Source organism: Gemmiger sp., from assembly GCF_057431175.1.
Genome location: NZ_DBMDDV010000007.1, coordinates 1 through 57,671, shown reverse-complemented (window position 1 = coordinate 57,671; position 57,671 = coordinate 1). Strand labels below are relative to the sequence as shown.

The 57,671-nt window shown below is 58.8% G+C and carries 48 protein-coding genes, 1 tRNA gene and 1 riboswitch (1 of these 50 running past the window's edge); of the genes, 9 read left to right on the top strand and 40 right to left on the bottom strand.

The features are described 5' to 3' along the window. The 14 genes from cbiE to ACZO0A_RS04355 all read right to left on the bottom strand — a co-directional run. Positions 1-599, bottom strand: partial view of a precorrin-6y C5,15-methyltransferase (decarboxylating) subunit CbiE gene (gene cbiE / locus ACZO0A_RS04420; RefSeq protein WP_302376464.1) — the 5' portion only. The gene continues 595 nt to the left of window position 1, outside the view; only the first 599 of its 1,194 coding nucleotides appear in the window; it begins with the start codon at positions 597-599; its stop codon lies off the left edge, out of view. Beyond that, entirely contained in the window at positions 596-1,330 is a 735-nt protein-coding gene (cobK, locus tag ACZO0A_RS04415) for a precorrin-6A reductase (protein WP_302376462.1), read from the bottom strand. The genes cbiE and cobK overlap by 4 nt, the downstream gene beginning before the upstream one ends. Next, positions 1,327-2,067 (bottom strand): precorrin-3B C(17)-methyltransferase, encoded by a 741-nt coding sequence (gene cobJ / locus ACZO0A_RS04410; RefSeq protein WP_302376486.1) that lies wholly within the window; start codon positions 2,065-2,067, stop codon positions 1,327-1,329. The genes cobK and cobJ overlap by 4 nt, the downstream gene beginning before the upstream one ends. Beyond that, positions 2,057-3,061, bottom strand: coding sequence for a cobalt-precorrin 5A hydrolase (locus tag ACZO0A_RS04405; protein ID WP_302376460.1), 1,005 nt, complete (start codon positions 3,059-3,061; stop codon positions 2,057-2,059). Before ACZO0A_RS04405 ends, cobJ begins: the two co-directional genes overlap by 11 nt. Next, positions 3,058-3,816, bottom strand: a complete 759-nt coding sequence (gene cobM, locus ACZO0A_RS04400; RefSeq protein WP_302376459.1) for a precorrin-4 C(11)-methyltransferase — start codon at positions 3,814-3,816, stop codon at positions 3,058-3,060. The genes ACZO0A_RS04405 and cobM overlap by 4 nt, the downstream gene beginning before the upstream one ends. A gap of 1 nt (position 3,817) precedes the next feature. Next, positions 3,818-5,719, bottom strand: a complete 1,902-nt coding sequence (gene cbiD / locus ACZO0A_RS04395) for a cobalt-precorrin-5B (C(1))-methyltransferase CbiD (RefSeq protein WP_302376457.1) — start codon at positions 5,717-5,719, stop codon at positions 3,818-3,820. After that, positions 5,716-6,735 (bottom strand): FecCD family ABC transporter permease, encoded by a 1,020-nt coding sequence (locus ACZO0A_RS04390; protein ID WP_308132849.1) that lies wholly within the window; start codon positions 6,733-6,735, stop codon positions 5,716-5,718. The genes cbiD and ACZO0A_RS04390 overlap by 4 nt, the downstream gene beginning before the upstream one ends. 10 nt (positions 6,736-6,745) lie before the next feature. Further along, positions 6,746-7,864: an ABC transporter substrate-binding protein gene (locus tag ACZO0A_RS04385; RefSeq protein ID WP_302376452.1), complete on the bottom strand. Its 1,119-nt coding sequence runs from the start codon at positions 7,862-7,864 to the stop codon at positions 6,746-6,748. Beyond that, positions 7,861-8,745, bottom strand: a complete 885-nt coding sequence (locus ACZO0A_RS04380; RefSeq protein WP_302376449.1) for an iron transporter — start codon at positions 8,743-8,745, stop codon at positions 7,861-7,863. The genes ACZO0A_RS04385 and ACZO0A_RS04380 overlap by 4 nt, the downstream gene beginning before the upstream one ends. A 199-nt stretch (positions 8,746-8,944) precedes the next feature. After that, a complete protein-coding gene (locus ACZO0A_RS04375) occupies positions 8,945-10,201 on the bottom strand; it encodes a sirohydrochlorin cobaltochelatase (RefSeq protein ID WP_302376447.1) in 1,257 nt (418 codons plus the stop codon). A gap of 172 nt (positions 10,202-10,373) precedes the next feature. Further along, positions 10,374-10,587, bottom strand: a riboswitch (cobalamin riboswitch). A gap of 276 nt (positions 10,588-10,863) precedes the next feature. After that, the gene (locus tag ACZO0A_RS04370) at positions 10,864-12,165 is read right to left on the bottom strand and encodes a TRAP transporter large permease (RefSeq protein WP_215691214.1); all 1,302 of its coding nucleotides are present in this window, start codon (positions 12,163-12,165) and stop codon (positions 10,864-10,866) included. Then, a complete protein-coding gene (locus ACZO0A_RS04365) occupies positions 12,162-12,671 on the bottom strand; it encodes a TRAP transporter small permease (RefSeq protein ID WP_302376444.1) in 510 nt (169 codons plus the stop codon). Before ACZO0A_RS04365 ends, ACZO0A_RS04370 begins: the two co-directional genes overlap by 4 nt. 3 nt (positions 12,672-12,674) lie before the next feature. Continuing rightward, positions 12,675-13,709: a TRAP transporter substrate-binding protein gene (locus ACZO0A_RS04360; RefSeq protein WP_486846085.1), complete on the bottom strand. Its 1,035-nt coding sequence runs from the start codon at positions 13,707-13,709 to the stop codon at positions 12,675-12,677. A 144-nt stretch (positions 13,710-13,853) separates the two neighbouring features. Then, positions 13,854-16,379, bottom strand: a complete 2,526-nt coding sequence (locus ACZO0A_RS04355; protein ID WP_486846083.1) for a glycoside hydrolase family 31 protein — start codon at positions 16,377-16,379, stop codon at positions 13,854-13,856. A 215-nt stretch (positions 16,380-16,594) separates the two neighbouring features. On the opposite strand from ACZO0A_RS04355, the gene ACZO0A_RS04350 reads away from it, so the two are divergent. Further along, positions 16,595-17,494, top strand: coding sequence for an AraC family transcriptional regulator (locus tag ACZO0A_RS04350; protein WP_294781249.1), 900 nt, complete (start codon positions 16,595-16,597; stop codon positions 17,492-17,494). A gap of 64 nt (positions 17,495-17,558) precedes the next feature. Further along, positions 17,559-19,811: a DNA helicase RecQ gene (gene recQ / locus ACZO0A_RS04345; protein WP_486846082.1), complete on the top strand. Its 2,253-nt coding sequence runs from the start codon at positions 17,559-17,561 to the stop codon at positions 19,809-19,811. A gap of 76 nt (positions 19,812-19,887) precedes the next feature. Here recQ and ACZO0A_RS04340 read toward each other — a convergent pair whose 3' ends face one another. The 8 genes from ACZO0A_RS04340 to ACZO0A_RS04305 all read right to left on the bottom strand — a co-directional run bounded on the left by ACZO0A_RS04340 (position 19,888) and on the right by ACZO0A_RS04305 (position 30,113). Then, positions 19,888-20,163, bottom strand: a complete 276-nt coding sequence (locus ACZO0A_RS04340) for a hypothetical protein (protein WP_215691206.1) — start codon at positions 20,161-20,163, stop codon at positions 19,888-19,890. After that, the gene (locus ACZO0A_RS04335; protein WP_337808981.1) at positions 20,160-21,116 is read right to left on the bottom strand and encodes an ABC transporter ATP-binding protein; all 957 of its coding nucleotides are present in this window, start codon (positions 21,114-21,116) and stop codon (positions 20,160-20,162) included. Before ACZO0A_RS04335 ends, ACZO0A_RS04340 begins: the two co-directional genes overlap by 4 nt. Positions 21,117-21,191: 75 nt before the next feature. Next, positions 21,192-22,211, bottom strand: a complete 1,020-nt coding sequence (locus tag ACZO0A_RS04330) for an ABC transporter ATP-binding protein (protein WP_337808980.1) — start codon at positions 22,209-22,211, stop codon at positions 21,192-21,194. Positions 22,212-22,365: 154 nt separating this feature from the next. Continuing rightward, a complete protein-coding gene (locus ACZO0A_RS04325; protein WP_302376434.1) occupies positions 22,366-23,907 on the bottom strand; it encodes an ABC transporter permease in 1,542 nt (513 codons plus the stop codon). Between the two features lie 20 nt (positions 23,908-23,927). After that, positions 23,928-24,914 (bottom strand): ABC transporter permease, encoded by a 987-nt coding sequence (locus ACZO0A_RS04320; RefSeq protein ID WP_215691198.1) that lies wholly within the window; start codon positions 24,912-24,914, stop codon positions 23,928-23,930. Between the two features lie 241 nt (positions 24,915-25,155). Further along, complete coding sequence (locus tag ACZO0A_RS04315; RefSeq protein WP_486846081.1) at positions 25,156-27,432, bottom strand: ABC transporter substrate-binding protein; 2,277 nt, start codon at positions 27,430-27,432, stop codon at positions 25,156-25,158. Positions 27,433-27,876: 444 nt separating this feature from the next. Then, on the bottom strand, positions 27,877-28,410 hold the full coding sequence (locus ACZO0A_RS04310; RefSeq protein ID WP_302376432.1) for a hypothetical protein: 534 nt from the start codon (positions 28,408-28,410) through the stop codon (positions 27,877-27,879). Next, positions 28,410-30,113: a M3 family oligoendopeptidase gene (locus ACZO0A_RS04305; protein ID WP_291231259.1), complete on the bottom strand. Its 1,704-nt coding sequence runs from the start codon at positions 30,111-30,113 to the stop codon at positions 28,410-28,412. The genes ACZO0A_RS04310 and ACZO0A_RS04305 overlap by 1 nt, the downstream gene beginning before the upstream one ends. A 179-nt stretch (positions 30,114-30,292) precedes the next feature. On the opposite strand from ACZO0A_RS04305, the gene hypB reads away from it, so the two are divergent. The 3 genes from hypB (at position 30,293) to ACZO0A_RS04290 (ending at position 34,253) form a co-directional block, all read left to right on the top strand. Next, positions 30,293-30,961, top strand: coding sequence for a hydrogenase nickel incorporation protein HypB (gene hypB / locus ACZO0A_RS04300; RefSeq protein WP_291231260.1), 669 nt, complete (start codon positions 30,293-30,295; stop codon positions 30,959-30,961). A 172-nt stretch (positions 30,962-31,133) separates the two neighbouring features. Continuing rightward, positions 31,134-33,905 (top strand): FAD-dependent oxidoreductase, encoded by a 2,772-nt coding sequence (locus ACZO0A_RS04295; RefSeq protein ID WP_302376430.1) that lies wholly within the window; start codon positions 31,134-31,136, stop codon positions 33,903-33,905. Continuing rightward, on the top strand, positions 33,906-34,253 hold the full coding sequence (locus ACZO0A_RS04290; RefSeq protein WP_302376428.1) for a hydrogenase maturation nickel metallochaperone HypA: 348 nt from the start codon (positions 33,906-33,908) through the stop codon (positions 34,251-34,253). Positions 34,254-34,323: 70 nt separating this feature from the next. On the opposite strand, the gene ACZO0A_RS04285 is transcribed toward ACZO0A_RS04290, so the two are convergent. The 9 genes from ACZO0A_RS04285 to ACZO0A_RS04245 all read right to left on the bottom strand — a co-directional run bounded on the left by ACZO0A_RS04285 (position 34,324) and on the right by ACZO0A_RS04245 (position 45,194). Then, entirely contained in the window at positions 34,324-34,869 is a 546-nt protein-coding gene (locus ACZO0A_RS04285; RefSeq protein ID WP_302376426.1) for a GtrA family protein, read from the bottom strand. A gap of 14 nt (positions 34,870-34,883) precedes the next feature. Then, complete coding sequence (locus ACZO0A_RS04280) at positions 34,884-37,301, bottom strand: glycoside hydrolase family 3 C-terminal domain-containing protein (RefSeq protein ID WP_486846078.1); 2,418 nt, start codon at positions 37,299-37,301, stop codon at positions 34,884-34,886. A 69-nt stretch (positions 37,302-37,370) separates the two neighbouring features. After that, a complete protein-coding gene (locus ACZO0A_RS04275) occupies positions 37,371-40,361 on the bottom strand; it encodes a glycoside hydrolase family 3 protein (protein WP_302376423.1) in 2,991 nt (996 codons plus the stop codon). A 325-nt stretch (positions 40,362-40,686) separates the two neighbouring features. Further along, positions 40,687-41,535 (bottom strand): amino acid ABC transporter substrate-binding protein, encoded by an 849-nt coding sequence (locus ACZO0A_RS04270; protein ID WP_302376420.1) that lies wholly within the window; start codon positions 41,533-41,535, stop codon positions 40,687-40,689. Beyond that, the gene (locus ACZO0A_RS04265) at positions 41,535-42,281 is read right to left on the bottom strand and encodes an amino acid ABC transporter ATP-binding protein (RefSeq protein ID WP_302376418.1); all 747 of its coding nucleotides are present in this window, start codon (positions 42,279-42,281) and stop codon (positions 41,535-41,537) included. The genes ACZO0A_RS04270 and ACZO0A_RS04265 overlap by 1 nt, the downstream gene beginning before the upstream one ends. A 3-nt stretch (positions 42,282-42,284) precedes the next feature. Further along, positions 42,285-42,959, bottom strand: coding sequence for an amino acid ABC transporter permease (locus ACZO0A_RS04260; protein WP_302376417.1), 675 nt, complete (start codon positions 42,957-42,959; stop codon positions 42,285-42,287). A 581-nt stretch (positions 42,960-43,540) separates the two neighbouring features. Then, the gene (locus ACZO0A_RS04255) at positions 43,541-44,050 is read right to left on the bottom strand and encodes a type II secretion system protein (protein ID WP_302376416.1); all 510 of its coding nucleotides are present in this window, start codon (positions 44,048-44,050) and stop codon (positions 43,541-43,543) included. A gap of 526 nt (positions 44,051-44,576) precedes the next feature. Beyond that, complete coding sequence (locus ACZO0A_RS04250) at positions 44,577-44,702, bottom strand: hypothetical protein (RefSeq protein ID WP_302376414.1); 126 nt, start codon at positions 44,700-44,702, stop codon at positions 44,577-44,579. Between the two features lie 39 nt (positions 44,703-44,741). Next, a complete protein-coding gene (locus tag ACZO0A_RS04245; RefSeq protein WP_291212946.1) occupies positions 44,742-45,194 on the bottom strand; it encodes a MerR family transcriptional regulator in 453 nt (150 codons plus the stop codon). A 379-nt stretch (positions 45,195-45,573) separates the two neighbouring features. On the opposite strand from ACZO0A_RS04245, the gene ACZO0A_RS04240 reads away from it, so the two are divergent. From ACZO0A_RS04240 to ACZO0A_RS04225, 4 genes are all read left to right on the top strand, one after another. After that, on the top strand, positions 45,574-46,650 hold the full coding sequence (locus ACZO0A_RS04240) for a M24 family metallopeptidase (RefSeq protein ID WP_302376413.1): 1,077 nt from the start codon (positions 45,574-45,576) through the stop codon (positions 46,648-46,650). Between the two features lie 59 nt (positions 46,651-46,709). Further along, positions 46,710-48,116, top strand: a complete 1,407-nt coding sequence (locus ACZO0A_RS04235) for an MATE family efflux transporter (protein WP_215691168.1) — start codon at positions 46,710-46,712, stop codon at positions 48,114-48,116. A 68-nt stretch (positions 48,117-48,184) separates the two neighbouring features. Next, complete coding sequence (locus ACZO0A_RS04230; protein ID WP_291212952.1) at positions 48,185-49,540, top strand: MATE family efflux transporter; 1,356 nt, start codon at positions 48,185-48,187, stop codon at positions 49,538-49,540. 615 nt (positions 49,541-50,155) lie between these two features. Further along, positions 50,156-50,231: transfer RNA gene (locus tag ACZO0A_RS04225), tRNA-Ile, on the top strand. A 38-nt stretch (positions 50,232-50,269) separates the two neighbouring features. On the opposite strand, the gene ACZO0A_RS04220 is transcribed toward ACZO0A_RS04225, so the two are convergent. The 9 genes from ACZO0A_RS04220 to ACZO0A_RS04180 form a co-directional block, all read right to left on the bottom strand. Next, the gene (locus ACZO0A_RS04220) at positions 50,270-51,769 is read right to left on the bottom strand and encodes a tyrosine-type recombinase/integrase (RefSeq protein ID WP_486846076.1); all 1,500 of its coding nucleotides are present in this window, start codon (positions 51,767-51,769) and stop codon (positions 50,270-50,272) included. Further along, positions 51,769-52,005 carry a hypothetical protein gene (locus ACZO0A_RS04215; protein ID WP_143402707.1) on the bottom strand — a complete coding sequence of 79 codons (237 nt, stop codon included), beginning with the start codon at positions 52,003-52,005 and terminating at the stop codon, positions 51,769-51,771. The genes ACZO0A_RS04220 and ACZO0A_RS04215 overlap by 1 nt, the downstream gene beginning before the upstream one ends. Then, on the bottom strand, positions 52,002-52,415 hold the full coding sequence (locus tag ACZO0A_RS04210; RefSeq protein WP_486846074.1) for a recombinase family protein: 414 nt from the start codon (positions 52,413-52,415) through the stop codon (positions 52,002-52,004). Before ACZO0A_RS04210 ends, ACZO0A_RS04215 begins: the two co-directional genes overlap by 4 nt. Positions 52,416-52,424: 9 nt before the next feature. Further along, positions 52,425-52,871 carry a recombinase family protein gene (locus tag ACZO0A_RS04205; RefSeq protein ID WP_486846073.1) on the bottom strand — a complete coding sequence of 149 codons (447 nt, stop codon included), beginning with the start codon at positions 52,869-52,871 and terminating at the stop codon, positions 52,425-52,427. Positions 52,872-52,885: 14 nt separating this feature from the next. Next, positions 52,886-54,805, bottom strand: a complete 1,920-nt coding sequence (locus ACZO0A_RS04200) for an ATP-dependent DNA helicase (protein WP_486846072.1) — start codon at positions 54,803-54,805, stop codon at positions 52,886-52,888. Between the two features lie 382 nt (positions 54,806-55,187). Continuing rightward, the gene (locus ACZO0A_RS04195; RefSeq protein ID WP_294718801.1) at positions 55,188-55,667 is read right to left on the bottom strand and encodes a helix-turn-helix transcriptional regulator; all 480 of its coding nucleotides are present in this window, start codon (positions 55,665-55,667) and stop codon (positions 55,188-55,190) included. Positions 55,668-55,834: 167 nt separating this feature from the next. After that, the gene (locus tag ACZO0A_RS04190) at positions 55,835-55,987 is read right to left on the bottom strand and encodes a hypothetical protein (RefSeq protein WP_279072320.1); all 153 of its coding nucleotides are present in this window, start codon (positions 55,985-55,987) and stop codon (positions 55,835-55,837) included. A gap of 32 nt (positions 55,988-56,019) precedes the next feature. Then, complete coding sequence (locus ACZO0A_RS04185; RefSeq protein WP_486846071.1) at positions 56,020-56,589, bottom strand: accessory gene regulator B family protein; 570 nt, start codon at positions 56,587-56,589, stop codon at positions 56,020-56,022. An 89-nt stretch (positions 56,590-56,678) separates the two neighbouring features. Beyond that, a partial coding sequence (locus ACZO0A_RS04180) for a sensor histidine kinase (protein WP_486846070.1) occupies positions 56,679-57,671 on the bottom strand: 993 nt, incomplete at its 5' end.

The window sequence follows — 57,671 nt, the reverse complement described above, 5'->3', positions numbered from 1 at the left end:
ACGCTCAGCGGCGCGAACTGCTGCTGCGCCAACGCGGCCACTGTGTCGGTCACAAGGCGCTGGGCATCGCTGCCGAGGTTTTCCCCCACGGTCGCTATGACCTCGCCGTACCCGGCTGCTGCCAGCCGGGCGCAGAGTGTCGCGGGCGTCTCACTGCCGCCTGTCAGGAAGAACGTTGGCACGCCCTTTTGGCACGCAGCTACCGGATCGCAGGCGCAGCCGTGGGCCGATACGAGCTGCCAATCCTGCCAGGGGCGGCCCAGTGCCGCCGCCAGCAGCTGCACGCTGGACACGCCCGGCTCCACCGTATAGGGGGTACCTGCGGCGTCCAATGCACGGCAGAGCGCCCCCGCCCCGGAGTAAAACCCGGTGTCCCCGCTGAAAACGACCGCCGCCTGCTCGCAGCCGGCCTCTTGCAGCAGTGCGCAAATTTTGTCCGTTTTGTAGAGGGCGGTTCGGTTGTCGGTGCAGCCATCGGGCAGGTTTTGCAGCAGGCGGCGTGCCCCGATGATCAGCCCCGCGCCTTGCAGTGCGGCCAGCCCGCGCACCGTCAGGCCTCCGGGTGCCCCACTACCCATGCCCACCAATGTGATCCTCATAAAATCTCCCTGCATCGCTGTAAAATTGTTTCGGCGCTCTCGCCCTGCTCCTCCGGGCGGCGCAGCACGATGAGCTGTACGCCGCACTGCGCAGCGGCTTCGGCCTTTTCGGCAAAGCCGCCTGCGACCCCGCCGTCCTTCGTAACCATATAGGAGATGCAGAACTGGCGCAGCAGCGCGGCGTTCAGTTCCTGGGTAAACGGCCCCTGCATCGCAAGGATATTGCGATGCGGGATGCCCGCAGCTTCGCACGCAGTGATGCCTGCCCGCGTCGGTAGCACCCGGGGGTACAGCCGCGCCGGGTCCAGCACCGCGAAGGCGGGCAGTTCCTTGGCCCCGGTCGTCAGTAGGACATTTCCGGGTTTGTCCGCCAGGTAGGCGGCGGCCTGGGCGGCGGTTTGCAGTGTCACACTGCCCGCCGGCAGGGCGCTGGCCGGGCGCAGCAGGCGGTGATATTCCACCCCCACAGCCTGGGCCGCTGCACGGATATTGCGCGTTGCCTCCGTAGCATAGGGGTGGGTCGCGTCAACGCAGAGCGCCGCATCGCGCAGCAATGCCGCCATCTCGTCAGCGGTCAGCCGACCGGCGCAGACTGTGATGCCCTCGGTGTTTCCCTGTTCTTCGGCACCGATATCGGTCGCCACGCAGACCGTGACCGCCGCGCCCAGCGCCGCTACCTGGCAGGAGAGAGCGCGGCCCTCGGTCGTGCCGCTGAAAATCACCACATTCATACGCCGTGATACCCCCTGGGCGTCACCATTCTGCCGCGCAAATTCTGCGTAGCATCATTTCCTATATACACCGTCGTGAACATATCCACCGGCGTGCTTTCGAGTTCGGCCAATGTCAGCAGCCTTGCGGTCTGGCCGTCACGGCCTATGTTGCGCACAATGCCGCAGACCGTCTCGGGGTGCTTGCCGTTTGCCAGCAGGACGCGCACGGCCTTGGCAAGGTAGTCGGCGCGGCCCTTGGACGACGGATTGTAGAGCGCCACGCAGAAGTCCCCTGCCGCCGCGCATGCCAGCCGCTTTTCAATCACTGCCCAGGGCGTCAGCCGGTCGGACAGCGAGATGACGCAAAAATCATGCGCCAGCGGTGCGCCCAGCACGGCCCCGCCGCTCAATGCCGCGGTCAGGCCGGGGACGATTTCAACTTCTACATCCGGGTAGTTCCCTGCCAGCTCCAGCAGCGGGCTTGCCATGCCGTAGACCCCCGCGTCGCCAGAGCAGACCAGCGCCACTGTTTTACTGCGCTGCGCTTTTTCCAACGCCCAGCGGCAGCGGTCGATTTCCCGCGTCATGCCGGTGGCGTAGACCTCTTTTTCAGGGAACAGCGGCCGCACCAGATCGATGTAGACCGTGTAGCCGCAGAGCACATCGGCATTTTGCAGCGCGGCCCGGGCCTGGGCGGTCAAAAACTGCGCGTTGCCGGGGCCCAGGCCCACCACATACACAAGGTTATGGTTCATCATTTTTCCATCTCCAGTCCGGGGCAAAGGGCGCACATGCCACCGAGAAGGTCACGCCGTCGTGCGCCCACTTCGGGAGCAGCAACTCACCGCCCGACGCCAGCACCGCCGCGCGTTCACAGACATTGTCCACGCCGGTGACGCTCTGCACAAAATTGGACGCCGTAAAATTCCCCGGTGCCGTGCGCAGTTCATCGGCGGTATAAAAGTCCATGGGCCAGCCGTGGGCATGGCAGAACGCCGCCAGGCCCGGCTCATCCTGTTTCAAATCGATGCTGGCGGCCTGCATAATGCCCTGCAGGGCCAGACGATGTTCCGCACAGAACGCCGCAAACACGGCTTCCAGCTTTTCCGCTGATGTGCCGCGCTTGCAGCCGATCCCCAGCGCCGCAATGCGTGGGACGACGTGCAAGGCTTCGCCCCGGGGCGTCAGCGTCAGCGCAAAATCTGCGCAGTCGGCGGTGTCGGTGGGCATCACACCTGCGGGCGGGGTACCCTGAATGGGCCAATCGGCGGCATAGCGCACCGGCTCACCCGCCAACAGTGCGCCGCTGATTTTCTTGATGCGCTCCGGCTCGGCCACGGCGCAGTTCTGGTGCCTGGCCCATTCATCCACAGCAAAAACGCCGCGCCCATCGGTGGCCGTCGTGATGACCGGCACCGCACCGCAAACCGCCGCCAGCCACCGCGCCAGGTCGTTTGCGCCGCCCAGATGCCCAGACAACAGCGGGATAGCAAACTGACCGCCCTCGTCCAGTACCACAACGGCAGGGTCAGCGGCCTTGCTGCGGCAATGGGGCGCGATGGCCCGCACCGCAATTCCGGCAGCCCCCACAAAAATCAGTGCATCACTTTGTGCAAACTGCCGGGCCGTCCAGTCGGCCAGCGGCACGCCGTCTGCGCCGCCGCGGGCCACACTGCCAGGGCACGCGGCCGCCAGCCGCTGCGCCAATGCCAGCCCCCGCGCCGTGAAGGCGATATACGCGCAAATCATGCGTCGGTTCCCCTGCGGAACGCAGTGGTGAACGCCGGGTCGTAGAGCTTGCTGCGATCGTACCGCGCGGCGAGGAAGTCCCCCACGACGATGAGCGCGGTTTTGGTGATGCCGGCCTCGCGGGTGTTCTGCGCCAAATTTCCAACGGTGCAATGTACGATTTTTTGTTCCGGCCAGGTAGCCTTGTAGACGACGGCGGCGGGGGTCTGTACCGTATACGCCCCCTGCAGAAGCGCGACCTGGACTTTTTCCACAAGGCCGATGGATAGGAAAATCACCATCGTGGCCCCATGGGCGGCCAGTGCGGCCAGCCGCTCCCCTTCCGGGACCGGGGTGCGGCCCTCCATCCGGGTGATGATGACGGTCTGGCTGACACCGGGCAGGGTGTACTCGGCATTCAGTGCCGCCGCCGCGCCGCAAAAGCTGGACACGCCGGGGGTGTCGTCATAGGGAATGCCTGCGGCATCCAATGCGTCCATCTGCTCACGAATTGCGCCATACAAGCAGGGGTCGCCCGTGTGGAGCCGCACTGTTGTTTTGTGCGCTGCTTCGTTCTTTTTCATCACGGAAAGCACCTGTTCCAGCGTCATTTCCGCGCTGTTGCAAATGGCGCAGTCCGCCTTTGCAAGCCCCAGCAGCGCCGGGTTGACTAGGCTGCCCGCGTAGATGATGCAGTCCGCCGTTTGCAGCAGCGCCGCACCGCGCCGGGTGATGAGATCCGGTGCGCCGGGGCCAGCCCCCACAAAATGTACCATGTCAGGCTCCTTTCCATGTTTTCAACAGTGTATCGGCGGTTTTTGTCTGGCCCAGCGGCCCCGCCTGGTTGGAGAACAGCACCGCCCCCACCCGAAACGCCTCCGCCGCGCGGCGGTCTACATGCGTTTGGATGGCATCCAGTAGGCTTGCCACGACCGGCTCGCGCAGGTTGGCAGCGTCCAGAATTTCCAGGCAGGCGTCGGTAGTCGCGGCGTCCATCAAGGCGCGGCAGGTGGCCGCATCCGCCCCGCAGAGCGCCGCATGGGCGCAGAACAACTCAGTGCGGCAATCAGCCTGCTTGGAGTGGGTGTTCATGATGCCGCCCGCCAGCTTGACCAGCTTGCCCACATGGCCGACGAGCAGCACTTCCGCAAAGTGTTCGGTTGCCGCCATATCCAGCGCCTCACCGACAAAATTTGAGATTTTAACGACGGGAATTCTGGCCAACTCCGGCATATGCGCGGCCAGATAATCCAGCCCATAGTTGCCGGGGGCCAGGATCAGGCGGCGGCTTTTCAGCGCGGCCTGATGGATTTCGATTTGCAGCGTGTCTAAAAGTGCCTGTTGGCTCATTGGCTCGACGATACCGCTGGTACCCAGCACGGATAGCCCGCCCTCGACCCCGATATGCGGGTTGAAGGTGCGCTTGGCCGCAGCCGCGCCGCCCTTGATGGAGACAGTGACCGCGAAGCCGCCGCCATAGCCCACGGCGTCAGCCTCCCGCAGCAACGCCTCGGTGATCATCTGGCGCGGCACATGGTTGATGGCTGCCGCACCCACCGGCTGATCCAGCCCGGACTTTGTCACGCGGCCCACACCTGCGCCGCCGTCGATGGTGACAGTGCGCGGCGCATCCGGCAGCAGCGTGACCGCGGCAACGACCGGCAGGCCGGTGGTGGCGTCAATATCGTCGCCGCCGTCCTTGACAATGGCGCATTCTGCGCCGTCCGCCGTGGGGCGGCAGAACTGCGGCGCGACCTCGACCACAATACCCTTGGGGGTACGCAGGCCGACAGATTCCGGCACATGGCCGGTCAGCAGCAGCCGCGCCGCCCCCGCCGCCCCCAGCGCCGCACAGGTGCCGGTGGTGTAACCGCAGCGCAGCAGCTTTTGCCCGCTGCGGATATAGTGCTCAAACTTTGGCTTTGTATCGTCATTTTTAAACAGCATGGCGTACTGTTCGGCAGTCAAATCAAACAGTCTGCGGATGTTCTGCTCAGCAAAGGCCTCCTGCGGCGTCAGCACGCCGGATACCCCGGACGGCGCAACGCAGACGACGGCATCGGCCAGCTTTTGCGCCAGTTCCAACTCGTGCAGCGTCACGATGATAGCGACGTTTTTTTCATGGGCCAGCGTTTGCAGTATGGCCATCAGTTCTGCTTTGCCTTTTGCGTCCAAAAACGACGTAGGCTCATCCAGCAGCAAAATCTCCGGTTGCTGGCAGACGGCACGGGCCAGCAGCACGCGCTGGCGCTGGCCGTCGCTGATTTTGGTAAAATCCCGGTCAGCCAGCGGTGCGGCCTGCACCAGTTCCAGCGCGGCCCGCACCTGCTCTTTGTCGGCGGCAGAGAGCACACCCAGCCGCCCGGTGTAGGGGTAGCGCCCGGCAGCAGCCACGTCAAAGCAGGTCGTCAGCTCGGTGCGGGCCGTGTGGGGCAGCATCAGCGCCAGCTTGCGGGCGCGGGCGTTGGGGGTGTAGGCGGCCAGGTTTCGCCCATCCAGCAGCACCGCACCGCCCTGTGTGGGCAGCTGCGCCGCCAGCGTCTTTAATAAGGTTGACTTGCCCGCGCCGTTGGGGCCGATGAGGGCCAGTATCTTGCCGCGCTCAGCGTGCAGGGCAATGTCCCGCAGCAGCGGTGCGCCATAGCCGATGGCGAGGGCCTGTGTTTCGCAATAGCTCATGCTGCTCCCTCCCCGCTGTGGCGGCGCACCAGAAGCCAGATGACCACCGGCGCACCGAACACCGCCGTGACCGAGCTGATCGACAGTTCTGTCGGCGCAAACAGGCTGCGGGCGATCAGGTCACACAGCAGGCAGAACGCCGCGCCGCCCAGAGCGCAGCCAGGCAGCACATGCAGCGGTTTTGCACTGCCCAGCGTTTGTTTTACCAAATGCGGCACCGCGATACCCACAAAGGATATCGGCCCGGCAAACGCCGTGACGCAGGCCGCCAGCAAACTGGACAGCAGCACCAGCACCACCGAAAACACCCGCACCGGCACACCGACGCTGGCGGCGTAGCTTTCGCCCATCTGGTAGGCAGCCATCGGCTTGGAGAGCAGGAACGCCGCTGCCAGGCAGGGCAGCACAATGGCCGCCGCCGTGGCAACGTTGCCCCAGGTCATGCCGGAAAAGCTGCCCATCGACCAGTTGTGAAGGTTGACAATGTTGGAATCCTGCGCGAAGGCCACGACGATATCCGTGACCGCCGAGCAGATGTAGCCGATCATGACGCCGCAGATGACCAGAATACTCATCCGCTGCACGCGGCGCGCCACAGCCAGCACAAACAGCATGGCCGCCATGGCCCCGGCGAAAGCCGCCAGAATCAGCGTCCATGAGTTGGTGAGCAGCCCGCGGTTGAGGAACACGACCATCGTCAGCGCGACGGCCAACTTGGCCCCGCTGGAAATGCCCATAACGAACGGCCCCGCAATGGGGTTGGCAAAGAATGTTTGCAGCAGGTAGCCCGCCGCCGACAATGCTGCGCCCAGCAGCACGACCATAACCGCCCGGGGCAGCCGCAGCTGGTACAGGATGTTGGCGGTCAGCGCATCGGGGGCGCGGCCCAGCAGCGCGGCCACGACCTGCGCCGGGGAAAGCGCCACGCTGCCCCAGAAGAGATTGAGTGCAAACAGCGCCAGCAGGGCCGCCGCCATGGCGAAATATGCGATTGTCAGGCGTGTTCGGGTGTGCATGGTATCGTCCTTATTGCAGTTTCGTCAAAAATTTCAATTCATCGGCATTGGGGTTGCCCTCGGTGAACACCTTATTCATGTCCAGGATCAAATCCGGCAGTTCCATACTCTGCTGGAAAAGGCTCTGCGCGGTACACCAGACATTGCCGCTTTGCACAGCCTTGAAGTCGGCCAGCATCGGGCATTTGGCAATCAATTCATCGATAGAGCGTAGTTCACCCTCAATCGTGCTGTTATAAATCAGCACGTCGGCATCCTTGGCCCCGGCGTAGAAATCTTCCAGCGAAATATTCACGGTCGCCAGGTTGTTGCCGCTGTCGGTCAAATCGGCAAAGGCGTAACTGCCGCCCGCCATCTTGATCATTTCGGCAACGTAATCGCCGCCTTTGCGCACAGTGGCAAGGTTGTTGGAGGTGATGGAGAAAAACGCGACGGTCTTGCCGGTGGGGGCTTCGTCCGCCAAAGGGGCGATGCGCTGCTCGGCATCCGCAAAAACACGCTCTGCTTCGTTGGTTTTGCCCAGCAAAATGCCGTAGAGCTTGACCCATTCCATGCGGGCCAGCGGACCGCTCTCGTAGCTTGAGCGTTCGACCAGCACCGGCACACCGAATTTTTCCAGTTGCTCCTTCACCTCGGGGGTGTGGTAGATCATCGTGTTTTCGATGGCAAGGCCGCAGTCGGCGGCCAAAATCGTCTCGTAATCCGGGGCGCTGTACTTGCCCGCGTAGACAATTTGCCCCTGTTCCATGGCGGTGCGGGCAGCGTCGAGATACCAGTTTTCGGCCTGCGTGCCGGAGAGTGCCACCGCCCCCAGCCCACCAATGCTGATGATGGGGTCCATGGCGGAGGAAGAAACGAGGTAGATATTCTCGATAGGCTGCTGCAAAACGACAATATCGCCGTCCAGTTCGGCGGGCACAGCGGCCCCTTCGGGTACGACCAGATAGCGGCTGCCGTCGACGGTGATAAGGCTGTACCCGCCCGCGCATTCGTCCACCGTAAACTGCTGCGCATAATCGAGAGGGTAGCGGTTTTCTATCGCAAGTGCGTCGGTTTGTGTCGGTCCCGACGTCGCCGCGCAGCCTGCCAGCAGCAGGGCGGGCAGGGTCAAAAGTAAAGTGCGCTTCATTCGGCTGCAGTCAGCGTTGCGCTGTCAAAGGTCAGCGTGTAGTCGATCTCGTGCGGGGTGCTCATGGCGACAGTATCTGCCGTGACGGCCAGCGCCGTGTCCAGTGCGGCGACGGGGATCTCAAACGTGGAATTGCCTTCGGTGTTCGTGGGCAGGTACTTTTCACCGTCGATGAGCATATAGTCGTAGTTCGGGCTGCTCCACACGATGGTGGCGGTCATCGCGCCGTCGGCCACGGTCAGGGCGGCAGGGCTTTCGACGGTAGCGCGGCCGCTGCCGCCTTCCAGCGTCACGGCACAGGTATAGCTGCCGTCGGCGGGCGTCTCAGCGGGGGCGGCGGTTTCGTCCGCGGCGGGCTGGGCATCGGCCACGCTGACGGTGTGGTCGTACCAGGTGCCCTTGGTGCCCAGGATGGCCAGCTGGAAGTCGGTATCCACGGCCTGCACCGGGATATCAAAGCCGTAGACCTCGTCGCTGGTGCCATCAGAGTACGTCACGGTGTCAACGGTGGGCTGCAGCCAGTCGCTCTCGTGGTCGGGGGCGTCGGCGGCCATGCCAAGGTACAGGTTGACGATTTTCTGGGATTGCAGGCTGACATGGAACGTCATAACGCCGCTTTCCACAGTCAGGGTGCCCATGCCGTCCACGGCCTCGCTGGCATGGAACATACTGCTGTCGGTCTTGAACTCGGCGGTGTAAACGCCGTCGGGCAGGGCGGCGGCAGGGGCTTCGGTTGCGGCGGGGGCCTCGGTGGCTTCGGGGGCGGTCTCCACGGTGGAGGCTGCCGCGGATACACTCTCGGCGGTGGTGGATGCGGATGCGCCGCAGCCCGCCAGCAGCAGGGCGGCCAGTGTGATGGATGCGAGTTGGCGTTTTTTCATGGTTACCTTCCTGTCTCTATTCTAACATATATAAATTAAGGGAACACCGCACGGCAGGGGCCGCGCATGGGGAAATCGAGCAACAACGGCATACGGCGCGGGCGGGATGAATCCCTCCCCTCTCCACCGAAAATGGCTTTCTATCCCCCAAACCCAAAAACTGCCCGAAGGCGTTCCCTTCGGGCAGAATGTATCAAACTTAACCGTTCAGGGAGTCGATAGCTGCCTTGGTGTGATCAACGTAGAGCTGCTGGACATCGGCGATCTCGCCCAGACCGGCGATCTGGGTGTCGACACTGTCAAAGCAGCCAGCGGCGTTGAACTGGCTCAGCCAGGAATCCTCGTCAGAGCCGGCCATGTCATTGTTGGCGTGGTCACCGGCAACGACCATCAGCGGGCGCAGGATGACCTTGGTGTAACCGGCCTCCTTGACCTTCTCGATGACAGCGTCGCAGGCGGTGTCCTCCGGCTCACCCTCGACAGTGCCGATGAACACATTGTCATAGCCCAGGGTCTGCATGGTGGTCTGCATCTGGCTGTAACTGATCTTGGCGGTGTGGGACGTGCCGTGGCCCATGAACACAAAGGCGGTGCCGTCAGCAGCGGCAGCAGCGGCATCGTCATACCCGGCGACCTTGACGGCCTCGGCGGTGATGGCAGCGGCAACAGCCTCCTTGTCGGCGTTGATGACGGTGGCATCCTCGCCAACCTCGCCCAGCAGCGGCTCGGCGATGGCAACGCTTTCGAACTTGTCCTTGTACTGCTCAACGGCCTCACACATCTCGTCATACTCGGCGCCGTGCATCAGATGGGTGGGCTGGACGACCAGGTTCTTAACGCCGTTGGCAACGGCGCGATCCAAAGCCTGGCTCATGTTGTCGATTTTCTCGCCGTCGCGGGCCTGCACATGGTTAATGATGATCTGCGCGGTGAAGGCGCGGCGCACGCTCCAATCGGGGTTAGCGGCCTGTAAGGCATCCTCGATGCCCTTGATGTCAGCGGCGCGGCTGCCGTTGAAGGAGGTTCCGAAGCTGACGACCAACAGCTCGTTCTCGCCGATCTCATCCTCGTTGCGGGGGTCGTCGTTGCCGGCGTCGCCGGTGTCACGGCCGAAATACTCGGGGTCGGCATTCTCGCCCTCGACCATTTCCTTCTGGGTGTCGGTCAGGGCGTCCCAGGCAGCCTTGGCGGCCTCGCACTGGGCGTCGGTGTCGTCGGTGCGCTCCTGCACATAGATGGCGTCGATCAAATCAGCGCAGTTTTTCGCGGCCACTTCGTCGGCATCTCCCTCATCTGCGGTTTCCTCGCTGCTTACGGCTTCGCTCTCGCTGGCAGCGGTGCTCTCAGCCGTGCTCTCGGTGGTAGCGGCGGTGCTGCCGCAGCCAGCCAGCAGTGCGGTGGTCAGGGCCAGGGCTGCCAGCACGGCAGCAGGCTTTTTGTGGTTGCTTTTTCTCATGTGTTTGCTTCCTTTCCTATTTAAAACGTTGCATGGCACGGAAAGGCACAGCAAAACACACCTATCAAAAAACGAGGCCTTTTTGCGTGCAGAATGGCAACACAAAAAGACCCCGTACTTTCAGCAGGCTCTTTGCGGTACAACCAATTCCTCGTGATTTGGAGCTGTGCGCCCCCGTACCCGGCAGCAGGCAGGTTTCCTGGCTGAAAGATCAACACCCACCGCCGCCTTCCCGGGCTGATGCCCAGTGACCGGTGCAAACGCACCCTGGCGGCAGGTTCCCTTATCACAGTGACGAGATCGTGCGGGATTTGCGCCCGCTTCCCTTTTACCCTTTTCTGTGCGGCGGAACCGCGCAAAAAGGCACCTGCTGTCGTATTCAGTTTTACGGTGTAGAGTATAACACAATGCGGGCAGAAACGCAAGGGGCTGTTTACGCAAGTTTTTCACCGTTCGCCTGTTGGAGATCGCGCCGCCGCTGCTCACGCCCGGAGAGCGGCGCACGGTCTCGCTGGCGGTGGGCTGCACCTTCCCCGCCGGGCTGCCCCAGGCCGTGGAGAGCGGGCAGACAATGTATATAACGCCCTAAAAGCAGCGCAGCCCCCGCAGAAAGGTCAACCTTCTGCGGGGGCTGCGTATTTTAGTCAGCTGTTAAGCTGCGCTCAAATCAGGCCCATCAGGCTGGGCAGGCCCAGGGACAGCGCGGGGATGTAGGTGACAGCCAGCAGGGCGGCCACCAGTGCCACAAAGTAGGGGATGAGCTTGGACGTGACCTGCTCGATGGAGACATGGCCGATGCCGCAGCCGACAAACAGAACCGAGCCGACCGGCGGGGTGATGTTGCCCAGGCACATATTGAAAATCAGCATAACGCCGAACTGGATCTCGGTCATGCCGAAGCTGGTGGCGATGGGCAGGAAAATCGGGGTGAAAATCAGGATGGCCGGGGTGATGTCCATGAACATACCGATGACCAACAGAATAATATTCATCAGCAGGAAGATGATATACTTGTTGTCGGTCAGGCTCATCAAACCGTTGGAGATAGCCGCCGGGATGCCGGAGTAGGCCATGACAAAGGACATAGCGGAAGAAGCGGAGATCAGGAACAGGATGATGCCGGAGGTCTTGGCAGAGTTGAGCAGGATATTCAGGAAGCCCTTGAAGTCGATGCTCTTATAGATGATGGAGAGAATCAGGCAGTACAGAACCGCGATGCCTGCGCCCTCGGTGGCGGTAAAGACACCGGAGACGATGCCGCCGATGACGATAACGATGAGCAGCAGGGACGGAACCGCGTCCCAGACGGTTTTCAGCACGCTCTGGCTGCGGTCAAAGCCGGTGGCCTTCATGCCGGCCTTCTTTGCGCCGATGAAAGCGACGACCATGCAGCACAGACCCATCAGGATGCCGGGGATATAACCGGCCATGAACAGGGTGGAGATGGAGACACCGCCCGCGACGGTGGAGTAGACGATGAAAGCGGAGGTCGGGGGAATCAGCAGGCCCGTGGGGGCAGAGGCGATGTTGGCAGCGGCAGAGTAGGCAGGGTCGTAGCCGTTTTCCTCCTCAATGGGGCTGATGCAGCCGCCCATGGCGGAGGCAGCGGCGACGGAGGAGCCGGACAGCGCGCCAAACAGCATATTGCCCAGAATATTGGCCTGCGCCATAGAGCCGGGAATTTTGCCGACGAACAGCTGGGCAAAGTTGACAAGGCGCTTGGCGATACCGCCGTTGTTCATGATGTTGCCGGCCAGAATAAACAAGGGCACGGCCAGCAGAGAGAAGCTCTCCACGCCGGAGTTCATCTTCTGCATCGTGATAAAGGTGATCTGATCCCAGGACAGGGTGGACATAGCGGTCACGATGGAGGATGCCACAATGCTGATGGAGATCGGCACGCCGAGGAACAGCAGCACGCCGAACACAGCGAACAAAATAACGGTGGTCATAGTGATACTCATTTGTCTGCACCCTCCTTGGAATCAACTCTTTCGCCGGTGATGTCCTCATAGATGTTGATAATCTGCGCAATCACGATGAACACGCCGGAAATCGGGGCGATGGCGTAAACCAGGCTGCGGGGAATGCCCAGCAGCGCCGAGAACTCGCGGCTGGCGGAAACAGCCAGCTTAAAGCCGCCGATCGTGAAAACGAAGATCGCCATCAGGAGGATCAGGCCGTCGATGGCCACCAGCAGGGCGGTGTGGGCCTTGCCGGTGAACTTGTCGCGGACGAGGGTCAGCGACATATGCTCGCGGGTGGAGAAGGCGTAGGCCGCGCCGATGAAGCCGGTCCAGATCAGGCTGTAACGGACAAGCTCCTCGGTAAAGGCGACCGGGCTGTTGAGCACATAGCGGGAGAACACCTGGATAAGCACCAGAATGGTCATGAAGGAAAGCAGAATCGCACAGGCGATGCTGAGAATTTTATCCATCCAGTATTTGATGGCTGCGAAGGTGTTTTTCATGACTTACTCCTCCCCTCTTGCCTTTTCAATGGTATCCATCAGCGTCTTGACGCCGGGATACTCTTCTTCGTAGGCTTCGATCATGGGCTGGGTCGCCTCGCGGAAGGCCTCCTTATCGACGTCGTAGACGAATTCGACGCCCATGGTCTCCTGGGCCTCCTTGACGGCCTCCTCCACGGCGGTGTCCCACATGACCTTGTGGGCGTCGGTGGAATCGTGGGCAGCCTCAAGAAGAATCTGCTGATCCTCCGGGCTGATGGTCTTCCAGACCTTTTCGCTCATGATCAGTACATCGGGGATCATGGCGTGCTGATCGACCGAGTAGACCTTGCAGACCTCGCCGTGCTTGCCGGTGGTCAGGGCCGTCTCGTTGTTCTCGGTGCCGTCGATGATGCCGGTCTGCAGCGAGGTGTAGACATCGCCGTAGGACATGGCGACCGGGATGCCGCCGAGGTAGCTCATCATATCGGTCTGGCTCTTCATATCCTGCACGCGGATCTTCAGGCCCTTGAGGTCTGCCGGGGTGCGGATGGCCTTATCCTTCGTGTAGAAGGAACGTGCGCCGGAGGTGTAGTAGGTCAGCGTGACAAAGCCGTCGTCGCCGGTCGAGAGAAAGAAGTCCTGCATCTCCTGCGAGTCCATGACATGGTAGAAATCCTCCGTGTCATTAAAAATGTAGGGCAGGCCGAAGGTGTTGAAGGCATCGTTGTAGGTAGCCAGACCGGGTGCAGAAACCTTAGTCATGGCGATAACGCCGGCCTGCAGCTGCTCAAGGTTCTCGTTCTCGCTGCCAAGCTGGCCGTTGGGGAAGATCTTGACCTGAATGCGGCCATCGGTCTTTTCGTTGACCTCCTCCGCAAACTGGGTCATGGCGATATGGACAGTGTGGGTCTCGGACAAGCCGTGGGCCAGCGTAAGAACCAGCGGATTCTGTGCGCTGTAGCCTGCATCGGCCGTGGAGGCGGATGCGCCGCAGCCGGACAGCAGACCGATCCCCAGCACAGCCGCAGCACCCAAAGCTGCGATTTTCTTGAACATGGTATCTCTCCTTCTGATATATGTGGTCATTGCGGGCAGGTGCGGCGGGGAATCCCCCAGTCCGCTTCGCGGACAGCCTCCCTTGTCAAAGGGAGGTGGCCGAGCGAAGCGAGGGCGGAGGGATTCCTCACCGCCGCCTCCCCCTTACATCCCAATCAAATCAAACTGCTCGAACGAGACAAGCACCGCGTGGTTTTTCTTGGGGTTGGGGTACTTGATCTGCACACTCTTGAGGCGCTGGCTGTAGTACCAGCCGCTCTCGGCTTCCTCGAACTTGCGGCGGTGCAGGAAGTGCGGCAGCTCCTTGCCGTCGACCTGCACATAGAACGGGGACTTCTCGCGGTGGATCATGTCAAGGTACATGCTCTCGACAGCCGTTTCGTAATTGCCCTCATTCGCAAAGGTCACGACCGTTTTGACGCCCGCCTTGACAGCGATCTTCGTCTTGAGGTAAGCGCCGTTGCGATAGTCGTTCGTGCGGCCGTCATCCTCATACAGCGTGAACTCGGAATCTACATCGGGGGCCATCAGGATGTCCAGCGCCGTGGTCTTTTCGGTCATCAGGTTATGCAGGGCGTTGCCGCTCATCGGGATGATGGCACCGCTGCGCACAAACAGCGGAATGCTGGCAATGTCGACCGGCACCTCAACGGTCTGGCCGGGGGCGTATTCCTCGCGGGTGTAGAAGTCGTAGAACCGCTCGGCTTCGTTTTCGGTCTTGGGCAGGTAGACCGGGCGAACGGTCTGGCCCTTCTCGACAACATTGGCCACCAGCAGAGAATCGCCGAACATGAAATCGACACCCTCATCGTAGGTTGCGGGGTCATTCTGGAACACCGCGAAGGTGGGCTGCCAGATGGGCAGGCCGTTCTCATGCGCGCGCTCCATCAACGAGTAGAGCGTCGGGCTGAGCTTGTAGCGGAAGTCGATGGCCTCCTTGATGTACTGCTTTTTGTCGCTGTACATCCAAGGCTCGGTGACGGTGTTGTCGGTGTTGGTCGAATGGATGGAGAAGCGCGGCTGGAAGATGCCGTTCTGCACCCAGCGCACAAACAGCTCTCCCTCCGGCGCGGGGCCGAAGAAGCCGCCGATGTCGCAGCCGTGGTTGGAAACGCCGCAGAGCGCCATGCCCAAGATCGTGGCAATGTTGTATTTCAGGGTATCCCAGCAGGTCAGGTTGTCGCCGGCCCAGACCTGTGCATACCGCTGGATGCCGGCGTGACCAGAGCGGCAGACCGAGAAGGGGCGGCAGTCGGGGTCGTATTCCTCGATGGCCTCGTTAGAAAGCTGGCACATCAGGTTGCTCATGACCGGCTTCATCGTGCCGATTGTGCTGCCCTTACCCTCAAAATAGACCTTGGCGTCCTTATCAACAAGGGAGTCATACTCGCAGTTGTCGTTCCAGATGGAGCGGCAGCCGTACTTGAGCAGCGCGTCCTTGATGTACTGCTTCCAGTGCAGGCGGGTGGATTCCTTCGTGTAATCTACAAAGAGACCGGGGCCGCCCCACCATGTGCCGACAGCCAGACCGTCAAGACCTGCATTGTCGTCGGAGGCGGGCAGGAACATGCCCTTCTCCTTCATCTCGTCCAGCAGCGGATGGACGAGCAGCATACCGGGCTTGATGTTGGGCGAGACGACGATGCCGCGCTTTTCCATCTGTGCGAACCAGTCTGCCGGGTCCTTGAACCGCTTGTTGTTCCAAGTGAAGGTGCAGCGCTTGATGCCCTCGGCCGTCTCGACTGCGCAATAACCGCTGGAAAGCTGGAACCCGTCTGCGGGGATGCCCTCCTCGCGGGTGGTGTCGATGAAATCCAGCACCGCGTCATCGCTGTTTTCCGGCAGTTCGGGGTAATACATCGAGCTGCCGAGGTAGCCGAGTGCAGCCTTCGGCAGCATGACGCTCTTGCCGGTCAGGTCGGTGTAACGCTCGATGATCTCGCGGATGGACGGGCCTGCGATCAGGAACAGATCAATATCGCCCGCATCGGTGCGGTAGGACGAGTAGCGATGCCAGTAGTTGCGCTTCTCGCGCCCCATGTTGAAATCACACTCGGCCGTGTTGTGGTAGAAGTAACCGACCGCCTGTTTTGTGCCGCGGTTCAGCCGGATATAAAAAGGAATGTGCTTGTAGAGAGAGTCGGTCTCCTTGGCGTTGTAGCCCATCGCATCGCCGGGGGCCATATTCATGTATTTCTCGGCCTTGTTGATCTCGCCGGACTTCTCACCGAAGCCGTAGAAGCAGTCATCGGCCTCGATCTGGCTGGCATGGATGCGGCGGCGGTTGCTGTCCTCGCGGTAGGCAAGGTCAGGAATGTCGGCGTGCAGCAGGCTGCCGTCCTTGTCGTAGACCATGATGCGGAAGGGTTCCTTCTCGATCACGACCTTCAGGCGCTCGCCCTGAATCACAGCCTGCTTTTCGCCATCGGTCAAAACGGCGGCAGCAGGCTCTACGCGCTTGCGGCAGTCCTTCATCAGTTCGTCGGTGCGGGACTCCCACGCGGTCATCGTCAGGCTGTAGGAGGCTTCGTCCCAATCGCCGTCAAAGCCCGCGCGGATGCGCAGGATGTCGTCGGTCAGGAACCAGATGCGCAGTTCCACGGCGTTAGTAGCCACAGCATAGTAGCTGCCGTGGTCGGTGACTGCGCCACCGGTGTAGCACACTTTCATAGATTTTTCCCTTTCTTTGTGATGCGGTGGTTCGGGTGCAAATAGGCAATATGCACAAAAATCGGATATAATTTTTGTGCATCTATAAGTCATTCGCCCTGTTTCGACCTTATAATAACAAATTGTTCATGAAATTTCTTCTGCATTTGTGGCACGAATGTTGCAAAATGTGATATAATCGTTTTAAGGACAAAAATTGCAGGAGGGCCGACGCCATGATTATCCAAAAAGTTCCGCACTATGTAGATTCTGTTCTGACACAGGAGGTCGCCAGCGCCGCCCTGCAGGGCGGTGACGTAGTGGTGGCCTGGTACACAAACCAGGTCAACAGCCAGTCGGTCGTCCACTCCCACCCCTACTATGAGCTGATTTTGCCGGTGGCGGGCAGCAGTGTCCGCTATTCCGTCGGCGGCAGCGTCTACGATTTACACCTGGGCGAGCTGATTTTGTTCCCCGGCGATATGTACCACTCCTGCAAGTTCAACATCACGGCGGATACTTCGGAGCGGCTCGTCGTGCAGATCGCGCCGGGCATCTGGGACCGTGCCTGGCAGCAGAGCGGTCTGCCCCGCCGCGCATGGAATCGCGACCCCATCATCTTGGATGCAAACGCCGTCCTGCACTGGGATTTCCGCGGCCTGCTGGAACGGATGGCACAGACTGTCTCGCTGGACGAAAGGATACGCCCCATCGTGCAATGCTGCGAGGTAACAGAGCTGATTCTGCTCGCCAGCCATGTCATCACCCGGCGCAACGCTGCACCGCCGCCCTCGGCCACCAGTCTGCTGATTGCCAAGGCCGTTGACTACCTGCAAACCCACTACACCGACCCCGGGCTGACCGTGGCACAGCTAGCCAAGTACACCTACACAAGCCGGGAGCATCTGTCCCGCGTGTTCAAGGAGTACACGCTGGAAAGCGTACACGGCTACCTGACCAACCTGCGGATGCAGCACTGCCGCAACGCCATTGCGGCCGGGGCCAGCGTGCTGGACGCCTGCAATGCCAGCGGCTTTACAAATTACAGTAGTTTTTTAAAGAGTTTCCGCGCACTGTACGGCGTTACCCCAACCGAGTACCGCGCCCAGCTGCGGCAAAGCCTGGCCCCCAACTAGCTTTACACTGGCGGCAAATCGGGGTATACTTAGCATACTACTGTAAAGAGGGGGGGCACACTGCATGACACCGTTGGAGGCGCTGAAACATTATTTCGGTTATGATTCCTTCCGCCCCGGGCAGTCCGAAATTGTGGACGCCATCCTGGCCGGGCGGGACGCGCTGGCTATCATGCCCACCGGCGCGGGCAAATCTATCTGCTACCAGGTCCCGGCGCTGCTGCTGCCGGGCATCACGCTGGTCATCTCGCCGCTGATCTCCTTGATGCAGGACCAGGTCAAGGCGCTGAACGCGGCGGGCATCCGGGCGGCATACATCAATTCTTCCCTGACAGAAAGCCAAATCAGCCGTGCGCTGAACCTGGCCGCCGAGGGCAGCTATAAAATCATCTACGTTGCACCCGAGCGGCTGGAAAGCGGCGCGTTCCGCAGCTTTGCTGCGGCGGCGGATATCTCGATGGTCACAGTGGACGAGGCCCACTGCATCAGCCAGTGGGGCCAGGATTTCCGCCCGAGCTACTTAAAAATCCTTGATTTTGTGGACAGCCTCCCGGAACGCCCCATCCTGTCCGCCTTTACGGCCACTGCCACGCGGGAGGTGCGGGACGATATCATCTGCACGCTGCGGCTGCATGACCCGGAGCTGCTTGTCACCGGTTTTGACCGGCCGAACCTCTACTTTCAGGTGGAGCAGACCCACCGCAAGGATGATTTTGTGCTGCAATACCTGCGCGACCACCCGGGCGAGAGCGGCATCATCTACTGTGCCACCCGCAAAAATGTGGACAAGCTGCAAGCCCTGCTGGCCGACTACGGCTTTGCCGCTACCAAGTACCACGCGGGTCTGGCCGCCGAGACGCGCAAGAAGAACCAGAACGATTTCATCTACGACAAAGCCCCCGTCATCGTGGCGACGAACGCCTTCGGCATGGGCATCGACAAATCCAACGTGCGGTTCGTGCTGCACTACAATATGCCCCAAAGCATGGAGAATTATTACCAGGAGGCAGGCCGCGCCGGGCGCGATGGGCTGCCGTCCCAGTGCGTTTTGCTCTTTTCGGCGCAGGATGTGGTCATCAACAAGTTTTTGCTGGACCGCAAGGATTTTTCGGAATCCGACGACGAGGACGCCGAGCTTTTGCGCCAGCGCGACTTGCAGCGGTTGCAGACGATGGAGCGTTACTGCAAGACAACGGCCTGCCTGCGCAACTATATTTTGGAATATTTCGGCGAGCACCCCGCCGCGCCCTGCGGCAACTGCGGCAGCTGCAACAATGTGTATGAACAGGCCGACCTGACCGCCGCGGCCAAGTGGATGATCAACTGCGTGGCCGAGACGCGGGGCCGGTTTGGCAAGGCCATCGTCTTTGGCACCTTGCAGGGGGCTAACCGCGCCCGGCTGAAAGAGATCGGCGCGACGAATTACAAGAGCTACGGCCAGCTGAAAGACCTGCCCCGGGACATTCTGGACCGGCTGCTGGCCCAGTTGTTGGAAGATGGATATTTGGTGCAGACCGACAACCAGTACGCCGTGCTGCGAATGGGCGATATCACGCCGCTGAAACAGCCCGGGGCGCAAGTGCTGGTCAAGCTGCCGCCCCGGCAGGAGCCGGAGCGGGTGCAGCGCCCCAAAAAGCGCAGCGTGATGGACGCCCTGACCAAGGCCGGGTTGGAGCTGTACCAACAGCTGCGCACCCTGCGGTTCGAGATCGCCCAGCGCGAGGGGCTGCCGCCCTACGTCGTGTTCGGCGACAAATCGCTGGCCGATATGTGCCTGCGTGCCCCCGCAACGGTGGAAGGGATGATCGGTATTTACGGCATGGGCGAGCGCAAGTACGAGAAGTATGCCGACCAGTTCTTTGCGGTCATCGACGCCTACCGCGCCGACCACCCCGACGCGGTGCTGAGCCTGGACGCCCCCGAACCGGAGCCCGCACCGGAAACGCTCGCGAAAACCGCCAAGCCCGGCAGCAAGGCCACCAAGGCCGCATTCTGTCTGACCGAGGAACGCGCCGCGGCGTTTGCCTACCAGGATGCCCTCTCCCCTGCCGAAATGAAGGAGGCGCTGGCCGCCGTCGCCGCGCCCGACATGAAAGCCCCCACCATCAAGGATATGGAGGGCTGGCTGCTGGACGAGCGGTTGATTGCCATGGAAAAACTCCCCACCAAGGGCTTTTATTACGTGCCCACCCCCGCCGGTGTAGATGCCGGCCTGCGCAGCGAGGACCGCGTCAGCGCCCGCGGCACGCCCTACTCGGTTTTGCAGTTCACGCCCCCGGCGCAGAAGCTAATCGTGGAGCATTACATCAAAAAATAAGCTGTACATCGCGCAAATTGCAAAAAAGGCACACACCGACGCAAAATCGGTGTGTGCCTTTTGGAGTTTTATGCCATTATTTCCACAGCAGGAACAGGATGAGCAGCAGCACTGCCAGCCCCGCCAGGTAGACCCCGGCAATCAGCAGGGTTGCTTTCATGGCACCCAGCACGGCCCAGAACTTTTCCTTGGCGGTCCAGTCAGGGGCTTGCTCCCATGGGCGGTCGTTGGCCGGTTCTGGGGGCGGGGCGCCCGCCTTGCGGCGGTGGGGGCGCAGCATCGGCGCAGGGCCGATATCACTCATGTCGGCGATGGTGCGGCCATCGTCCTCAAAATCGTCGTGTTTCCTCATTTGTCGTACAGGTGGCAGACCACGTAATGGCCCGGCTCGGCCTCACGCTGCTTCGGTGCTTCGGTCTTGCAGCGCTCGGTGGCGTAAGGGCAGCGGGTGTGGAACTTGCAGCCGGACGGCGGGTTGGCCGGGGACGGGATCGAGCCTTGCAGCACGATACGCTCGCGTTTGACCGTCGGATCCGGGATGGGGATGGCCGAGAACAGCGCCTTGGTGTAGGGGTGCAGCGGGTGGGCGAAGATATCGTCGGTCTCGCCGTACTCCACCAGGTTGCCCAGGTACATAACGCCCACTGTGTCCGAGATATGCTCGACGACGGACAGGTCGTGGGAGATAAAGAGATAGGTCAGGTTGCGCTTTTCCTGCAGGCTCTTGAGCAGGTTGATGATCTGCGCCTGAATCGAAACGTCCAGCGCGGAGACCGGCTCGTCGCAGACGACGAACTCAGGATTCAGCGCCAGGGCGCGGGCAATGCAGATACGCTGGCGCTGGCCGCCGGAAAATTCGTGCGGGTAGCGGGTCTTGTGGTAGGGCTGCAGACCGCAGTCGTCCATGACCTGGTCGATATAATCGTCAAATTCGTTCTTCGGCACCAGGTTGTGCTCGCGCACAGCTTCGCCGATAATTTCACCGACCGGCAGACGCGGGGACAGGCTGGAGAACGGATCCTGGAAGATGATCTGCATTTGGGTACGCAGCGCACGCATTTCGGCCGGGGTCATGTCGTAGACTTCCTTGCCGTTGAAGAGCACCTGGCCGCCGGTCTTTTCACCGCCCAGGCGCAGAATGGTACGGCCAGTCGTGGATTTTCCGCATCCGGACTCACCGACCAGGCCCATCGTGCAGCCGCGGCGCAGGTTGAAGGTAACGCCGTCCACAGCCTTAACATAGCCCACAGTCTGGGACAGCAGGCCGCCCTTGATGGGGAAATACTTTTTGAGGTGGTTGACCATCAGAATATATTGAGGGTCGTAGGTGACGGGGGTGTAGTCGTTTTCAACCAGAAGTTTTTCCTTCTTTGCCATGCGTCACTCACCCGCCTTTCTGTTTTCTTCATAGTAGCGGTAGCAGCTGACCTTGTGCGTGGGGGACAGGCTGATCTCGCAGGGGTACTCGCCGCTGCAGCAGGGCAGCTGCATTTCGCAGCGGTCCTTGAAGTAGCAGTAATCCGGCATATTGACCGGGTTAGGCACCTTGCCGGGGATGGAGTACAGGCGGTCCACTTTTTTGCCGACGACCGGCTTGGACGCCATCAGGCCAATGGTGTAGGGGTGGCTCGGGTGGGCAAAAATCTCCTCCACCGTGCCCTTCTCGACCACGCGGCCCGCATACATGACAACGACATAGTCGGCCATTTCGGCGATAACGCCCAGGTCGTGGGTGATCAGCATAATGGACGAGTTGATGCGATCCTTCAGGTTGCGCAGCAGGTCCAGGATCTGGGCTTGGATCGTCACGTCCAGCGCGGTGGTCGGCTCGTCGGCAATGATGATTTTCGGGTTGCAGGCCAGCGCCATGGCGATCATGACGCGCTGGCGCATACCGCCGGACAGCTCGTGGGGGTACATCGCGTAGACACCCTCACTGTTGGCAATGCCGACCATCTCCAGCATTTCAATGGTGCGCTTCTTGATGTCCTCTTTTGTCTTGCCCTCGCCCTCGTGCAGGGCAATGACCTCTTCGATCTGTGCGCCGATGCGGAACACCGGGTTCAGGCTCGTCATAGGCTCCTGGAAGATCATCGAGATATAGTTGCCGCGCAGGCCCTGCATCTTGTCGGTCGGGGTCTTGGCAATGTCGTAGGCTTTGTCATTGCCGAGGTTCAGACGAATCTCGCCTTCGACGATCTGCCCCTGGGGGCGCTGCAGCAGCTGCATCAGGGAAAGGCTGGTGACAGACTTGCCGCAGCCGGACTCACCGACGACGCCGACGGTCTTGCCGATGGGCACTTCAAACGAAACGCCGTCGACGCTCTTGACGACGCCGGTGTCGGTGAAGAAATAGGTGTGCAGGTCATCGAACTCCACCGCGTTGGCGGGGTCCTTCATCTGGGTGGTGTACTCACTCTCGGGCACGTTGCGGCGCTTGCGGCGCTTCTCGTACTGGTCGGTGATGCGGCGGTTTTCCTTGGAGATACGCCGCGACTCTTTGGCGGAAAGATATCCGTCCTGATTTTTAGCCATCGTGTGTTTCTCCTTCCAATCAGCGTTTCATCTTGGGGTCAAACGCATCGCGCAGACCGTCGCCCACAAAGTTGAAGCCCAGAACGGTCAGCAGCAGGCAGATACCGGCGGGGATCCAGATGAACAGGTAGTTCGTCATAACGTAGGCGTTGTTGACATCGTTGATGATGTTGCCCCAGGAGGCGAACGGATACTTGACGCCCAGGCCCAGGAAGGACAGGGTGGCCTCGGTCAGGATGGTGGAGCCCAGGCCCATCGTGCAGGTAACGATGAGCTGCGGGATAACGTTGGGGATCAGGTGGCGGAAAATGCGGTGCCAGACCTTGATGCCGCAGGCCTCGGTGGCCAGCATGAACTCCTGCTCACGCAGGGAGAGGATCTGGCCGCGTACCAGGCGGGCAATGCTGGGCCAGCCCAGGAAGCCGAGAATCAGCATCAGGTATAGCATACGTTTCCAGGAATCCACACGCATGGCGTCCATGGCCGCGCCGATGATGATGATGACCGGCATCGAAGGGATGCAGTAGAAAACATCGACGACACGCATAATGATGTTGTCGATCCAGCCGCCGAAGTAGCCGGAGATACCGCCCATCAGGATACCCAGGGATGCCTCGATGACGACGACGATGAAGCCGATGATCAGCGAGACGCGGCCGCCGTACATCAGGCGGGTCAGCATATCCATACCGTTGGTGTCGGTGCCCAGCCAATGTGCCTTGCTGGGGCTGGCGTAGCGGTCGTAGACGTAAGTCTCGGTCATCTGCTTGACGGACCAAACTTTGGTGGAGGCATCGTAGACGATATCGTACTCGGCCTCGTTCCCCCCGGCGTCGGTGTAGTTGAACTTATCGGTCTTCTCGTTGATGGCCTCTTCCAGGCGATCTTTGAAGTCGCGGGTAACGACGACGCTGGAATCGGCGGCGGAGACGACAAAGCGGCTGACATAACCCAGCTGCTCGCCATTGGCGGCGATCTCGCCGTCCTTGTTCAGCGTGTAGTCCACGCCGTCGGCGGTGAAGTCGCTCTCCCCTGCCGTCATGGCGGTCAGGGCGGCCAGCTTGACGTCAAAGCTGAACTTCGGCGCACCGTCGGCCTCGTTGACAAGGTCGCGGCTGGCATAGCCCATGACGTCGCTGCCCTGGTAGACGACATAGAAGTCGTCGCTCTGGATATCGACGGTGTAGTCAGTATCCTTATAGTTGAACTCGGTGCTGCCCTTCTTCACGGCTTCGAGGGCCTTGCTCTGGGCGATGGAACCGAAGTTCTGGCCGTCGGCCACGACAAAACGCATCGTGTCGTTGCGGGTGACGCCGACGAACTCCTTGGACATCTGGGTGTAGGTGAAGAACTGCTCGTCCTGGCCGTAGGGGCTGACAAGGCCGCCGACGAAGGAGAACAGGAACATTGCAATCAGGATGGACAGACCGACGACGGCCAGACGGTTGCGGAAGAACCGCTTGGCGACCAGTGCGCCGGGAGACAAAACCTTGACGCGGCGGTCATCGTTCAGGGAGTACTGCTCCTGCTTCGGGTTCTGGTTCTGCGTGTTTTCGCTCATGGGTGTGCAGTCTCCTTTCTTTAAGAAATGCGCACGCGCGGGTCAACCACGCCGTACAGAATATCGGTCAGCAGGTTGCTGGCCAGCGTCAGCACCGCCATGAAGGACAGGTAGAACATCGTGAAGGGGATGTCGCCTGCGACCATGGACTGGTAGGAAATATAGCCGATGCCGGGGATGGAGAACAGCGTCTCGGTGATAAGGGCACCGCTGAACAGGCCGGGCAGGCTGCCGCCGATGATGGTGACAAGGGGAATCAGCGTGTTGCGGAAGGCGTGCTTGTAGATGACCGTATGCTCCGACAGGCCCTTGGCGCGGGCGGTGCGGATGTAGTCCGCGTTCAGCACTTCCAGCATATTCGTGCGGGTGTAGCGCATATAGCCGCCGATGGAGACGATGACCAGCGTTGCGATGGGCAGCACCAGATGGTTGGCCTTATCGCAGAACTGCCCCCAGGCGTCCAGCTGGGCATAGTCACGGCCGACGAGGCCGTACAGATCGAACCAGCCGAGCTTGACCGAGAACAGCAGCTTGAGCAGCGTAGCAAAGAAGAAGGTGGGCAGCGAAATACCGACCAGCGCCGCAGCCGTGATGACGTAGTCCGTGCGGCTGTACTGCTTGGTGGCAGCCAGCACGCCGAGGGGCACGGCGATCACGATGGACAGCACAAAGGAGATGCCGCCCATGATGACAGACAGGCCGATGACCTCGGTAAACTTCTGGGTAGCGGGCACGTTCCACTTCCAGCTGTCGCCGAAGTTGCCGACGATGGCCTTGCTCAGCCAGGTGAAAAAGCCGGGGATAATGTCCAGGTCAAGGCCGTAGGCCGCATTGAGCTGGGCAAGCCATTCCTCATAGGGTTTGGCACCGGGGGCCTGGGCCAGCTGCATTGCCATCGTCTCGGCAAAGGAGCTGGGCAGGCTGCGGATCAGCGCGTAGATAATGAACATGACACAGAACAGGATCAATACCGACTGCGCGATACGCTTGATGATGTAATTTCGCAAGAGTTTTCGTTCCTTCCTTGCACGGTTAGACCGCGTTTATTTTGCAGGGAAATGCCGTAATGTGGGCATCCCCATCCCACGCAGGGACGACGCCCTGCGTGGGAGTGGGACGACCATATTAGCAGTTGTAGGGGGGCGGCGTCCTCGACGCCCCGCGGGCGGGCATTGGTCCGCCCATGCCTTGACAGCAAGCAACCGCCCTTGGCGGGCGGTCACCTGCTTTCACAACGGTAAGTTGAACTTAGTTCAGCTCGAGGTTGTTCAGCTCAGACTTGTAGGTCCAGTACGGGGTCTGATCCTTCGCGATGGTGTCGATGTTGACACGCTCGGTGGAGAAGATGGTAGCCTCGCTGCGCTGGTAGACGGGCAGCTCGACACCCCAATCCAGGATGATCTCCATGGCCTCTTTGTACATGGCCTTGCGGGCCTCCTGGTCGGTGGTCTGGCGGGCAGCCATGATCAGCTCATCCAGGTCGGCATCGTTGATGGTGTAGTAGTTGGTAGCGCCCTGGCTGTGGTACAGCTGGAACATATCGGGGTCATTGGTGGACTGCCAGGCAGCGACCCAACCCTCGGCAGCGCCGGACTGGTAGGAAGCGAACAGGTCAGAAGCGTTGGCCATATCGTTGACAGTCAGGGTGAAGCCGATGGTCTTGAGGGCGGCAGCAGCGTTGGTCAGGGTCTGGAAGGAGGGGTGGTCACCATTGCCGGAAGCACCGATGTTGACCTGATACTCCATCTTGGCACCGGCGGGAGCGGCCGTGATCTGGCCGTTCTCGACGGTGTAACCGGCAGCCTCGAAGTAGCCCAGGGCAGCCTGCAGAGCGGCGGCGTACTTGTCCTCGCTCTTCATGTCGGAGGTGTAGATCTCGTTGCCGTCCACGTCGGTGGAGTAGGCGATCTGGTAGCCGTCGTCGGTGACGGAGGGGGCAGCCCAGGAGGTGTTGGAAACGGGGTAGTTGATAACGGTGGCGGTATCGCCGTAGTAGGAGTCGATGCCCTCATCGCGGTAAGCAGCGATGACGGTCATGATGGCCTTGCGCAGGTCCTTGGAAGCCTCGGAGGCAGGGTCGCCGCCGACGTTGACGTTCTTGGCGCTCAGGGCGATGTAGCCGTAGCCGCGGTAATCCTTCAGGCGGGTGGTGATGACGGGGCCGTCCTCACCCTCGACGCCGTTGATGTCGGCGATCTGGTCAGCAACCTCCAGAGAGTAGGAAGGATCGGAGATGTCGATGGTGCCGGCCTGAACGCCGGTGATCTTATCGGCCTCCTGGGTCTCCTTCATGTTGACGTGGGCAACCTTCGGTGCGCCGTTGAAGTAGTCGGGGTTGGCATCCAGGTAGACAACGCCGTCGCTGTACTTGGAGAAGGTGAACATACCGCCGCCCAGAGGAGCGCTGGTCTTGGAGCGGACGCCGCTCAGATCACCCTTGACAAAGCCAAAGGAGTTGTTGTCGTAGTCGTACAGGCTCTCATCGCCGTAGTAGTGCAGGGGGGCAATGGGCATCTGCAGCTGGTAGATCATGGTGGTGGACAGCTCGCTGGTGGTCAGCGTCATGCTGTAATCACCGGTCTTGACGATACCGGCAACGTTGGCAACTGCATTGCCGACATTGACACCGGTGGTGGAGTATGCGTAGACATCCTCGGGGATCAGGTCAGACAGGGCAGAACCGGCGGACTCGGCCTCCATAGCGGAGAAGCTCCAGTCGTACTGCTCGCCGATAGCCAGGAAGAAATCCTTGGCGGTGGCATCGGCAGCCAGACCATCGAAGCCCCAGCCGGCAGCAGCGGAGGCAACGTCGGTAGCGCCGTTTTCCAGCATAGTGTCAACGATCTCCTGGGCAAACTTCACGCCGCCGTCGTTGACAGCATCCCAGAAAGCCTTCTGCTGCTCTTCGGTGAAGTTGGTGTAGTCGGTGTTGTCCTCGCCGGCCTCAGCGATCAGCTTGGACAGGGTGGACATAGAATTGCGGTACTCCTCCAGACCAACGATGGGGGTGGAGTACATGGTGACAGAGCCGTCATACGTAGGATCGAGGAAAACATACATCGAGAAGATGACGTCGTCGATGGTGACAGGCTCGCCGTCAGAGAACTTCAGGTCGTCGCGCAGCTTGATATCATAGGTGACGGTGCCGTCGTCATTCTCGGTGACAACGCAGTCAGAGGTGCCGTAGTAGGTGTAGTCGGTGCCGTTGTACTCGCGGGTCTCGCCCTCGATGCCGTTCAGGATCATCTCGCCCTTACGGTCGGCGCCCAGCAGGCCCAGCTGGGTCAGGTCAATGACATCCTGGTCGGAAGCAGAGGAAGCAAAGAAGGGGCTGAACTTGCCCTCAAAGCCGGTCTCTGCCAGAACGAGGGTGCCATCAGAAGCGGCCGTGTTGGATGCTTCGGCAGTAGCAGTACTGGTGCTCTCGCTGGTCGCGTCGGACGCAGCACCGCCGCAGCCAGCCAGCACGCTGACGCTGAGTGCGGCAGCAGATGCCAGTGCAATGACTTGCTTGGTGTTTTTCATGTGTAAAACCTCCTATATTTTGCCCTCACCTACAAATCATTATTACGCTCCCCAAGAGCGTAATACGAGAAAGGGGTACCCCTTTCTGAACGCTGTTGTTTCTTTACAGCGCACACTTGTCGATAATGGCTTAGTTTTTAGCATACCGTAAAATCGCAAAAAAGTCAACCGAAAATCACACTTTTGTACCTTTTGACGAAATTTGGATAGGAATTTTGGAAGGGTTGATTTGAGCCTTCCCCCTTGGGGGAAGGTGGCCGGGCGAAGCGAGGTCGGATGAGGGGTGCGTTTGCCGATGCTGCGCCGTAAAAGGGCAATCACGGCAAGGCCGTCCCTCATCAGTCCGCTCCGCGGGCAGCTTTCCCCGAGGGGGGGAAGCCTTTCCTCTGCGCGCAAAAAACGTGCCCCGCCTCCCGGCAGGGCACGCCCTTATGTAATGTATAATTATTCTTCTCTATTCCACGACATCTTTTTGACCATCCCCGCCGCGGCGGCAAATGCGGCACAGGCGGCGATTTCAAAAAGTATAAAAACACCGTGTGTGCCAAGCATTTGTCCTCCATCTGCAAACAATGCCACCCCCTGCCCCGCAGCAGCCACGCCGCACAAGACGGCAGAGGCCACACACAAAAAGGGCAATTTTTGCACAGTCTGCTCGTGGATGTAAGCCCGCATCGGGTCGCCGCCGCGCGTTGCGCGCACCAGTACCACCACGGCGTACAACGCCAGTACCAGCGCTGCCATGTAGGGCAGCTCCAGGTAGAGCGGTGCGCGGGCCGTGGCCCCGGGCAAAACGCCCGCCGCCACGGTCAGCGCCGCACCGCCGCCGCATAAAGCCCACAGCCGGGCCAGCGCCTTGCCGCGCGGGATCTCACCTGCATAGCGGTAGTGTGCCCCGCGGTACCGGTAGTTGCCGTTCAGGTCTTTTTCAAAGTCATCGAGATAGGCGCGCTTCTTCTTTTTCTCGCGGTCGGCCATCACACGATACCTGCCAGGTCATAGTTGTCCAGCCACTGTTTGGCTGTCTCGCTGACACTGCGCAGGCAGCTTTCCTCAAAGGGGGTGGTCAGACCCGCGTTCTTCAAAAGCTCGGTAAAGGTGCGGCTGCCGCCCTGCTTGGTGTAGGCCATGTAGTGTGCCCAGGCGTCGGCGCGATCCTTTTGCAGCATCGCCCAGAATTGCAGGCTGACGGTCTGCGCCAGGCAGTAGTCAATGTAGTAGAAGGGGCTTTGGTAAATATGCATCTGGCGCTGCCAGTACTCGCCCGCGCCGTAGAAGGGAATTTCGCCGTCCAGGCGCATCCAGGGCTGGTAGATGGCGGCCAGCTTCTTCCACTCCTCGTGGCGCTGGGCCGGGGTCAGCTCTGGGTGCTCATAAACGATATGTTGGAAATGGTCGACCATTGTGCCGTAAGGGATGAAGGTCAGCGCGCCCGCCAGATGGCTGTACCGGAACTTGCGGGCGTCCGCACCGAAGAAGCCCTCGGCCCAGGGCCAGGCGAAGAACTCCATCGACATGGAGTGGACCTCGCAGGCCTCCATACTGGGCCAGACGTAGGAGTACGGGATGCGGTCGCGGTTCATGTAGGCAGCAAAGGCGTGGCCTGCCTCGTGGGTCACGACCTCGACGTCATGCTGCGTGCCGTTGAAGTTGGCAAAAATGAACGGCATTTCGTAATCGCCCAGGCTGGTGCAGTAGCCGCCGCCCGCCTTGCCGGGGGTGGACAGCACATCCAGCAGCTCGTCATCCAGCATTTTGTTGAAGAACACACCGCTCTCGGGGGAAAGTTCCTCATAGAACTTCTTGCCCTGCTTGAGGATGGCGTCGGCGTCGCCCGCCGGGCGCGGGTTGCCGCTGCGGAACATCAAGGCGTTGTCGGCGGCGTTCATCGGGTACTGCTTGCCCAGACGCCTGGCCTGCTCACGGTAGATGCTGTCGGCCAGCGGCACAATATACTTGACCACGGCGGCGCGGAACTTTTCTACGTCAGCCTTCGTGTAGCAGTTGCGGCCCATGCGGTAGTAGCCCAGGGTGGTGTAACCCTCATAGCCAAGCTTTTTGCCCATCGTGTCACGCAGGTGGACGAGCTTGTCATAGATGCCGTCAAACTCGGCCTCATGCTCCTTGTACCACGCGCCCTCGGCCTTCCAGGCGGCCAGGCGGCGGGCATCGTCGGGGTCGTTCTTGAAGGGCGAGAGCTGGCTCAAGGTATAGACGCCGCCCTCAAAGGGGATCTGCGCCGACGCGATGAGTTTGCCGTACTCGGTGGTCAGCTTGTTTTCCTGGGCCATCTCGTCCAGGATGGCGGGCGAGAACGCCTTGTCGGCGATCTCGGCGTTGACGAACATCAGGCTGCCGTACTCGGCCTCGAACTCCTTGCGGAAAGGCGACGCCAGCATAGCCTGGCTCCAGGCGTTCTGGCACTCCTGCAGCTGGGGGATGGCCTCGTTCCAGAAGTTCATCTCCTCGTCGTAGAATTTGTCGCGGGTGTCAATGCTGTTGCGCACGCTGGCCAGCTGGGCGGCGGTGTCAACGTGTTTGTTGAGCGTTTCCTCTTCTAGGAAGATTTCGCGGGCCTCGGCGTAGGATTTTGCGTTTTCCAGCCGGGTGCGCAGGTCGGCGAACTGTTGCTTGACCGCATCCAGATCCGGGCGGGCATAGGGCATTTCTGAGAATTTCATGGGGTGTCTCCTTTGCTTGTTTTTGTTTGTATTATAGCACGGGGAGGGAGCGGGTGCAACGCCTCGTTTTTTTCGTCAAATCACCCACCCCGCCCTTTCTTTTTTGGCGGATTCGTCGATTGCGGATTTTTATACACAATGTTAAAATATAAATAATACCACTTTATAAGGAGCATCCCATGGACAACATAAAAATTCTGGAAGTGAAGCAGAGCATCTTTGCTTCCAACGACGAGCAGGCCGCCGCGCTGCGGGCTGACCTGAAAGCGAAGAAGGTGTTTCTGCTCAACCTGATGAGCGCACCGGGGTCCGGCAAAACCACGACGCTGCGCAGAACCATTGCAGCCCTCAAAGATGAGCTGCGCATCGGTGTGATGGAAGCGGACATTGACTCCGATGTGGATGCCCGCGCCATCGCCGGGACCGGGGCAAAGTCTATCCAGCTGCATACCGGCGGTATGTGCCACCTTGACGCCGAAATGACCCGGCAGGGGTTGGAAGGTCTGGGCACCGGGGACATCGATTTGGCGATTCTCGAAAACGTCGGCAACCTGGTCTGCCCTGCCGAGTTTGACACCGGCGCAGTGAAGAACGCCATGATTTTGTCGGTGCCCGAGGGCCACGATAAGCCGCTGAAATACCCGCTGATGTTCCAGGTATGCGATATCGTGCTTGTGAACAAAATCGACGTGATGCCGTACTTTGATTTTGACCTGGACAAATGCCGAGAGTACGTCGCCATGCGCAACCCGAAGGCGAAGGTCATCCCCATCTGTGCCAAGACCGGGGAAGGCATCGACGAATGGGCAGACTGGTTGAAAGAGCAGGTCAGGGAGTGGCAGAGGTAAAGGCTTCCCCCTCGGGGGAAGCTGTCCGCGAAGCGGACTGATGAGGGGCAAGTTTGCCATTGCCACCATTTACCGGACAGTCGCGGCACATCCGGCCCTGCGGGGCCGCCTTCCCCCTCGGGGGGAAGGCTTTGGAGCACAAACGGAGCAACAACATAAAAAGGAGCACACCATGAGCAAACCCACTGCGTTCCCGCTGGACGAGAGCAAGCTGCCCTTCCAGATCCCGAAGGACCAGCCGTTCCGGGAAAATATCGCCAAGCTGGGCCAGATGATCACTGACCGCATCCCTGCCAAAAAGGGCACGCTGACCCAGGACGACCCCGAATACTGGGGCCTTGCGTCCATCGTGACCGACGAGATGGCCGAGGTTGCATTGAAAATGAAGGTCCGCAAGCCTATGACCCTGCCTGAGCTGGTCAAGGCTACCGGCAAGCCTGCCGACGAGCTGGAACCGCTGCTGCAGCAGATGGCTGTGGTCGGATTACTGGAATACAACTGGGAAAATCCCCGCCGGGAGAAGCAGTACATCCTGCCGATGTTCGTACCCGGCAGTGCGGAATTTTTCAATATGAACAAACAGCAGATCGCCGACCACCCCGAGGTCACGGCCTTCTTCGAGCGGATGACCTTTTTGCCGCTGGAACACATCACCGCCATGGTGCCGCCGGGCGGCGCGGGGATCGGTATGCACGTCATCCCGGTGGAAAAGGCCATCGAGACCGAAAACCAGTCCGTAGACGTGGAGCATATCTCCCACTGGCTGAAAAAGTATGACGGCAAGTATGCCGCCGGGCCGTGCAGCTGCCGTATGTCCCGCGCCGCCATGGGCGAGGGCTGCGGCGACGACCCCGACGACTGGTGCATCGGCGTCGGCGACATGGCCGACTACCTTGTGGAGACGAACAAAGGCCACTACGTCACCTACGACGAGGTCATGCAGATTTTGCAAAAGGCCGAGGACAACGGCTTTGTACACCAGATCACGAACATCGACGGCGAGAACAAGATTTTCGCCATCTGCAACTGCAACGTCAACGTCTGTAACGCTTTGCGCACCAGCCAGCTGTTCAACACGCCCAACATGAGCCGCTCGGCCTACGTTGCCAAAGTCGCGCCGGAAAACTGCGTAGCCTGCGGCCGCTGTGTGGAGTACTGCCCCGCCGGTGCGGTCAAGCTGGGCCAAAAACTCTGCACCAAGGAAGGGCGCGTCGTCTACCCGCGCCAGGAACTGCCCGACGCCGTAAAGTGGGGCCCCGAGAAGTGGGCCATCGACTACCGCGACAAGAACCGTATCAACTGCTATGACACCGGCACGGCCCCCTGCAAGACGGCCTGTCCTGCCCACATTGCCGTGCAGGGCTACCTGAAAATGGCCGCCCAGGGCCGCTACCGCGACGCGCTGGCGCTGATCAAAAAAGAGAACCCCTTCCCCGCCGTCTGCGGCCGCATCTGCAACCGCCGGTGCGAGGATGCCTGCACCCGCGGCACCGTGGACCAGGCTGTTGCCATCGACGCCGTGAAGAAGTTCATCGCCCAGCAGGACCTGCACGCCGAGCACCGCTATGTGCCCGACGTCGTCCAGCCGTCGCTGCAAGGGCCGTGGCCGCAGAAAATTGCCATCATCGGCGGCGGCCCGGCGGGCCTGAGCTGCGCCTACTTCCTGGCGACCCAGGGCTACAAGCCCACCGTGTTTGAGAAAAACGAGCGTCCCGGCGGTATGCTGCGGTACGGTATCCCCTCCTTCAAGCTCGAGAAAGACGTCATTGACGCCGAGATTGACGTACTGCGGGAGCTGGGCGTGGACATCCACTGCGGCGTGGACGTGGGCAGGGATGTGACGCTGGCCCAGCTGCGCGAGCAGGGCTACAAGGCGTTCTACATTGCCATTGGCTGCCAGGGCGGCCGCAAGGCGGGCGTGCCCGGCGAGGATGCCGCAGGTATTGAGACTGCCGTACACCTGCTGCGCACCGTGGGCGGCGACGAAAGCCATAAGATGCAGGGCAAGACCGTTGTCATCGGCGGCGGCAATGTCGCCATCGACGCGGCGCGGGTCGCCTTACGCTGCGGGTCCGACGATGTGACAATGGTCTGCCTGGAGCCGCGGGAGAAGATGCCCGCCTCGGTGGAGGAAATCGCCGAGGCCGAGGAGGAAGGCACCAAAATCACCTGCGGCTACGGCCCGAAGGAGTTTATCGCCGAAAACGGCCATGTCACCGCCGTGGTGCTGAAAAAGTGCACCGGTCTCTACAATGCCGAGGGCCGCTTTGCACCCACCTACGACGAGAACGACACCATCACCCTGCCTTGCGAGAACGTTGTGCTCAGCATCGGCCAATGCATCGAGTGGGGCGACCTGCTGAACGGCGAGGCCGTAGAGCTGGGCCGTGGCCAGGGTGCCGTGGCCGACGCGCTGACCTACCAGACCGCGCAGCCCGACGTGTTTGTGGGCGGCGACGTCTATACCGGCCCGCGCTTTGCCATCGACGCGATTGCGGCAGGCAAACAGGGGGCAATCTCCATCCACCGCTATGTGCAGCCCAACACCAGCATGACGATCGGCCGCAACCGCCGGGATTTCCACGAGCTGGACAAGAACAATCTGTCGCTTGGTGAGTACGACCATGCCCCGCGCCAGACCGCCGCGCTGGACGAGAGCATCGACACCCACCGTTCCTTCCGGGATGCGCACCTGACGCTGACAGAGGATCAGGTCAAAATCGAGACAGCCCGCTGTCTGGGCTGCGGCGCCAGCGTCGTCGACCCGAACAAGTGCATCGGCTGCGGCGTCTGCACGACCAAGTGCGAGTTTGACGCTATCCATCTGCACCGCGACCTGCCCGAGTGCAGCAAGATGGTCAAGAGCGAGGACAAGTTCAAGGCCATTCTGCCCTACATGGCGAAGCGGGAAATCAAGATTCGTTTCTCCAAAAAGGAGAAGTAAATGCACGAGCTGGGCATTGTGTTCCACATCATCCGCACGGTGGAGGATGTGGCAAAGCAAAACGATGTATCCCGCATCCGACGGGTGACATTGCAGCTGGGCGAAGTCTCCGGCGTGGTGGAGAGCTACCTGCAGGATTGTTGGAAGTGGGCCGCCGCGAAGTCTGAGATTTTACCCGGCGCGGTGCTGGCGGTGGAGGCCATCCCCGCCGTGACTCTCTGCGAGGACTGCGGGCAGCAGTACCCCACCGTGCAGTATGGCCGAATCTGCCCCCGCTGCCGGAGCGAACATACGCATCTGGTGCAAGGGAACGAGATGATGATCAAAGAGGTGGAGGCAGTAGAATAAAAGCCTTTCCCCTTGGGGGAAGCCAAGAAAAGGCGCGTGTGCGAGAAGTTTTCGCACACGCGCCTTTTTCTTATTTCTCCCCTTCGGGGAAAATCACCTTATTGACGAAGAAGAAAATCACCATGGACACGCCGCCGTTCAAAACCGTCGTGCCGATGTTGTAGATGAAGTCCGGCACCAGCAGGCCAGCCACCGCCACCCAAACACAGTTGATGGAGTTGACGATGCAGGTGATGATGCAGAACGCCGCCACATACCAGACAATTTGCTTGCCCAGGCTGCCCTTGCTGCGGAACACAAAATTGCGCTGGATTGGGAAGTTGATGCACTCGCCAATCACCATCGCGATCATGTAGGCGCAGAAGTAGGGCAGACCGCCGTGGGCGGCATCATACCCTAAGATGTTCCACTGGAACGTCTCGCCAAAGAGCGTTACCGGGATGCCCGGCCAGCCGAAATCCACGACCGGCAGGCTGCTGAATGCAGCGGGCAGAAATTGCAAAAGCAAGTATTTGAACACCGTAATTAAGTTTGACACGATGACGAACAAGCCGCCCTCACGCACCCACTTGGCAGCGGCGGGGTGCTTAGCCGCAAAGGTATTCCAAAATTGCATGGCTGCATCTCCTGTCAGCTGTTGCGCAGACGGTTTTCCAGCTGCGCGTTCAAAATCACGTTCTTGACGGCCTCAAAAATCACTCGCACCAGGCCGATAACCCAAAAGCCCTGCACTTCCATCACGATACCGTCCACCATGCCCATGCTGATGGCACCATTGGTCATTTTGGCCAGCGCGCGCAGCGGCATATTGTACTGGAACAGCACATTCAAATCCGGCTTGCCTTTTTTGTAACTGGCGTTCAGCAGCGCGGTCAGCACCGCCCAGACCAGCCAGCCCAGGGGGCTGCGTCCATGGTTCAGCTCACCCAGCGTCATGTTGCGGTCAATTTTGACCCGGTCGTCAGGGATGGGGCGGCCCAGCAGAGTCTCCCACTCGGCGTCGGGTACGGTTTGCACCTTGCCGCTCTGGTAGTGCGGCAGCGCCTTCCCGGCATAGGGGTTCAGCGCGTCGGTGCCGATGACCTCGACCGCAGCGGTCAGGCGGGTGTCCGCAGAGCTTGCCCCTACGCGAAGCTCATACGTGCCGCCCTCCACCTCCCAGCTGTCGGTGCGGGTGTTCCAGTAGCGGAACGCCTTGTCGTCCAGCGTCAGGGTCACGGTCTTGCTCTCCCCCGCCGCCAACTGCACCTTGGCAAAGGCTTTCAGCTCCTGTGCAGGGCGGAAAATTTCAGCATTCGGCTTGGCCACGTACAGCTGCACAATCTCTGCCCCGGCGCGGTCACCGGTGTTGGTCACGGTCAAGGCCGCGCTGTGGGCGTCGGCATGCAGGTCACTGTACGCAAACTGCGTATAGCTCAACCCATGGCCGAAGGGGAACGCCACCGGCACCCCGGTGGTTTGGTAATAGCGGTAGCCGACGTACAGTCCCTCGCGGTACTGCACGGTGCGGCCAGGGCCTGCAAAGTGGTCGCGGGCGGGGGTGTCGGCGTAGGCGTTGGCCCAAGTCTCGGCCAGCTTGCCGCCGGGGTTGATTTTGCCGGTCAGCACGTCCACCATCGCGCCCGCGCCCGCCTGGCCGCCCAGTGCGCCGTAAACCAGCGCTTTGCAGTGGGCCAGCCACGGCGTTTCCAGCGAGGCACCGGCGTTCACAATGACCACCGTGTTGGGGTTGGCTTCGCGCACAGCCTGCAAAAGCTCGATCTGGTTGTCGGCCAGCTTCATATCGGCGCGGTCCAGGCCCTCGCTCTCCTTGATCTCGTCCAGTCCCAGGCAGAGCAGCACGGCGTCCGCTTTTGCGGCCAGGGCGACGGCCTCGGCCTGCTTGGCGGCATCGGGTTTTCCCTGGCGGTCAAAACCTGGGGCAAAGCCCACACTGTGCAGACCGCTGTCGCTCAGACAATCCAAGAAGGTGTCCACTTTGATGGAGTTGACGGCGCTGGACCCTGCACCCTGGTAGCGCGGCGTCTCGGCAAAGTCGCCGATGACCGCCACACGCGTGCCCTCGGCCAGCGGCAGCAGGGCATCGTCGTTTTTCAGCAGCACAACACTCTCCCCTGCCGCGCGGCGGGCCAGCGCATGGTGGGCGTCGGCGTCAAAACTGCGGCTGTGGCGTTCTACGGCGGCGTGGGTGTCCAGCACCAGCGTCAGCAGCTCATCCAGGCGGTCGTCCACATCGGCCTCGGTAATTTTGCCGGACCGTACGGCGGCCAGCAGCTCCCGCACGGCGTCCCCGCCGGGGGCGGGCATTTCCAGCGTCGAGCCGTTTTTCACGCCCAGCGCATGGTCATTACTGCCGCCCCAGTCGGTCACGACCGCGCCGTCAAAGCCCCACTCCTCGCGCAGGATATCCTGCAAAAGGTGGGCGTTCTCGTTGGCGTAGATGCCGTTGATGAGATTGTAGCTGGACATGAGGGCCTTGGGGTGCGCCTCTTTGACGACGATCTCAAACCCGGTCAGGTACAGCTCCCTCAGCGTCCGCTCGTCCACCACCGAGTCCGATGCCATGCGGCGCAGCTCCTGGCTGTTGACGGCGAAGTGCTTGGGGCAGGCGGAGATGCCTTCCGACTGGATGCCGCGCACGTAGGCGGCGGCCATCTTGCCGGAGAGATAGGGATCCTCGGAGAAATACTCAAAGTTGCGGCCGCAGAGGGGACTGCGCTTGGTGTTCAGGCCCGGCCCCAGCAGAACGGCAACCTCCTGCGCGGCGGCCTCCTCGCCCATGGCCCGGCCGATTTCCTCGCCCAGCGCCGGATCCCAGCTGCACGCCACGGTGGCGGCTGTAGGGAAGCAGGTGGCCGGCACGCTGGGATTCAGCCCCAGGTGATCCGCCGCCCCGGCCTGCTTGCGCACGCCGTTGGGGCCGTCGGACAGGGTGATGGACGGCACGCCCGCGTTTTTGCAGCCCCGCGTCGTGAACACGGTATCACCGGACAGCAGAGCGCATTTTTGTTCAAGGTTTAGTTTGGTTATACTATCTGTGTGTTTCATGGGGTAGTCACTCCTTACACATAACAGTGTGGGCGCACACGCAGGTGTGCCCGCATTGCCCACATGGGGTTAGTTTTTCTTTTCAGCCTTGGCCGCCTTGCGCAGCTTGACGTCAATGACGACGCCGCGGACAGCCAGTGCGAAGAGCAGAACAGCCACAATGTCGATCAGGGCGACAAGGTGACGCCAGCCGAACACAGAAGCCGTGAAGTTGTGGCGAACAACGCTGGTATCGCCGATGCTGTCAGCATAAGCCTGGTTGGTCACACGGACATGCAGGTACATATACAGCGTCTCCTTGGTGGCGCGGCGCAAAGCCTGCATATAGCTGTTGGAGCCGGTCTCATAGGCCATCTCGCCGCCGGTGAAGCCAGCCATCCACAGGCTGCCGCCTGCGCGCAGGGCCTGGTCGCCGTTCATGTAGCTGTGGTGGTCGCAGTAGTCAGTGATGACCGCGCCGTCAAAGCCCCACTCATCGCGCAGGATGCCGGTCAGCAGCGCCTCGCTGCCGCCTGCCCAGACAGCGCCGATACGGTTGTAGCTGCTCATGAGGCCGACCGCGTCATAATCCTCGACCAGCATCTGGAAGGGGCGCAGGTAGGTCTCGCGCAGAGCCTGCTCGGTCATCCAGGTGTAGACAGAGTCACGGTAGATGCCGCTCTCGCCATCGTTGCAGATGAAGTGCTTGACGTAGGTGTAAACGCCTGCCTGGTTTGCGCCGGTCACAGTGTTGCCGCAGATGATGCCGGACAGCAGGCTGTCCTCAGAATAATACTCGTAGTTACGTCCATTGAAGGGGCTGCGGTGCATGTTGGTGGCAGGGGCATACCAGCCGGTGTAACCGTTCTGGAGTGCCTGGGTGCCGATGGTGCGGCCTTCCTCCTGGGCAAGGTCTGCATTCCAGGTCTGGGCCAGCGTGCTGGAGCTGGGGAAACCGGTGCCAGCACCCATGCCGGTGAAGCCGCCGATCTGGGCAGGGCCGTCAGCGTCTTTGCTTTTTTGCTTGCCGACACTCTTCAGCTCGGCCAGACCGCCGTAAGCGTTGATGTACAGGTTTTCCATCTCGTCAATGGTCAGTTCGTCCAGCAGAGCGTCCCACTGGGGGTCGTTGAAGTCGGAACCAAGCTGCAAGCCAAGCTCGGTGACCTTACCGTTGTCCTCAATTTTCATGTCGTTCTTTGCGCCGGTGGTGATAGTCTCATCGGCGTCGTTGATGTAGCCGTTGGCATCATCAGCAGTATAGAGGTTCAGCACCTTGACGTTGTCGGTCATGGCGCGGGTCGGGGTGTTGGCCTTGGGGAAGGTGTCCGCAAAGTCAGCACGGGTCATGTAGGTGATGTTCTGCTCAGAGTCGCTGCCATCCAGGCTCACGCCGTCGATAGCATCGCTGCCAGTGAACTTGTTGGAAACGACGTTGCCGGTGACGGTATCCTCGGCATACTGAATGCCGGAGGGCAGGTTGCAAGTGATGGTGGCGTTGGCGGCGGCGTCCACGTCATGGGCGTTGTGGCGTACGGTAAAGATGTAGTCACCGGCGTCCAGCTCATAACCGGTAAAGTTGTTGTGGTTGGCGTCGTAGGCGTCATAGCTGGCCATGTCAGAGACAGGGACAGTCAGCGTGACTTCCTCGCTCTCACCGGGCTGCAATTCCTTCGTCTTGGCGAAAGCTCCCAGTTCGACACTGGATTTTTCGATTTCGCCTGCGATGTAGGGCGCAGTGTAGTAGAGTTCCACAACGTCCTTGCCCGCGCGTTCGCCGGTGTTGGTGACGGTGACTTTCACGGTCACATTGCCGTCCTTGGTCAGCGTGCTGCCGTTGGCGGAGGCATCGGTGACCTCCCAGTCAAAGCTGGTATAGCTCAGGCCGTAGCCAAAGGGGTACTGTACAACGGCATCATAGCCGGTGCCGTGCTCATTGCTCTCGGCATCCCAGTAGCCCTCGGCGTCGGCGGTCTCGTACCACTTGTAGCCGATGTAAATGCCCTCGGCATAGTCGACGTAGGAGACCTGCTCGTAGGCGTAAGGAGTGTCCAGGTTGCCTGTGGTGGTGCCGTCAGCCGGGTACAGGCCGTCGGCGTTGCTGTACTTGCCCACGCCCTCAAGGCCGGCGTTCGCGTAGCTGGCAGCGGTGGTCAGGTCGTAGGCCCAGGTGTCAGCGGTACGGCCGCTGGGTTCTTTGTCGCCCCACAGGACTTCGGGCACGGCGGTTGCCCCCTCGGAGCCGGAAAGACCGACAATCAGGCAGGAATCAATGCCAGGGATCGTCTCGATCTGGCCCAGCTCCATAACGTTGGTAGAGTTGATGAGCACAACGACGTGGGCATAGTTCGCGCCGACATAGTTCAGCAGGTTTTCTTCCTCGGTGGTCAGTTCCAGCATCGTGCGGGTGTCGTCGATAACAATGTCGCCGCCCTTCTCGGTGCGCTTGTACTGCTGCTTGGTGGCGTCGTTGCTCTCGCCTGCCAGACGGCCGATGACGACAATGGCCGTGTCGGAGTAGTTCTTAGCATTGTCGAGCATCGACTGCGTGTAATAGGTCCGGTTGTTGATATCCGGCTCATACAGGCGGCCGGACTGCTCGGGCCAGGCGCTCAGCGTGCGGGTGTACTCGCGGCCATCCTGGAAGTCCTTGTACATGTCGGTCAACTCGGTGTTGTACTCAACACCGTAGGCAGTCAGGGCGGCCAGCAGGTCGGTGTTGACGGTGGACACGCCGCCGGAACCGGAACCGCCGCCCAGCCAGGCAGTGGAGGCCCAGCCAAAGACATTGACCTTCTTGGTATCGGCGGACAGCGGCAGGGTGTTGTCGTTGTTCTGGACCAGGACGGTGCCCTCGGCTTCGACGTCTGCGGACAGGGCCTCGGCCTTGACCTTGGTGTCGGCGATCTCGGCGTGCGTGTAGTGGCCGCTGGGTGCGCCGATGAAGCTGTCAATGATGGTGGCCATCGTGGACAGCACGTAGGTACCGATCAGGACCGCGACCAGCAAGATCACGGACAGTACCAGCCCGATCCCGTGCAGTACGGGATGCGGCTTGCGAACTTTGGGTTGTTTTGTCATATTCCTTTTCTCCTTCTAAGGCGGGGCTTTTGGCCCCTGCCTTTGTTCTGACCTTATTGTAGCAGAAAAGGGGCTTTGCGGCACAAAATTTGCATAAGCTGTCGTTTTGGGCGCACAATCTGTAATTGTAACAAAAAGATTACAAAAAGCGTAGTGCAAAGCGCACAAGACAAGGTCGCATCCCTTTGTGCAAAATGCCACTGCGGGTACGCAGCGCGGGCCGGGCATACCCGGTCCGCAGTCTTCCGGCAATTTCCCGTTTTCCCATCCAGCTCCCCCACACAAAAATTCCCCCGCCGTTTCAACGCGGCGGGGGATGCTTCATTTACTCATTCGTGGAGATATCCGTCCCGAAGTACTTCTCGCTCAATTCCTTCAGCGTACCGTCGGCGCGCATTTCCTCAATGGCGGTGTCGATGGCAGCGCGCAGGGTGGCGGTCTCGTCGCCCTTGCGCATCGGGATGGCAACCTCGTTCGCGTCCGCAGTCAGCACGGCGATCTTCGCGTTCGCGTCGGGGTGCTCCTTCATGTAATCATAGTAGGTCACCTCGGCGTTCAGCGTGGCATCAATGCGGCCGCTCAACAGCAGCTCAAAGGTCTGGTTCAGGTCGTCCACACCGGTCACGGTTGCGCCGTACTGCTCGGCCAGCTCGGCGTAGGTGCTGGAAATCGTGTTGGCGGTGGTCTTGCCGTTCAAATCTTCCAGCGTCTTGATGCTGTCGTTGTCCTTCTGGGTGATGACGGCGGTGCGGTTGTAGGCATAGGGGGTCGAGAAATCGTATTTCTCGGCGCGCTCGGGGGTGATGTCAACGCCGTTGACCATGATATCATAACGGCCCGCGTCCAGACCTGCCAGCAGGCCGTCCCACTCGCCCTCGACGAACTTCGGCTCCACACCCAGCTTCTCGGCGATCTTGGTTGCGACCTCAACGTCGTAGCCGACGAGGTTGTCGTTCTCGTCGTGGTAGGTCCAGGGCGCCCAGGTGCCCTCCATGGCAACGGTGATGGTACCGTTGGCCTGGATCTGGCTCAACAGGTCGCCGCCGGTCTCCTCGGTCGCGGCGGTGTCCGCCGTGCTCTCGGCGGGGGCGGCGCTGTCGGCGGTGCTGCCGCAGGCTGTCAGAGCCAGCGCGGCGGTCAGGGTCAGGGCGGTCAGTTTGGCAAGGTTCTTCATTATAATTGGCTCCTTTGTCTGTATGTCTGCAAAAATTCCCGGGTGCGGAGCTGCTGCGGGTCGTTGAAGAACGCCTCGGCTGTGTTCTGCTCCACAATCACACCCCCATCCATAAACACCACGCGGTTCGCCACATGGCGGGCAAAGCCCATCTCGTGGGTCACCACCAGCATCGTGCGGCCTTCCTCGGCCAGGCTGCGCATGACAGCCAACACTTCGCCGGTCAGCTCCGGGTCAAGAGCCGACGTGGGTTCGTCAAAATAAATAATCTCCGGGTCTACGGCCATGGCGCGGGCAATCGCCACGCGCTGCTGCTGCCCGCCGGAAAGCTGGTTGGGGTAGTAGTCGGCACGGTCGGCCATGCCCACCCTGACCAGCGCGGCGCGGGCGATCTCATCGGCCTGCCTGCGCGGCATTTTTCGCGCCACGATCAGCCCCTCGGTGACGTTCTGCAAGGCCGTTTTGTTGGCGAACAGGTTGTAGTTCTGGAACACGAACCCGGTGCGTCGGCGCAGGGCGTTGACCTGGGTACGGGTCATATGGGCCAACTCCACGCGCTGGCCGTCAAAGGTCATCGTGCCGTCGTCGGCCTTTTCCAAAAAGTTCAGGCAGCGCAGCATCGTTGTTTTTCCGCTGCCGCTTGCGCCCAGAATGGCGACCACATCGCCCTTGTTCACGTCCAGATCAATGCCTTTCAGCACCTGTAAATCACCGAAAGCCTTGCGCAAATTTCTGATTTCCAGCATAGCTTAACTCCTTTGCGCGCCCTTGCTGTTCAGGTACTTCTCGCCCACGGCCTGCAGGCGGGTCAGCACAGTGCAGAACAGCAGGTAGATGATGCCGACCTCGATGTACAGCGCCAGCGGCTCATAGGTGCGGGCCACAATGCGCTGGGTGGTCATGAGCATTTCGGTCACGGTGATGTTGGCCGCCAGCGAGGTATCCTTGACCATGGCGATCAAAAAGCTGGCCAGCGTGGGGAACGCCGTGCGCATGGCCTGCGGCAGGATGATACGACGGATGATCTGCAAATAGCTCATGCCGACGCACTGGCCGGCCTCCATCTGACCCTGGGGCACGGCTTCCAGCGCGGCACGCACGGTCTCGGCGCAGTACGCGCCCTCATTGATGGAAAAGACCAGCACCGCGGCGGGGAACGGCTCGATAAGGATGCCAACGCCGGGCAGGCCGTAGAACACGACAAACAGCTGCACCAGCACCGGCGTGCCGCGCATGACCCAGATGTAAAACCGGGCGATCTGCTGCAAGACGGGCACATGAGCAAACTGCACCAGCGCCACCACAATGGCAATGATCAGCGCCAGCGTGAAGGAAATGACAGTCAGCGGGATGGTGACGGTCAGGCCGGGCAGCAATATTTTACCAAAGGAATCCACAAGGATGCCTACAAGGCGTTCGGACATGGGGCGGTTCTCTCCTTTTGTGATGCAGGGGTGGCGGGAAGATTTCCCACTAAAACGGTATGCTATGAGATTGTAGCACATCGGCACGAATTTTGCAAGGGTGTAATTTGAAGTGAAGTTTAAGGGTGTGCGCTTTTAAAGGTGCGAGATAAGGGAACGCAGCGCCCGGCCCGTGCGCCATAATTGCACGATGGAAAACATCTCTGCGGTGTAGGGGCAGCATATATGCCGCCCGCGACCTTCCCGCAAACGACCGTTTACCGTACATGGCGCGGGCGAACTATGTTTGCTCCTACATCCTCTACCCCGGTTCGTTGTGTAATGCAGGGTTTTGGCGTTGCTCCATCTGCGGCGGGGTGAGGGCACCCCGCCCTACGTCCAGTGGAACCGCCGTGCAATGCGGTGGTTACGGTAACGTCCCCGGGGCGTCGAGGACGCCGCCCCCTACCGTTGCCGGGGGCGGATGCTTGCCTTACACGGCAGGGCCGGGCATGCCCGGCCCCTACGGTGCGGCAAGGGAAAATGGGCATAAAAAATCCCACCGTCAGTGGGAGACGGTGGGAAACAATTATTTAATCAGATTAGGTATCAGAATCGGAACCGCCAGCAACAGGAGCAGTATCACCAACCTCATATGTTCCCTTGGATGCATCATAAGTGCAAGTACGACCACTCTGTTGAACAACAACTTTAGTAACATGACCAGTCTCATCGTAGCTAACGATTGCAGAAGTAATGCCATTCTTATAGGCAGGCGTAGTACCAGAAACGACCTCGGCCAGCTTGCCGATATCACTGGGGACGATACCATCATCATTCTTAGCGGTAACGGTCAACTCGCCAAGCGAACCGCCCTTCAGTTTGCCATTGTTAGAAGTAACAACACCGTACTTCTCAGAAACTTCCGTCTGAGCGGCAACGACAATGCTACGAGTGGTAGCAACAACCTTCTGATTGTTCGCCTTATCAATATAGCCCGTCAGAGCGGGGACCAGCAGGGCGGCCAGGATGGCCAGGATGACGAGAACGACGATGAGCTCGACGAGGGTGAAGCCCTTCTTATTCTTCATTTTACGAATTTTATCAAACATTATAATTCCTCCAATTTCTCCAGAAGGACTTCAACCGTCCTTTTACTGTGAAGTTATAATATCATACAATTTACCAAATTTCAATAAAGTTACAGCAAAACAGCAAAAAACATTTTGTTGCCTAGTTTGTACCTTTTTCGCAAAGTTTTTTGTTGCTTTGCAACGTGTGCCGTTCGATAATGCCGCCGCATCGCCATTTTATTTTACGCATTTCTGCGTTATTTTATAAAAAATATGTGCATTTACGACAAATTTTGCAGTCGTTTTCTGGCGAATATTTAACCGTGCATATCTTGCGGTGGTGCAGGGTGCGATTTTGGGCGGTTTTGCGGGTTTACAGGGGGATTTTGTAAAATTTAACGTGGCTAAGCGGGGCAAATTGTGTGCTATTGGGGCGGAGCGTTTTTCCGCACAAAAAACGTCTCCCACATGGGGAGGCGTTTGGAAATGTGCTGTGCTTAACACCGAAAACGTGATTTTTACGGAATTTTTGCTGTGCTCTGGCGTTTTGGCTGCCGCCGGGCCACTAAATATGGCGTCCGCGGCGGGATTTTTTCAGGTGAGTTGTAATAAACGGCACAATGCCCTCAAAGAAGACCATGATGGGGCTGTCGCAGTTGCCGGTGCAGCCCTTGTCCTTCAGCGCGGCCAAAGGTGTGCTTTCCCCTGCCGGGTCGTTTTGATTCGGCCTTCATTCCGCCACTTCCCGCAGGTGCTCGCGCACCGGGCGCAGGTTCTCGGGCAGTTTGGCGTCCGGCAGATCGCTGATGCCATCTGTCGTGCCGCGGGCCTTGGCGGTCTCATAGAACCAGCACTTATAGTCCAGCGTGTCCATCGTCTGCTGCAATTCGGCCATGCGGGCTTCCAGCACGGCCTTCTGCTTGCGGAACATTTCCAACCGCTGGGCGATCGTCGCATCGCCCTGCATGGCAAGCTCGATGTATTCGCGGATATCCTTCAGCGACATACCGGTCTTTTTCAGGCACTCAATGATGCGCAGCCACTCGAAGTCCTTTTCCTCAAACACGCGGATGCCGCCGGAGGAACGCCCCACAAAGGGCAGCAGCCCTTCCTTATCATAATAGCGCAGTGTCGATGCAGGCACACCCAGCCGTTTTGCCATTTCGCCCACCGTATAAGCCATAGTTGCCTCCTGATCTTTTTGCAGAACCCCTCGACTTAAACCGGGGTTTAACTTGTATGATATCAGTATAGGGCAGTTGCAGCCCCATGTCAAGCTGCGGGAAGGAGCAATTCACCTATGAAAACGCAAAACAAGCAGTGATCTGAACAGCAGAACGTATTTGGCAGCGGCACGCCCTTCCCATCGCAGAGTTGTAGCGGCGGGGCATGCCCGGCCCCTGCAATGGGTGTTTTAGGCAAACCACGATGCCCCCATGGCCGCCGACGCGCCGGGGCGTAAGCGTCACCAGATCCCACTTTGGGGCTTATTTTTTATATTGACAAATCCCGCTCATCTACCTATTATAAGTGGGAAAGCATACGAAAGGACTGTCGAACTTATGAAAATGGAACGTATTGACCGGGTTCGTGCCGCGCTGTGCGCACAGGGCCTGACCCAAATGATCGTCTGCGACCCCAAAAGCGTGTGGTATCTGACCGGTGTTGCCGTGGAACCCTATGAGCGTCTGCTGGCGCTCTACCTGCCCACCGACGGCGAGCCGGTGCTGTTTTTGAACAAGCTGTTCAATGTCCCGAATCCGCCCTGCAAGACCGTTTGGCACACTGACGCTGACGCCCCGGTCGCCCAGATCGCCGCCGTGGTCAACGCCGCGAAGCCGCTGGGTATCGACAAAGAGTGGCCCGCCAAGTTTCTGATCCCGCTGATGGAGGCCCACCCCGGCATGCAGGTCGTGCTGTCCAGCGATTGCATCGACGACTGCCGCGCCTGCAAGGACGCCGAGGAACAGCGCCTCATGCGTGAGGCCTCCCGCATCAACGATGAAGTCAACGAGGCTGCGAAGCACTACGTCAAGGTCGGCATGACTGAGCGTGAGGTGGCCGAGTTCATTGACGCCCAGTTCCGCGCCCACGGTTGCGAAGGCCCGAGCTTTACCACCATCGTTTCCTTCGGTGCGAACGCCGCTGACCCCCACCACGAGCCGGACGGCACGGTGCTGAAGGAGGGCGACTGCGTGCTGTTTGACATGGGCTGCGTGAAGGACCGCTATTGCAGCGACATGACCCGCACCTGGTTCTGCGGCCAGCCCACAGAGAAGCAGGCCGCCGTACACGACCTGGTGCGCCGCGCCAACGAAGCTGCCGAGGCGCTTATCAAGCCCGGCGTGCGCCTGTGCGACCTGGATGCCGCCGCCCGCGATTTGATCACCGAAGCGGGTTATGGCGAATACTTCAACCACCGGCTGGGCCATTTCATCGGCCAGACCGACCACGAGAAGGGCGACGTGAGCAGCGCCAACACCGCCGTTGCCAAGCCCGGCATGATTTTCTCGATTGAGCCGGGCGTCTACCTGCCCGGTGAGTTCGGCGTCCGTGTCGAGGATCTCGTCCTTGTGACCGAGGGCGGCTGCGAGGTGCTGAACCACAACGATAAACATTGGGATGTAATGGGGAAGTAGCTCCCTTAAAGCCTCCCCCATAGGGAAGCCTTTTTTGTGCAATGTAAAAAGGAGCTTTTATGGATAAAACCGAAAAACTGACCCTGCGGGAATGCCTGCTGGGCGACCGGGCCTTTTACCGCCATGTGCTGCTGGTGGTGCTGCCCATCATCGTGCAGAACACCCTGACGAACGTTGTCTCCCTGCTGGACAACGTCATGGTAGGCCAGGTGGGCACCCTGCCCATGAGCGGCGTTGCCGTGGTAGGCCAGCTGCTGTTTGTGTATAACCTCGCCATTTGGGGCAGCACCTCGGGCGCTGGCATCTTCGGCGCTCAGTTTTACGGCCGCGGCGATATGGACGGCGTGCGCCACACTTTCCGCTTTAAACTGCTGGTGTCCACCGCCATCACAGCGGCAGCCATTATGCTGTTTCTGGCTGCCGGGCCAGCGCTGATTGGAGCGTATATTTCAGCCGATACCTCCCCCGCCGATGCCGCCGCCACGCTGGACTATGCGTGGGGGTATCTGCGCATCATGCTTGTGGGACTGGTGCCCTTCGGCCTGACCCAGTGCTACGCCGGTACCCTGCGCGAGAGCGGCCAGACCGTGCTGCCGATGAAAGCCAGTATGCTGGCGATGGTCGTGAACTTTATCTTTAACGCCCTGCTGATTTTCGGCCTTGGCCCGTTCCCCCGGCTGGGCGTGGCCGGTGCGGCCATCGCCACCGTGCTTTCCCGCTTTGTGGAGCTGGCCATCGTCGCGACCGGCGCCCACCGCAGCGCCGACCGCTACCCCTTTATGCGCGGGGTGTACCACAGCCTTGCCATTCCCGGCGTGCTGGTCAAAAGCATCTTTATCCGGTCGATGCCGCTGCTTGCCAATGAGCTGATGTGGGGCGCAGGTCAGGCCGTGCTGCTGCAATGCTATTCCGTGCGGGGCATCCAGGCCGTGGCCGCGCTGAACATCTGCAACACGATTGCACAGATTTTTAATGAGGTGTTCCTCTCGCTGGGCAATGCCACGGCCATCGTCGTCGGCCAGGAGCTTGGCGCGGACCGCCTGACCGGTGCCCGCCGCACCGCCTGGCGGATGATTACCCTGAGCCTTGCCAGCTGCGTTATTATGGGCGCTGCGCTGGCCGTTTGTGCGCCCTTTATCCCCCGCATCTACAACACTGAGGAACCCATCCGCCTGCTGGCGACCGAGCTGATCCGCATGGCCGCGCTGTGTATGCCGCTGTACGGCTTTGCCAACTGTGAGTATTTCACGCTGCGCTCCGGCGGCAAAACGTTCATCACATTTTTGTTTGACAGCTGCTTTACCTGGGCCGTGTCCGTGCCGATGGCCTACTGCCTGTCCCGCTTCAGCGGGCTGAACATCGTCACAATTTACCTGTTTGTGAACGGCATGGACATCATCAAATGCACCATCGGCTTTGTGCTGGTGAAGAAGGGCGTCTGGGTAAAGAATATTGTGAAAGAATAGTGGTTCTTCCGTAGGGGCGACGCCAGACATCGACCCCTGCAAGCCCCATAAAGGAGATGTACACCCCCATGACCACCGCACACAAAAGCCGCGTGCTGGATATGACCCAGGGCGACCCATTCCGCCTGGTGCTGCAATTTTCGATGCCGCTGTTCTGCTCGAACCTTCTGCAGCAGTTCTACAATTTGACTGACACCGCCCTTGCCGGGCACCTGCTGGGCGCGGCGGCACTGGCGCAGATCGGCGCGACCGCCGCACTGTACGGTCTTATCATGAACTTTGCCTTCGGCATGAACAACGGCCTGGCACTGACGGTCAGCAGATATTTCGGCGCCGGGGATGAAAATGGTATGCGCCGCGCCGTGGGCTGGATGGTCACGCTTTCGGTGGGCACCTCGCTGGTGCTGACCGCCACTTCCCTGCTGGGCCGCGGCGCGCTGTTGACTCTGCTGCAGGTCCCCGCCGAAACGTGGGACGGTGCCGCCGACTACCTGACCGTAATTTTGCTGGGCATCCCGCTGACGATGCTCTACAATATGGAAGCCGCGCTGCTGCGCGCCGTGGGCAACAGCATCACGCCTCTGCTGTTTTTGCTTTTCAGCACCATGCTGAATATCGGGCTGGACGCGGCCTTTATGGGCCCGCTGGGCCTTGGCGTGCGCGGCGCAGCCATCGCCACCGTGCTGGCACAGGGTATCAGCGCCCTGCTGGGCGTGTGGTACATCCTGCGCAGCTACCCGGAACTGCGGTTCCGCCCGGCCCAGCTGAAAGAGACGACCCGCCATGCCGTGACCCATATGTTCTGGGCGGGCCTAAGTATGGGCCTGATGAGCGCCATCTACAACCTGGGCAGCGTGGCCCTGCAAAGCAGCATCAACGCGCTGGGCAGCGCCTACATTGCGGCCCAGACCGCCGCCCGCCGCCTGGCTGAGCTGTACTTTATCCCCGGCGGTGCGCTTGGCATCGGCGTGGCGACTTTCAGCAGCCAGAACCTCGGCGCGGGCAAGCGCAGCCGCATCTGGCAGAGCGTAAAGGCCGCGCTGGTCATCTATTTTGTGTGGTGGGTATTCATCATGGCGTTTACCTTCCTCTGCGGCGAGGCGGCCATCCGCGGCGTGACCGGCAGCGACGACGAAATCATTATTGCCAATGCCCTGCTGTACTTGAAAATCAGCGTGCCCATCATCCCGCCCATGGCCGTGCTGGTCATTTTACGGAATATGCTGCAAGGCATCCAGCACACCATTGAGCCGCTGCTGGCCAGCGCCCTGGAGCTGATCGGCAAAGTGATTTTTGCTGTCTGGCTCGTGCCGGTCTGGGGCTACCGCGCCGTCTGCTTCTGCGAACCGACGACCTGGGTCATCTGCTTTGTGTTCATCCTCTTCGCCACCTGGCGCTGCCGCGGTGATTTGAGGGATGCGTAATTTTTCTTTTTTTCTATTTTTTCGCCCGCGCACCCTTGGCAAACCGGACTTTTTCTGGTATAATATTAGTTACATCTGTGTAGGCCGGTAGCCCAGCCAGGCAGAGTCGGCGGCTCATAACGGATTATAACCGTCTGACCCAATCATTTCTACTTTCAAATATGATGAAGTGCCGCGATTTTTGCTGAACTTCATCGCCAAGATTTCTGCTTTGGCGATGAGTTGGCGATTTGGCCATCAACAGCACTTCTTCATCATAATAAGGGCCGTTAGCTTAACGGTTAAAGCCACCGGCTCATAAACATTGGATGTTAGGATTTTTCTCTTCGTAAAAATTCGATAAATCGTGTAATTTTCGGTTTTCTTAGCTGTTTTTTCTGCTTTCATCTACAACTCATCTACGAGCGGTTCTCAACTGCCTGTTTGGGTTGTTTCATAAGGGCCATTAGTTCAGCGGTTAGAACCCCCGGCTCATAAACATTGGATGTTAGGATTTCTCACTTTACAAAAAGGCGATAAACCGTAAAAATTTCGATTTTTGTCACTGTTTTTTCTGCTTTCATCTACAACCCATCTACGGGCGGTTCGCAACTGCTTGTTTGGGGTGTTTCATAAGGGCCATTAGTTCAGCGGTTAGAACTCTCGGCTCATAACCGAGTTATCGCAGGTTCGAATCCTGCATGGCCCACCAAAAAGAGACGTGCAAGCGTAAAGTTTGCACGTCTCTTTTCATCTTTCGGAACCTTTTCTCTTGTAGAGCGTCTCGCTCATCTGGCTGCGGATGGAATCCTGCCGCTTGTGGTAAACCTGCGTATAAATTGCCAGTGTCGTGCTGGGTTGGGCGTGACCCGCTTCGGCCGCCACCGTAGCGACACCGATGTCCGGGTTGGAGAGCAGGATACTGACAAAGGTGTGGCGAAACATATGCGGGTGGATTTTGCGGATGCCCGCTTTCTCGGCCACGCGGTCAACAATTTTGCCATAGTGGTCGGGGCTGATGGGCCAGCCAAAATCATTTATAACGATAAAATTTTTCCCGCGCAGCTTTTGCAGGGATTCCCGGTACGATTCCCACTTTCCGTCCATGCAGGTCTGCCAAGCACTGCCCATACGGTGCTTTTGTGCAAGCCATTGGTCACGGTAGGTTTTCAGATATTCTATAAATTCGGGTGCTACATCTATGTCACGGACGTTGTCCTCTTTCGTGGTCGTTAGGTGATAGCCTTTGTTCACAATGAGCAGTGACTTATCCACATGGACGGTGCAGTGGTCGAAGTCAATATCTTCCCATGTCAGCCCGGCTAACTCACCGCGCCGCATTCCGGTATTCAGCAGCCCCATGACGATGACTTGCTCCAGTGTGGAACAGCGCGGCAGCACCTTAAAAAGAGCCTCTACTTCTTCCGGGTGCAGGCAGTCTACCGGGCGGCTGCGCGTACCTTTAACCGCGAGTGTTTGGGTATCGTTGTCTATGCCGTACTCGCGTTCGGCATATTGCATTACGAGCCGCAGAAAGATGGCATACTCCTTAATGGTTTTTCGTGCAATAGGGCGGTGATCCAGTTCAATATGAAACAGCTTTTCGGGCTTACATTTGAGAGCTGCTGCAATTTCCTGTGCTGTTTTTAGTGTGGTACGCTCTCCGCGGAACACTCGCTCTACAGATTTTGTCTGTATGGAGCATTGTGCTGCAATTTGGGGACAGGACAGTTTCTTATATTGCTTTGCGTTGGGTTTCAGCACCGCATACCCTTTCACGCTGCGCACATCGGCCTCACCCAGCAGATCCAGAAACTTCTCGCATTCGCGCTTATTTACCTTTGAAATCGGCATTTCTGCAAATGCCGGGCTGATTTCGCAGATTCGGCGCAGCATGGTTTCCTTACCTGCTGTGGTGTTGGCTTTATTCTTGTGCTGTTCGTAGTCGCCTTCCAGACGAACGGAGGGGTCAAGCATCGATTTTTTGGAATCAATGTATGCTCTTGCTGCATCTCGGAAGGGCGTGTTTTTGCCATCTTTTTCATCGTCGGCTTTCTGTTGCTCTGCGCGTTCAAAAACGAGTGCGGCTTCAATGGCAGCGTTTTCACGCTGGCGGTGGGTTTTCAGTACAGTGGGGTCAAAGTCAAAGCGCCCATATCGCCGCACCCTTTTTCCATGTACGGTCACATTAGCGGTCAGTACATAATAAGGGGCGCTGCGTTTGGGTATCATAAGTTTTGCCGATGCCATTATTCAGATTGCTCCGTTTTATTGTTGTAGTAGGCCGCCAGCTTGCCAAGGTTAATGTACCACTTAACACCGGACTGAAATGCAAGGTCCGGATTCTCGCGGCAGACACGCCGAAGATAATATGGCGGCAGATTCATAATCTCACTTGCCTGTTTGATGCTGACAATCTGCGGCAGGGTTATTTTTTCAATTTCGCAGGCGGATGCCTGCAGCGGCATTTGCACAGGTTCTTTCATCGTTCTTCACACTCCACATAGTAAATTGGTTTTCGGTTGTGGCGGCGCAGCAAGCGTGCGTCCAGCCCCGTCAGATAGAGTTCATATTGCAGATTGGTTTCGGTCGTAATCAGCACTGCACCGTAATTTTGCAGAAATCGCAGGATGCGGTACAGGATTGTAATGTCGTGGCTCAACCGGTCAAGGCTCTGCACCATGACGGCATTGACACGCCCCTGTTGCACAGCGGTGAGCATGGCAAACAAATCAGGTCGCCAGAACTCGGTGCCGTACTTCTGCTCCATGCAGGAATTCACAATGATGTAGCCGCGCCTGTCGGCTTCGCGCATAACATCCGCCAGCTGATCCTCCAATGCGGGCAGGTTCGGTGCAGCGCTGCGGGCGAACGCCCAAACTTTGTATTCTCTCATGGGCACACCTCAGAATTGATCCATCAGAGGGAGACAAACATCAAATCGCGGCTTGCCAAAGGATGCCCGCGTAAAACGGTCCCCGACAAAGCGTTCCAGCCCGCTGTTGATGAGTTCGGCGTTTAAGTCACATTCGGTGGTGATGAGGTAGACATCATTCTGACGCAGAATTTCAATAACTCCCACCAGTATGTAGCTGTTGCGGCTGATTTGCTCCAAATCGCGCACCATCACGGCTTCAATCCGACCGTTCTCTACTGCGTCCAGCATAGATCGCAGACCGATGCGGTCTTTCAAGGTGTTTCCGCTGCAATGGTCAAAAGATGTGCCGCGCACAAGAAAACCGTGTCCGGCGGCTTCGTCGATAAGGTCATACAGTCGGTCAAAGGCAATGCGCGGATCGCTGTTGGCGCAGCGCACATAAATCCAGACATCGTGGTTTCGCATAAGGTACATTGCAGATCCCTCTTTCACAAAAAGTAATCCGGACGCTTCTGCTCCCGGATGAATTGCTGCACATCTTCGATTTTCTCGGTGATTGGGCAGGTCGGCAGTGCTGCCAGCACGGCGTCATGGTACTTGCCGCCGATACCTGCGCGTTCGTCCAGAATCGCCACCACGCAGGAGTCCTGCTCGGTGCGGATGGCACGACCAAAGCCCTGACGTAGCTTCTTCTGCATTTCGGGGATGATTTCGGCGGTTATGTAGTCGCGCAGATTCGGGTACTGCCGGCGTTCGTAATTACTGACCGGGTCGGGTATCGGAAACGGCAGCTTGGCGATGATCAGCAGAGACACCATATCGCCGGGAAAGTCGATGCCCTCCCAGCAGGAGCCAGCAGCAAACAGCACACCATTGCCGGATTGCTTGAACTGCTGGATGATTTTGCCGCCATTGCGCCACGCCTGATAGGTCGGGTATGTCCACTGACCGTCCGTCAGCGCGCGGACTTCCGCCATCTGGCGGTACGCTGTGAACAGCACCAGCGCGTGACCGTGACAGGCACCAACCAGCCGAACGATTTCTTCTGCCATTTTGCGGTTGTCCATTCGCGTTTTTACGCGCGGAGGAAAGTATAACAGACATTTTTTCTTGTAGTTAAACGGAGAATCTGCGCGAAAATGACGCAGGGGTCGGTAAGCCGCCAGCCCCAAAAGCTGTCCCGTGTAGCTGAAATCTCCGGCTGCTGCCAATGTGCCGGAGGTCAGAATCGCGGGTTCGTGTGTGTTCCACAGCGCACTGCGGAGAAGCTGCGGTACGCGGCTGCTGGCCGCGCAGAATGTGGGCTGACCATCGGCATCGTAGTCGATGTATAAGATGCGCGTCGGCACCTCCAAGAGAAAAAGGCGCAGGAGACTTTCGGCTTCTCCCAGCCTGTTCAGCAGGTATCGCGGCACATCCGGCAAACTGCCGGCATTTTGCAGCAGTGCTGTACAGTTGATGAGTGCAGCGCGGCGGAACGGCGTAAGCACGAACGGTTCACTCACTTTTTTTCGCAGCTTGGAAAGCCCCTGCGTGCAGGAGAACGACAGCGTAAGGAACGCCGCCCGCAGCTGTCTGGCAAAATCCTTGTAGTGCGCCTGTTGTAATAAAAGGCACAATTCATCCATGTTGTGCTGGGATAAGGTTTCCGTGTACATCTGGCGGGCGGCATCGGGTAATTTGTGCGCCTCGTCCACCACCAGCGCCTGATAACTGCGCAGGAGCAGCGGTCTATCTTCTTGCCGATGCGATGCGTCAGCCAGCAGATAATTGTGATTGCAAATTTGGATGTCGGGTTTCATGGAATCCCGCAGATACTGCCGGTAGCGGCAATCCTCGCGCAGAAAGCAATCACGCGGGCAGGACGGCGGCACACAAATGCGGCAGCGGTCATAGCGGGAGAGTTCCGGGATATGATCCATGTCCAAAATGTGCGCAGCAATGTTCAGGCTGTTGGTCTGCCGTTTTCTGCTTGGCTGCACCAGCGATGCTCTTTCGGCAAGGCGGGCATCACAGACAAAACGCTCTTTGCCCTTGCGGACAACAGCTGTGATGGGTGCGGTGATGATGCCCTCAGCCAACAAAATAGCGGACAGGTCAGGCAGATATTCTGTAAGGATAGCGTCCTGCAAGGCAACGCTGGAAGTGGAGATAACGATGGGCAGTTTCATCCGTTCGGGGCGATGCATCTGCCAAAGGATACAGCCCGCAAGGTAGGCCAGCGTTTTGCCGGTGCCTACGCCTGCTTCGCACAGGGAAATTTCCTTATTATATAAGGTATCTAAAACTTCATGGCAAAGCGCGATTTGTTCCTCGCGCACCGCCATGCCGTGCCGGGGTAAGATCTCCCGGAAAATTTTCTCGGCCATGCGGTGGGATTCCGTATAGCCTGTCGGATAAGTTTGCATTGGTTTACACCCCTGTTTTCCATCTCGTTTAAAGCAAAATGATGGGCAGCAGGAGCTTGGGTTCCTGCTGCCCACGATTTGCCCTAAACGGCAAAAGTAGATAGTTAAGTAAGTGTGCCATATTTGCCGCCCGCACCCCTGACACCGGGAACACAACAGGCAGGCCGCTGGCGGCGGCCGTTCGCTGGCTCTGCCGGAATCTTACTGCTTACAATTCCGGCTCGGTCACCCCCTCTGACGCGGGAGGCAGCTGGCGTATCATTGTGGCCTTTCCCTTGGCAGCTTATGGTTATGCCAAAACCACCCAATGGGCTTGCCGGGAAAGGAACGTACCTGTTATGCTGGGTATTCGGTTGTCAAGGTGCTGGGTAATCATAATTGACTACCAAGCAAAATCGGTCAAAATTGTCTCAAGGATTTTCTTGATTTCATCAGGGACATACAGCAACGCTCTATGTAATGCGAGTGCCTGAACAGGAGTCATGTACATTTTCTTGAACAAGTGGTATCCGTCTGGTAGGGAAAGGCCTCCATTTCGGCCCCGGACTATTTTTATTGGATAGTCCTCGTTTAATGTTGCTATGTCCCTGCTGATAGTATCTGTTGAAACATGGAATTCTATTGAAAGATGCTCCATCGTATCTTTCCGGCGCTTGTCTAACAAGCGAATTATTTTCTTTTGTCGCTCGTTAGATGTCATCTTTGAAATTCCTTCCGAATTTGCTTTGCACTTATAATATCGCAAATACCCCGCAACTTTTGCGGAGTTAAACTTTAAATCCGTTCGAATTTTATCTGGATTACTATAATTTATAAATATATGAATTTCCGCTTGTTGGTTCATGTGTTTGCCCGTCAGCATTTTCTGCTGGCATTCTGATGCCGCCTCACGATGGATGTCCTTGCCTTCGGCTAGCGCTTCCTACTGCTAAGCGCGTAGCATCCTTTCGCCAGTTGTTGCCCAACCGAGCACACAAAAAAGCCCGCCGCATTTTGAGATGCGACGGGCTTAGAGCTGCAGCGTGAGATTTATTTTTTCTCCTGAGAATTTGTCAGAGGCTTTTCGGGCCGGTGTGGCTGATAATTCCAAAACATATTACACGGTTCATTGGCTTCTTTTCGAATTGATGCCTGAACTACTGCACGCAAGTTTTTGTGTAAAAGACTTTCTTTTGCTTTCATGGTAAAGACCTTCCTTCCGGTTTGATTTGGTTTTATTTGATTCCAACCCCAATTTTAGCCAAAACCAGTAGAAGAGCATCCGCAGCTGCAGCTACAATCCAGACAGTGCTGTACAATGGTTTCAGCAACAAAAGGGGTGGAACAAGCAAGCAATATAATACAAGTCTTTTGCGTACCGCTATTTTCATGTCCTGCAACTCCTCGTTGCTGCAATGAATCGCCGAATTATTGCAAGGAGCAAGTGTTAAAATTAGCGTAACAGAGACAATAAGCAGCGTAATTGTAGCTGCTATCGTAGAAGATTGCAGTCGGTCAATCAGATATAAGCAGGCATATTCACAAAATAAAGAGGTGATAAAGCAGGAACATACTGTTGGCATATGAAGCCCATTTGTCTTTTCCCGTAAAAATGCCAACCCAAAATTCAAAAGAATCACTTGCGGTAACGGTGCAACAAGTGCTCCAAAGCAAACGAGAATAAAGAAACCGCCAAAGTTCATGAATTTTCGTTGTAGCGAGTATGCCATCCAATCGCGTTGACTTTCTTCAATGAGTTCGCTTTGTATACACTTCTCCACGATTCTTTCGACGATTGCTTCCATATGCAGAACCTCTGTAAATCAGAACTATCTTTATTAAAACAGAGTTTTCTGCTTTTTCATCATTTTTGTAGTGAAACAGTAGTTTTTTGTCATGAAATCAGAGTATTCGGCAGCTCTGTTGCAAATTCAAACCAGCCGTTTTCATAATCCATGGCGTAAAGCGTGTGGTACTTTTCCAATGTGGTATGAACATTTTGCAAACCATACCCATGGAAAGATGGATTTTCCTTGGTTGATGCCGGCAGCTGATTTGCAATCATATTTACCGGCAAAGATTTATTACGGATAGCATAAAACAGTTCATCTTCTTCAAGCAGTGCCTGCACATAAATTTGCCGGTCCGTTTCCGGCAGTTTTTCACACGCTTCAATCGCGTTATCCAGTGTGTTGCTGATTACAACCGTCAAATCCACCATGTCAATCTTTATGGGAGACAAATCGTTCACACTGAACTGTATATCAATTTTACGATTTTTTGCAACAAGTGCCTTTTGATTCAGAAGTGCATCCAGTGCTGCATGGTGGGTATTGACGAGCAGGATGCGTTCGTTTTGTTTCGATTGCAGGCTATGGATATAGGTTTGTATTTTATTGATATCTATATTTTGTTGCATCAGCATTCCGTCTAACGTACTCAGATGAGCGCGAAAATCATGTGTCAGTTTACGTTGCTGAGCGTATGCAGCACTCAATGCTTCAATGCTCTCTTGCTGTGCTTTTGATTTGGCTTGTAGGCTGATTGCTTCTTCACGGAAGTTGGCGTTTTGTTCCATCCAGCTGATTAAAAGTAACGCTGCTATCTGCATTACGGTGATAAATGTAGCACAGACACATAGCGGCTGAATGGATATTTGGCCTTGCTGAAAGCAACTTCCGAAAAAGAAAATAAGCAAAACACTCGCAAGGGAAAGCACTGCAGGAATGGTGTACCATCTGAAATTGGTTGCTTGACTTAATTTCCCATTTCGCGCCTTTGCCTGTAAAAAGCATACTGCTATTATTACACTATGCAAAAGAGAACTTTGAAAAAAACTATTACCAAAAACTATATTGCCCTGCGCCTCGGATATCAGAAGCAAAAG

Bases quoted from the DNA above. Each gene is read 5' to 3' on its own strand.
- ACZO0A_RS04385 (WP_302376452.1), bottom strand. From the start codon at position 7,864: ATGAAGCGCACTTTACTTTTGACCCTGCCCGCCCTGCTGCTGGCAGGC.
- ACZO0A_RS04200 (WP_486846072.1), bottom strand. From the start codon at position 54,805: ATGCAAACTTATCCGACAGGCTATACGGAATCCCACCGCATGGCCGAG.
- ACZO0A_RS04370 (WP_215691214.1), bottom strand. From the start codon at position 12,165: ATGAGTATCACTATGACCACCGTTATTTTGTTCGCTGTGTTCGGCGTG.
- ACZO0A_RS04190 (WP_279072320.1), bottom strand. From the start codon at position 55,987: ATGAAAGCAAAAGAAAGTCTTTTACACAAAAACTTGCGTGCAGTAGTT.
- ACZO0A_RS04270 (WP_302376420.1), bottom strand. From the start codon at position 41,535: ATGAAGAACCTTGCCAAACTGACCGCCCTGACCCTGACCGCCGCGCTG.
- ACZO0A_RS04215 (WP_143402707.1), bottom strand. From the start codon at position 52,005: ATGAAAGAACCTGTGCAAATGCCGCTGCAGGCATCCGCCTGCGAAATT.
- ACZO0A_RS04405 (WP_302376460.1), bottom strand. From the start codon at position 3,061: ATGATTTGCGCGTATATCGCCTTCACGGCGCGGGGGCTGGCATTGGCG.
- cbiD (WP_302376457.1), bottom strand. From the start codon at position 5,719: ATGAGCTATTGCGAAACACAGGCCCTCGCCATCGGCTATGGCGCACCG.
- ACZO0A_RS04325 (WP_302376434.1), bottom strand. From the start codon at position 23,907: ATGAGCGAAAACACGCAGAACCAGAACCCGAAGCAGGAGCAGTACTCC.
- ACZO0A_RS04310 (WP_302376432.1), bottom strand. From the start codon at position 28,410: ATGGCCGACCGCGAGAAAAAGAAGAAGCGCGCCTATCTCGATGACTTT.
- ACZO0A_RS04365 (WP_302376444.1), bottom strand. From the start codon at position 12,671: ATGAAAAACACCTTCGCAGCCATCAAATACTGGATGGATAAAATTCTC.
- ACZO0A_RS04285 (WP_302376426.1), bottom strand. From the start codon at position 34,869: ATGCAATTTTGGAATACCTTTGCGGCTAAGCACCCCGCCGCTGCCAAG.
- recQ (WP_486846082.1), top strand. From the start codon at position 17,559: ATGACACCGTTGGAGGCGCTGAAACATTATTTCGGTTATGATTCCTTC.
- ACZO0A_RS04240 (WP_302376413.1), top strand. From the start codon at position 45,574: ATGAAAATGGAACGTATTGACCGGGTTCGTGCCGCGCTGTGCGCACAG.
- ACZO0A_RS04220 (WP_486846076.1), bottom strand. From the start codon at position 51,769: ATGGCATCGGCAAAACTTATGATACCCAAACGCAGCGCCCCTTATTAT.
- ACZO0A_RS04260 (WP_302376417.1), bottom strand. From the start codon at position 42,959: ATGTCCGAACGCCTTGTAGGCATCCTTGTGGATTCCTTTGGTAAAATA.
- ACZO0A_RS04185 (WP_486846071.1), bottom strand. From the start codon at position 56,589: ATGGAAGCAATCGTCGAAAGAATCGTGGAGAAGTGTATACAAAGCGAA.
- ACZO0A_RS04295 (WP_302376430.1), top strand. From the start codon at position 31,134: ATGAGCAAACCCACTGCGTTCCCGCTGGACGAGAGCAAGCTGCCCTTC.
- cobM (WP_302376459.1), bottom strand. From the start codon at position 3,816: ATGGTACATTTTGTGGGGGCTGGCCCCGGCGCACCGGATCTCATCACC.
- ACZO0A_RS04245 (WP_291212946.1), bottom strand. From the start codon at position 45,194: ATGGCTTATACGGTGGGCGAAATGGCAAAACGGCTGGGTGTGCCTGCA.
- ACZO0A_RS04280 (WP_486846078.1), bottom strand. From the start codon at position 37,301: ATGAAACACACAGATAGTATAACCAAACTAAACCTTGAACAAAAATGC.
- ACZO0A_RS04360 (WP_486846085.1), bottom strand. From the start codon at position 13,709: ATGTTCAAGAAAATCGCAGCTTTGGGTGCTGCGGCTGTGCTGGGGATC.
- cobJ (WP_302376486.1), bottom strand. From the start codon at position 2,067: ATGAACCATAACCTTGTGTATGTGGTGGGCCTGGGCCCCGGCAACGCG.
- ACZO0A_RS04340 (WP_215691206.1), bottom strand. From the start codon at position 20,163: ATGAGGAAACACGACGATTTTGAGGACGATGGCCGCACCATCGCCGAC.
- ACZO0A_RS04290 (WP_302376428.1), top strand. From the start codon at position 33,906: ATGCACGAGCTGGGCATTGTGTTCCACATCATCCGCACGGTGGAGGAT.
- ACZO0A_RS04255 (WP_302376416.1), bottom strand. From the start codon at position 44,050: ATGTTTGATAAAATTCGTAAAATGAAGAATAAGAAGGGCTTCACCCTC.
- ACZO0A_RS04205 (WP_486846073.1), bottom strand. From the start codon at position 52,871: ATGTACCTTATGCGAAACCACGATGTCTGGATTTATGTGCGCTGCGCC.
- ACZO0A_RS04375 (WP_302376447.1), bottom strand. From the start codon at position 10,201: ATGAGAAAAAGCAACCACAAAAAGCCTGCTGCCGTGCTGGCAGCCCTG.
- hypB (WP_291231260.1), top strand. From the start codon at position 30,293: ATGGACAACATAAAAATTCTGGAAGTGAAGCAGAGCATCTTTGCTTCC.
- ACZO0A_RS04330 (WP_337808980.1), bottom strand. From the start codon at position 22,211: ATGAAGGACCCCGCCAACGCGGTGGAGTTCGATGACCTGCACACCTAT.
- ACZO0A_RS04315 (WP_486846081.1), bottom strand. From the start codon at position 27,432: ATGAAAAACACCAAGCAAGTCATTGCACTGGCATCTGCTGCCGCACTC.
- ACZO0A_RS04230 (WP_291212952.1), top strand. From the start codon at position 48,185: ATGACCACCGCACACAAAAGCCGCGTGCTGGATATGACCCAGGGCGAC.
- ACZO0A_RS04380 (WP_302376449.1), bottom strand. From the start codon at position 8,745: ATGAAAAAACGCCAACTCGCATCCATCACACTGGCCGCCCTGCTGCTG.
- ACZO0A_RS04195 (WP_294718801.1), bottom strand. From the start codon at position 55,667: ATGCTGACGGGCAAACACATGAACCAACAAGCGGAAATTCATATATTT.
- ACZO0A_RS04390 (WP_308132849.1), bottom strand. From the start codon at position 6,735: ATGCACACCCGAACACGCCTGACAATCGCATATTTCGCCATGGCGGCG.
- ACZO0A_RS04305 (WP_291231259.1), bottom strand. From the start codon at position 30,113: ATGAAATTCTCAGAAATGCCCTATGCCCGCCCGGATCTGGATGCGGTC.
- ACZO0A_RS04335 (WP_337808981.1), bottom strand. From the start codon at position 21,116: ATGGTCAACCACCTCAAAAAGTATTTCCCCATCAAGGGCGGCCTGCTG.
- ACZO0A_RS04210 (WP_486846074.1), bottom strand. From the start codon at position 52,415: ATGAGAGAATACAAAGTTTGGGCGTTCGCCCGCAGCGCTGCACCGAAC.
- ACZO0A_RS04235 (WP_215691168.1), top strand. From the start codon at position 46,710: ATGGATAAAACCGAAAAACTGACCCTGCGGGAATGCCTGCTGGGCGAC.
- ACZO0A_RS04275 (WP_302376423.1), bottom strand. From the start codon at position 40,361: ATGACAAAACAACCCAAAGTTCGCAAGCCGCATCCCGTACTGCACGGG.
- ACZO0A_RS04350 (WP_294781249.1), top strand. From the start codon at position 16,595: ATGATTATCCAAAAAGTTCCGCACTATGTAGATTCTGTTCTGACACAG.
- cobK (WP_302376462.1), bottom strand. From the start codon at position 1,330: ATGAATGTGGTGATTTTCAGCGGCACGACCGAGGGCCGCGCTCTCTCC.
- ACZO0A_RS04355 (WP_486846083.1), bottom strand. From the start codon at position 16,379: ATGAAAGTGTGCTACACCGGTGGCGCAGTCACCGACCACGGCAGCTAC.
- ACZO0A_RS04265 (WP_302376418.1), bottom strand. From the start codon at position 42,281: ATGCTGGAAATCAGAAATTTGCGCAAGGCTTTCGGTGATTTACAGGTG.